The sequence below is a fragment of the Paenibacillus sp. FSL R10-2796 genome, assembly GCF_037965315.1.
Classification (GTDB): Bacteria; Bacillota; Bacilli; order Paenibacillales; family Paenibacillaceae; genus Paenibacillus_AQ; species Paenibacillus_AQ odorifer.
This window is the reverse complement of record NZ_CP150178.1, coordinates 1,668,805-1,726,475: the sequence shown is the minus strand read 5'-3', so window position 1 is coordinate 1,726,475 and position 57,671 is coordinate 1,668,805. Positions and strand designations below refer to the sequence as shown.

38 protein-coding genes, 1 pseudogene and 1 riboswitch (2 of these 40 only partly in view) are annotated in these 57,671 nt (G+C 43.1%); of the genes and pseudogenes, 8 read left to right on the top strand and 31 right to left on the bottom strand.

The genetic code is table 11. The features are described from left to right. Positions 1-367 carry the final stretch of a histidine kinase N-terminal 7TM domain-containing protein gene (locus NST58_RS07910; RefSeq protein WP_076276598.1) on the top strand. Its footprint begins 1,199 nt before the window's first position, so the window shows 367 of its 1,566 coding nt (coding positions 1,200-1,566); its start codon lies beyond the left edge, outside the window; its stop codon occupies positions 365-367. Positions 368-734: 367 nt separating this feature from the next. On the opposite strand, the pseudogene sigK (NST58_RS07905) reads toward NST58_RS07910, so the two are convergent. The 11 genes and pseudogenes from sigK (NST58_RS07905) to NST58_RS07855 form a co-directional block, all read right to left on the bottom strand. Beyond that, a pseudogene (gene sigK / locus NST58_RS07905) lies at positions 735-1,239 on the bottom strand (RNA polymerase sporulation sigma factor SigK); the annotation flags it as partial. A gap of 770 nt (positions 1,240-2,009) precedes the next feature. Then, on the bottom strand, positions 2,010-2,507 hold the full coding sequence (locus NST58_RS07900; RefSeq protein ID WP_076276599.1) for a hypothetical protein: 498 nt from the start codon (positions 2,505-2,507) through the stop codon (positions 2,010-2,012). Next, positions 2,504-2,695, bottom strand: a complete 192-nt coding sequence (locus tag NST58_RS07895) for an RHS repeat-associated core domain-containing protein (protein WP_256718978.1) — start codon at positions 2,693-2,695, stop codon at positions 2,504-2,506. The genes NST58_RS07900 and NST58_RS07895 overlap by 4 nt, the downstream gene beginning before the upstream one ends. Positions 2,696-3,120: 425 nt before the next feature. Next, positions 3,121-3,507 (bottom strand): DUF5071 domain-containing protein, encoded by a 387-nt coding sequence (locus NST58_RS07890; protein WP_076276600.1) that lies wholly within the window; start codon positions 3,505-3,507, stop codon positions 3,121-3,123. A gap of 28 nt (positions 3,508-3,535) precedes the next feature. Then, the gene (locus NST58_RS07885; RefSeq protein ID WP_339247176.1) at positions 3,536-9,286 is read right to left on the bottom strand and encodes an RHS repeat-associated core domain-containing protein; all 5,751 of its coding nucleotides are present in this window, start codon (positions 9,284-9,286) and stop codon (positions 3,536-3,538) included. A gap of 53 nt (positions 9,287-9,339) precedes the next feature. After that, positions 9,340-11,202 (bottom strand): Ig-like domain-containing protein, encoded by a 1,863-nt coding sequence (locus tag NST58_RS07880; protein WP_076220111.1) that lies wholly within the window; start codon positions 11,200-11,202, stop codon positions 9,340-9,342. 330 nt (positions 11,203-11,532) lie between these two features. Continuing rightward, a riboswitch (cobalamin riboswitch) is annotated at positions 11,533-11,726 on the bottom strand. 297 nt (positions 11,727-12,023) lie between these two features. Then, positions 12,024-12,725, bottom strand: a complete 702-nt coding sequence (gene sigK, locus NST58_RS07875) for an RNA polymerase sporulation sigma factor SigK (RefSeq protein ID WP_036675850.1) — start codon at positions 12,723-12,725, stop codon at positions 12,024-12,026. Between the two features lie 207 nt (positions 12,726-12,932). Further along, positions 12,933-14,792 carry a DUF2264 domain-containing protein gene (locus tag NST58_RS07870; RefSeq protein WP_339247172.1) on the bottom strand — a complete coding sequence of 620 codons (1,860 nt, stop codon included), beginning with the start codon at positions 14,790-14,792 and terminating at the stop codon, positions 12,933-12,935. A 10-nt stretch (positions 14,793-14,802) separates the two neighbouring features. Next, a complete protein-coding gene (locus NST58_RS07865) occupies positions 14,803-15,939 on the bottom strand; it encodes a glycoside hydrolase family 88 protein (RefSeq protein WP_339172204.1) in 1,137 nt (378 codons plus the stop codon). A 72-nt stretch (positions 15,940-16,011) separates the two neighbouring features. Next, complete coding sequence (locus NST58_RS07860) at positions 16,012-17,820, bottom strand: hypothetical protein (RefSeq protein ID WP_312151332.1); 1,809 nt, start codon at positions 17,818-17,820, stop codon at positions 16,012-16,014. A 73-nt stretch (positions 17,821-17,893) separates the two neighbouring features. Continuing rightward, on the bottom strand, positions 17,894-19,036 hold the full coding sequence (locus NST58_RS07855; RefSeq protein WP_076308034.1) for a DUF2264 domain-containing protein: 1,143 nt from the start codon (positions 19,034-19,036) through the stop codon (positions 17,894-17,896). 180 nt (positions 19,037-19,216) lie between these two features. Here NST58_RS07855 and NST58_RS07850 point away from each other — a divergent pair, with 180 nt between their 5' ends. Next, positions 19,217-20,053: an AraC family transcriptional regulator gene (locus NST58_RS07850; protein WP_051490882.1), complete on the top strand. Its 837-nt coding sequence runs from the start codon at positions 19,217-19,219 to the stop codon at positions 20,051-20,053. Positions 20,054-20,220: 167 nt separating this feature from the next. Here NST58_RS07850 and NST58_RS07845 read toward each other — a convergent pair whose 3' ends face one another. The 4 genes from NST58_RS07845 to NST58_RS07830 all read right to left on the bottom strand — a co-directional run bounded on the left by NST58_RS07845 (position 20,221) and on the right by NST58_RS07830 (position 30,292). Beyond that, positions 20,221-26,907, bottom strand: coding sequence for an S-layer homology domain-containing protein (locus NST58_RS07845; RefSeq protein ID WP_339247168.1), 6,687 nt, complete (start codon positions 26,905-26,907; stop codon positions 20,221-20,223). A gap of 148 nt (positions 26,908-27,055) precedes the next feature. Continuing rightward, positions 27,056-27,895: a carbohydrate ABC transporter permease gene (locus NST58_RS07840; protein ID WP_081383301.1), complete on the bottom strand. Its 840-nt coding sequence runs from the start codon at positions 27,893-27,895 to the stop codon at positions 27,056-27,058. Between the two features lie 15 nt (positions 27,896-27,910). Then, on the bottom strand, positions 27,911-28,849 hold the full coding sequence (locus tag NST58_RS07835; RefSeq protein WP_036675858.1) for a sugar ABC transporter permease: 939 nt from the start codon (positions 28,847-28,849) through the stop codon (positions 27,911-27,913). Positions 28,850-28,948: 99 nt separating this feature from the next. Further along, the gene (locus NST58_RS07830) at positions 28,949-30,292 is read right to left on the bottom strand and encodes a sugar ABC transporter substrate-binding protein (protein ID WP_036675860.1); all 1,344 of its coding nucleotides are present in this window, start codon (positions 30,290-30,292) and stop codon (positions 28,949-28,951) included. 227 nt (positions 30,293-30,519) lie between these two features. Here NST58_RS07830 and NST58_RS07825 point away from each other — a divergent pair, with 227 nt between their 5' ends. The 5 genes from NST58_RS07825 (at position 30,520) to nrdF (ending at position 37,856) form a co-directional block, all read left to right on the top strand. After that, entirely contained in the window at positions 30,520-32,343 is a 1,824-nt protein-coding gene (locus NST58_RS07825) for a sensor histidine kinase (RefSeq protein WP_081387872.1), read from the top strand. 30 nt (positions 32,344-32,373) lie between these two features. Then, positions 32,374-34,023 carry a helix-turn-helix domain-containing protein gene (locus tag NST58_RS07820; RefSeq protein ID WP_339247164.1) on the top strand — a complete coding sequence of 550 codons (1,650 nt, stop codon included), beginning with the start codon at positions 32,374-32,376 and terminating at the stop codon, positions 34,021-34,023. A gap of 403 nt (positions 34,024-34,426) precedes the next feature. Beyond that, positions 34,427-34,786: a class Ib ribonucleoside-diphosphate reductase assembly flavoprotein NrdI gene (nrdI, locus tag NST58_RS07815; protein WP_036675861.1), complete on the top strand. Its 360-nt coding sequence runs from the start codon at positions 34,427-34,429 to the stop codon at positions 34,784-34,786. Next, positions 34,773-36,857 carry a class 1b ribonucleoside-diphosphate reductase subunit alpha gene (gene nrdE, locus NST58_RS07810; protein ID WP_339172188.1) on the top strand — a complete coding sequence of 695 codons (2,085 nt, stop codon included), beginning with the start codon at positions 34,773-34,775 and terminating at the stop codon, positions 36,855-36,857. The genes nrdI and nrdE overlap by 14 nt, the downstream gene beginning before the upstream one ends. Before the next feature lie 39 nt (positions 36,858-36,896). Next, positions 36,897-37,856, top strand: a complete 960-nt coding sequence (gene nrdF / locus NST58_RS07805; RefSeq protein WP_076099522.1) for a class 1b ribonucleoside-diphosphate reductase subunit beta — start codon at positions 36,897-36,899, stop codon at positions 37,854-37,856. 64 nt (positions 37,857-37,920) lie between these two features. Here the strand turns inward: nrdF and NST58_RS07800 are convergent, their stop codons facing one another. The 16 genes from NST58_RS07800 to NST58_RS07725 all read right to left on the bottom strand — a co-directional run bounded on the left by NST58_RS07800 (position 37,921) and on the right by NST58_RS07725 (position 57,270). Next, on the bottom strand, positions 37,921-38,280 hold the full coding sequence (locus tag NST58_RS07800; RefSeq protein ID WP_036675871.1) for a hypothetical protein: 360 nt from the start codon (positions 38,278-38,280) through the stop codon (positions 37,921-37,923). Positions 38,281-38,778: 498 nt separating this feature from the next. Further along, complete coding sequence (locus NST58_RS07795; protein WP_036675873.1) at positions 38,779-39,552, bottom strand: SDR family NAD(P)-dependent oxidoreductase; 774 nt, start codon at positions 39,550-39,552, stop codon at positions 38,779-38,781. Positions 39,553-39,841: 289 nt separating this feature from the next. Further along, the gene (locus NST58_RS07790) at positions 39,842-41,104 is read right to left on the bottom strand and encodes a HAMP domain-containing sensor histidine kinase (protein ID WP_339247160.1); all 1,263 of its coding nucleotides are present in this window, start codon (positions 41,102-41,104) and stop codon (positions 39,842-39,844) included. Positions 41,105-41,205: 101 nt separating this feature from the next. Further along, a complete protein-coding gene (locus tag NST58_RS07785; protein WP_339248754.1) occupies positions 41,206-41,865 on the bottom strand; it encodes a response regulator transcription factor in 660 nt (219 codons plus the stop codon). Positions 41,866-41,880: 15 nt separating this feature from the next. Beyond that, entirely contained in the window at positions 41,881-42,642 is a 762-nt protein-coding gene (locus NST58_RS07780; RefSeq protein WP_076219009.1) for a lantibiotic immunity ABC transporter MutG family permease subunit, read from the bottom strand. A 2-nt stretch (positions 42,643-42,644) separates the two neighbouring features. Continuing rightward, positions 42,645-43,391, bottom strand: coding sequence for a lantibiotic immunity ABC transporter MutE/EpiE family permease subunit (locus NST58_RS07775; RefSeq protein WP_339247156.1), 747 nt, complete (start codon positions 43,389-43,391; stop codon positions 42,645-42,647). Next, entirely contained in the window at positions 43,388-44,098 is a 711-nt protein-coding gene (locus NST58_RS07770; RefSeq protein WP_248547803.1) for a lantibiotic protection ABC transporter ATP-binding protein, read from the bottom strand. The genes NST58_RS07775 and NST58_RS07770 overlap by 4 nt, the downstream gene beginning before the upstream one ends. Before the next feature lie 157 nt (positions 44,099-44,255). Next, positions 44,256-47,327 (bottom strand): glycoside hydrolase family 2 TIM barrel-domain containing protein, encoded by a 3,072-nt coding sequence (locus tag NST58_RS07765; protein ID WP_339247151.1) that lies wholly within the window; start codon positions 47,325-47,327, stop codon positions 44,256-44,258. Positions 47,328-47,364: 37 nt separating this feature from the next. Further along, entirely contained in the window at positions 47,365-48,186 is an 822-nt protein-coding gene (locus NST58_RS07760; protein WP_076185385.1) for a carbohydrate ABC transporter permease, read from the bottom strand. Beyond that, positions 48,186-48,998: a sugar ABC transporter permease gene (locus NST58_RS07755; protein WP_232061505.1), complete on the bottom strand. Its 813-nt coding sequence runs from the start codon at positions 48,996-48,998 to the stop codon at positions 48,186-48,188. Before NST58_RS07755 ends, NST58_RS07760 begins: the two co-directional genes overlap by 1 nt. Positions 48,999-49,226: 228 nt before the next feature. After that, entirely contained in the window at positions 49,227-50,528 is a 1,302-nt protein-coding gene (locus NST58_RS07750; protein WP_076125404.1) for an extracellular solute-binding protein, read from the bottom strand. Positions 50,529-50,712: 184 nt separating this feature from the next. Further along, entirely contained in the window at positions 50,713-52,503 is a 1,791-nt protein-coding gene (locus NST58_RS07745) for a sensor histidine kinase (protein ID WP_076192957.1), read from the bottom strand. Next, a complete protein-coding gene (locus NST58_RS07740; protein ID WP_076305474.1) occupies positions 52,500-54,059 on the bottom strand; it encodes a helix-turn-helix domain-containing protein in 1,560 nt (519 codons plus the stop codon). Before NST58_RS07740 ends, NST58_RS07745 begins: the two co-directional genes overlap by 4 nt. Positions 54,060-54,298: 239 nt before the next feature. After that, positions 54,299-54,529 (bottom strand): hypothetical protein, encoded by a 231-nt coding sequence (locus NST58_RS07735; RefSeq protein ID WP_076125408.1) that lies wholly within the window; start codon positions 54,527-54,529, stop codon positions 54,299-54,301. 6 nt (positions 54,530-54,535) lie between these two features. Next, on the bottom strand, positions 54,536-55,759 hold the full coding sequence (locus NST58_RS07730; RefSeq protein ID WP_076125410.1) for a Ger(x)C family spore germination protein: 1,224 nt from the start codon (positions 55,757-55,759) through the stop codon (positions 54,536-54,538). Continuing rightward, positions 55,756-57,270, bottom strand: coding sequence for a spore germination protein (locus NST58_RS07725; RefSeq protein WP_076282262.1), 1,515 nt, complete (start codon positions 57,268-57,270; stop codon positions 55,756-55,758). The genes NST58_RS07730 and NST58_RS07725 overlap by 4 nt, the downstream gene beginning before the upstream one ends. Positions 57,271-57,415: 145 nt before the next feature. On the opposite strand from NST58_RS07725, the gene NST58_RS07720 reads away from it, so the two are divergent. Continuing rightward, positions 57,416-57,671, top strand: partial view of an endospore germination permease gene (locus NST58_RS07720; protein ID WP_076125414.1) — the start only. 848 nt of this gene lie beyond the right edge of the window; only the first 256 of its 1,104 coding nucleotides appear in the window; it begins with the start codon at positions 57,416-57,418; its stop codon lies off the right edge, out of view.

Here is a 57,671-nt window from a genome sequence, read left to right as displayed (position 1 = left end):
TGGGCATCAAACCGGAGATCAAATGCTAGTACATGTGGCTCAAATATGTAAGGCTGAGATGGGAGAACATATACTATTTGCTAGATATGGTGGTGAAGAATTTGTACTCGCTTTACCTGGTTATACACTAGCGGAAGGGGAAAACTTCGCTAATTACCTTAGATTTTGCATTGAACAGAAGCCTCTAGTTGAAAATGAAAAATTGGTAACGATTACCTCTAGTTTTGGGGTATCCGTAACGACAGGAGCTGTGGAGGAAACAATCCATCAACTTCTTCATAAAGCTGATGAAGCACTTTATGCTGCCAAAAGAGCTGGTCGAAATCAAGTGCGGGTTTTTAATGAAAAGTACGAATATGTGGAATAGTACAGCAAATTAAAATAGAGGCGTACATCGGAGCCGTGCTTAGTTTAGTAACTTGGTGGATTGAGAGCAAAATGCCTCTCAATCAAGAAGAAATATACTTATGAGTGACTGTTTCAACAGGATATAACAGTCAGTTATTCTGATATTGAAGGATCATATGCTAGTGATGCTATTAGGCAATTTACAGAAAGAGGAATTGTAAACGGTATAGGTATGAGAATTACCTGTATTTCGCTCTATAGATGTTACGGTGAACCGTATCATAAGTAGGGCGAACCCTATCTACACAAAAAACGACTCATCCTTAGACAAGTCGCTTTTCAAGTTTTATTATTAATGGATTATTACTGTGTAATTGTCATCAGTCCTACCGCTTCGCCTTATAAAACTCATGATACAACTTCATGAGCGCCCTCTTCTCTATCCGCGAAACATAACTCCGCGAGATCCCCAACTCCTTGGCAATCTCCCGCTGTCCTCTCTTCCCCGCCTGTATCCAGCCCAAACCTACCCACCACAACTTCTTTTTCCCGGTCATCCAGAATATCGAGGTTACGATAAATCTTACTCTTTTCGATCTTCAGATCTACTTCTTTAATGACATCATCAGCTTCGGAGCCAAGGATATCGATAAGTGTAATTTCATTACCTTCTTTGTCTGTCCCAATTGGATCATGCAGGGATACGTCTTTACGAGTTTTCTTCAAGGATCTTAGGTGCATCAGGATTTCGTTCTCAATACAACGGGCAGCAAAAGTGGCTAGCTTTGTCCCTTTGTTCGGACGATAACTCTCAATAGCTTTAATCAGGCCGATGGTGCCGATGGAGATCAGATCCTCCATGTCTTCTCCGGTGTTATCGAATTTCTTGAGGTTATGGACACGATGCGATGTCATTAACAGAGTACCAATATGATGATTTGATACAAACACATTTCCGCCATCCGGGGAAAAGCGGTTACGCTACCTGGGGACTGCCTAACAGTCTACTTCAACCTGGATATTGTGCACCATGGAGTGAGGAATCTCCAGATAAGGGGATTTATTCTTAGATAGGAACAAGCCTGATGCGGTTTCGCTTCAGGCTTGTTTGGTTTTTGGCGCAGTAGCGGAGGCATTTGTCCGGCTTGGATCTTCTGAAAGGTTGTAAGATTAAATCCCATGTTTCCCCAATTCCGTATTGTTCACTACATCCACAGCATATGCCGGAAGGATCTTTAGTTACTGAACTCAGGATAAACCTCTGGTAGCCCCATTTTCATTTTTAGGAATATACAGGATTAATGAATCTCCACAGGAAAGACAAAGAGACGAAATATCAATTTTACAACACGTGTAGAAGAAACAGAACAATATATTTATAAGAGGGTAATAAAGAAACAAACAAAAAAATTCTTAATATCGTATGACATAAATTAAAAAGTTTCTTACATATTGCATGCTTTTAATTTATCTGTGGACTATTAATCTTCAAATCAGATAATCAAATACTTGATTATGTGGGTGAGCAGAGGTTATGGGCAAGAAATGATTGACTCAACAAAAAGCGAGTTCAACTGTACCGCCTTCTCCTTTTATTATGTTTTTTAATGAATCTAAGGCTTGAACAACATAGCCATGACTTAATTCCTTACGTTCTAATATCATTTAGGTGTATCTGGTGCAAGAAACGCGGATAATCCCTTTGTATCTTGAGGTCGAGCTGTATGATTTGTATTGGTCATTGATCCACTATGATATATTGTCTGCTGTTTCTTATTTGAGGAAGTAGCTTCAGTTACAGATTCTCCCACTGACACTGCAGCCGTTATTCCTATAGTTTTCACCAATGCTTCATTTACTTTACCTGCTTGTGCACTAGGATATGGGACAACTGCCGCACCGCCCTTGACCACGTAATTATGGGGGTCAATCTTTGGAGCATTAGCAACTGCTTCTGCTAGATTTTTTTTATAGATATCAAGTAGTTGTGTTATGCTTCTTCCAGGGTTATTATTCTTAATGGTATCTGGAACAAATAAAGAGCTAGAATTGGTACACCCCCCAGTATGCGCATATCGACCATTACCCGACTCACAGTAATTTCCAGTTGGATCAATATTAATTAATGGATTATTATGAACATAAGTATATAAGTTCAAACTAAGCGGTTTTGAATCTGACCTTCATACGTATCTTCCGTTATAAATCGCCCTATTGAAGGATCATAATATCTAACCTTAAGATAGATTAGTCCCGACTCAGCATCTTGTAACTCTCCTGTATATTTGTATGGGTTGTCAAATCGCCTGAATTGACTGCTATTTTCATTAGTTTGATTTCCCCAAATATCATAGTCATAACTCTTAAGAGTCGTCTTTCTATCATATGCGTCGATAATTATGGTATGCGTGCAAACACGTGTTAACTTAGATATTTAGCATGGACATCGAATTTATTTTATTACAAACGTTTTATTTTCTTATGCAATTAGTGGATAGCATATCATCATTATTGTTACTCCAAATTTTTATTCGAAAGATAGTACCGATTGATTTCATGAATCTCCATTATTATTTTCTACACAAATTACATATCAATTGACTAATTATTATTTAATCTGCTTTAACATAGAAAAACTGCACCTCAAATTGTGAGTTTAGTCAACAATCGAGGTACAGTTCAGAGTGTTACACATGAGGTAGAATGTCTTACATTCTATAATTACTCACTCGTGTAATATTATAATTTAAACTAATATATAATGATTTAATTTCAAATTAACCTCTCCAAAATTTCCATTGTGATTTCATCTATACCTGCGTCTTTATCATCAAGAGTTGGATAAGTGGATAACCGCTGAAGATCTGGTACTAACTCCAATTTATCCCTCAAAGATAATTTATCAAACAATAGACTTAAGATAGAACACTTCCACAGACCATCTTCAGAATTTAAAATATCTCTAATAAATGGAACTAATTCTGAATTGAATTGTAATAGGATATCACTAATCTCTATTGAAATTGGCCAATTTGAATCTTGAAGCCATTCAAATAAATCAGGTAAAATCGTTCTAATAGCATCCTTATCACATTCCTGCAATATTTTCACACTATCGAAATCATGTTTATCTTTTGGTAATAATTTTCTAATGCTCATAATATTCCTCCAAATCAAAATTCACTTACTAATACTTAATACATATTTTTTGTAATAGTTTTGTTAGATAATACGGATTATCCGGTGAATTTTCTCTTGATGCCATCCATAACTTATGCTCATACGGGTCAACTGCAATAATAGCAACGTGACCAGTTGCAGGTTTATCAACAAAGGCATATAATTTCCCAGTTGCATTCACTGCTTCCATTGTAGTAAGAACTCCTTTTGGTTGCCGCGGTGCAAGAAAAAAAGACAAACCCAATGCATCTATTCCTGGTCGTGGCGTAAGGTTTTTATTACCTAAGCCATTATTTCTAAAAATAAGGCGATCATCACCAGATGGGTTCATCTCATCTACTTTAACTTGATCCATTGCTATTACTGATGTAATCCCTGCCGCTTGAATTAATCCCTTTAAAATAGAACCTCCAACTGAATTTGGATATGGTGCCGCCACTTCATTTTTTTGAACTTGAAAAACCTGAATATTCTGAGCTTTCTTTATTGCTTCCTCTTTCTCATTATTATAAATTTTCATAAGTTGAGTTATTGATTTTCCTGGATTTGAATTCTTAATATTATCAGGGATATAGATACTACTTGTACTTGTACATCCGCCACTATGAGCATATCTGCCGTTACCAGATTCACAATAGTTTCCACTAGGATCTGTATATAATAAAGGATTATTTTGGACATACGTATATAAATTTTGACTCAGTGGATTTGTAATCTGCCCATCATAAGTATCCTCCGTTATAAACCTTCCTATTGAAGGATCATAATATCTAGCCTTAAGATAGATTAACCCCGATTCATCATCTAGTAACTCACCTGAATATTTATACGGGTTGTCAAAGAACCTTAATTGATTACTATCTTCATTAGTTAGATTTCCCCAAATATCATAGTAATAACTTTTAAGGGTTGCCTTGCTCCCATCTGCATCAATAATTTTTACAATATCACCATGAGCATTATAAAAGTAATATCCAGCTCTTGAATTAACATAATCTTTTCTAAATAACAATTTACTTCCTTGAATATTTCTCGCTTTTGATTTCCCACTAGCATCAAGCTCATCAATAACTTTCCCATTCACATAAACATATCTAGTGAAGACTCCATTAACTGTTTTAGTTGCCCTCAATCCATCTGGATAATATGTGTAAGTAGCACTATCGTTACTATCACTATAAGCCTTTAATAAATTCAGACTATTATACGTATATTGTTTTGATTCCATTAAGAGATCAATTTCTTCTGAATCCTTTGAAGTTGCCCTATCCCCATTTGCATTATATGTGTAATTTTTGTTTGCAGAAGGAACAGGATTTTCATCCATTATTCGATTAAGAGCATCGTATTTATATCCCGCAATAACACCATTTCCATCAATTTTATCAATGTTTCCAAACCCATCATATGAATAAGTTTCATTGAAATTTGTTGTTGAGCTATCGTTTATACGATTGCTGAAAACTTCACCAAAGGCGTCAGTTACAGTTAATTGCTCAAGTGATCCTGGAAATGTGGTTCTAATGGAATTAAAATCGGATGAAGTAACATTTACATTAGTTACTGTTCCCATATCAGGATATGAGACTGTATTTATTCTATTCAAATTATCAAATTCGTAAGATACTTTTTTCCCATCAGGATAAGCAATTGTATTCATCCTATCAAAGCTATCATAACCTAAAGTATAACTAACTCCCGATACAGACTGTACATCTAGTCTTTTCCACTGGTCATAATGATATGTTATTTTATTATTCTCACTATTCCATGATTTTGTAATACCTCTAGTAGTAGAATCGTATTCAAACTGTTCCCAATACACCTCAGTTCCATTTTTAGTTATTGATTCACGCTCTTTTTGATTATCATGAGTATATGAGTAATTGTGTATTTGTCCTACTCTATCAGTAGCCTTATTCAAATTCCCATTTACTCCATACTCATATGTTTCTTTTTGATTACTGTTGTTCTTTTCAGATAGTTTCCAACCTATTTCATTGTATGAATTGTATTTTTGAAGGATATTGTTTCTATAAATTTCAATGACTTGTCCTAAACTATTATGTGTATACCTCGTTTCTTCTCCTTTAGCATTCATTATATAGATTAAATTGCCTTCACCATCATATCGGTATTTGGTTATATGGGTATTTCCATCTTTATCCTCAATTTTTTCAGATGAAATTTTCCCAGTAGGTGTATAAGTATAACTTTTAATTCTTAGCTTCAATCCATTTGGTGTTTTTTCAACTAATTTTGTTAAGCGACTATTAAAATCATAATATGAGGTTTCTTTTTTTCCATCACTAAATGTCTTTTCAATTGTATCCTGAGATATAGCTACATTATCCGAGCGCTCAACAACATTTGAATATAAATAAGTTGTAGTTTCTCCAATTGCATTTGTTTCTTTAACCACACGTCCATTAGTATCATATACAAATTCTACTTTTTTATTAGAGTCTCCGTAAGGCATTGTTTTTGTAACCATTACACCATCAGGTACTTCATTTGTATTAATAGTCCGTGTTACACCATTAATAGTCCGTTGTTGTTTTGTAAGTGTCCCAAAAGGTGTATAGAATTCATCATCAATTTCTCCATCTGGCATAATGGTTGAAATCTGGCGTGTACTGTTATTATAAATGTATTTCTTTTCTGTTAAAATACCAGTTCCATTATTAACTTGTCTTAAAATCAATCTATTCAAAACATCAAATGTATCAATAAAACTACTACCATCAGGATATGTAGTTTTTTTCAATTTACCGTCAAGATAATATTCATACCCTAAAGTTAAATCTTGAGCACTTGCTCTTTCTTTCAGTTTTACCTTTGTTGTCTCATATTTCACATTTCCTTTGTCAGTATAAACAAAATTAATTTCTGTATCATTATTTCCCAAACCAAATTGTTCACCCCTCATATTGGTTTTGATTTTAGTTGGTGCTTTATGGATAGCATCATATTGAGTGTATTCAGTAGTCTTCAGATCGCTCTTCATCACATTAGAAGGATTCTTGTAACTATATGTCTCAACTGTAATCCAAAGTTGATTTCGATTGTTAATATTAAAATCTGTATCTGGATAATAACTATTTTCTTTGGTTGTCTGAATATCTCCACCTTGCTCAGTATAAACTGATTTACTGAGTTTATGATTTGGCCCATTGTATTGCATAACCGCCATGTTACCCAAGTTATCACTTTGTGTTAAAATATTCCCCCAATCGTCATAGGTATATAGAGATGGAATTTTTTCTGAAATCGAAGTTATAGAATCGGGATTCATTAAACTATTAATATCATCTATTGAATTATTCGCTACAAATGTAGACTTTTTCTTAGGTTGAATTTGACCCGTATCATATTCGTATTGAGTATAAACATTATTATAAACTTTATAATAGTTATTTGATTGATCTTTTATCTTATAACCATATTGATACAATTCATTTCCATTTGGTGCGTTGCTTATCATGCTATAATCCATCAAAAATCTTGAACTATTTAAGTAATAATGTAAAGACGATACTTCTTTTTTTCCATCTGCAGCTGTTACTTTCTTAAGTATAGTTTGTTTATCACCGAAACGTGATGAATTCCTTAAGCGAGCGATATCTTGTTTATTACTTTTCCAAAATTCATCCACTTGCCACCCATGATCATTGTGTACATTGGAATAGTAATTAGAAATAATAATCGGTTTTGAATCCTCAGTGTAAATATAATCCAATGACTGAACTGGATGATAAGATACGTATTCTAATGCATATTTATCTTGGTATAATCTTGCTACTTGACCTTGGTTCATTAATGATGTGGAATTTCTCCATGCCGAGTCATAATTCGCATATGAAAATCTAGCTGTCAGGCCATTATAATACTGAATGTCCTTTAGAAGTAAATATGGAACTTCTCCGGAAGTAAGAATATTATTTTTTTGAATACTATTTGCTTCAAAATAAGTATTATCAGACCAGCCATAGCAATTATAAAAGTTATTATAACTAATATTTAATAATTCACCTGCCGAATTCGAATAGAATCCATTTAAAGGTGTATAAACATTAAAATTAAAATCAGCCAACTTCGTGGAGTCTACCCCATAGTAAGTATATTCTTCCATTTTCACTACAGCATTAGTTGTATAGTCATATACAGAATTTAAATTCCAATAAACAACATCTTCAGTGACATTTTGATATCCACTTGTTGTCCATTTCCTAAATGTAATAGTAGCCTTCTCTTGAGTTGTACTATACATTATTTTTTTTACTCTTACAGATCCATCATCCAATAATAGGCCTGAAATTACATTATTCGAATCCCTAAGTATCGTAATAATTCTTTGATACGAATCAGTAATAACAATATTATAATTATTCGTAGTTGCATCTGTATTGAAAACGTAGGTAACCTGGTCGCCAGTTGCATTGCTTTTACTGACAATATTACCCTGATCATTAAACTTGTATTTTATTTCATTGTTTAATTTAAGAATAAAGTAGTATTTAGAAACTCCATTTTCAGTATATGGCTCCTTACTAAGAACTACATTTTTATAAGGATAATTAAAGATCGTTAAATCATGAAATTCATAGGAATCTCCGCTTTCTAATGTGAAAACAGTTTTTTCATATGGCGTGATCATTTCTTTATAGGAATACCCATCTTGATAGCAAGGTTGTGGAGTATTGATATAGCAGGATGAACTTTCATGAGTGTTTACAACTTCCGCCTTTATTTCCGATTTTTCCATAACAGGAATATTTAAATTCCATCCTGCTGCTATATATGCAACACGATCACCCTTTTCTAGAGGAACAGCCTCATTGCCGCCATTTTGCTCATAGAATTTACTTGAAGTGCTAACTCCTATTTCTAACTTAGGCTTCAATAATTTACTATTTAAAGAATTGTAAGTTCTTTTCAAAACAATATCTAGATCCGATTTCCCTTTAATTTCAAGATCCACAACACTTCTATTTGCTGTCCGATACACGGAATCAACAAGATCATCCGTATTAACTTTGTAATTATATACGTTTTTAGATTCAGTGATAGTATACTTCTGATTAGTTGGGCTGCTAGCAAAGGTATTAGTAGCAGCATTTTTCTTGCTTTTCAAGGTATTGGCTGCCTGGCTCTGTTTTGACAGTTGTTCATGAACCTCACTTTTGTATATTTTCTCATCCGCAAGTGTAAGCATCGGTTTATGTTCATTTAAATATTTGGTAGGATTCTTATAATAATCTAAAAAATCCTCAGCCATTGGTACATATTGATACAATTTTGTTCTAGAGGTTTCATTTAGAGAAAGTAGGAGATTCACAGCTTCTTTTTCATCCCAATTAGAAGCTTCAAGTTTCTCAGTGTTGGTTAGATATTGAGAGAATTCTGGATAAAAATAAGCTGTTATTTGTTTCATTTCACTTGAAAATTCATCGAGGAATGATTTAGTCCGATCACTCGGTTGTACAGAAGGCTTTAAGAACTCTTTATTTCTCCTCAAGACTTTATCAAATATTGATTCAGAACCAAATTCATCTCCTATTAACTCTTCCTCAATTGGAGTCTCAAGATCCTCACTTTTTATATTTATGTTTTCTGAAGATGCTAAAGGCGTTTCTTCCACCGCTGGAGACCCTTCATTATAATCAGACTCAGCAAATACATTCTGAACAGTTTGTAAATTATTAAAACTAGACATTGTGATTAGCATTATTAATATTAAGAATATTATTTTTTTCACTATTATCACCTCAGTTAAATATTCAATCAAAATTTATCAACTTTTATATCAAGCTACTGTATTAACTTAGTAATCGCAGAAAGTAAATTTCCATTACCATCGTATACATAGTCGCGCCGATAATTAATATTCCCTTTATGAATAATAATTGCCGATAAACGATTATCGGAATCATAAATATATTCATTATTATGACTAGTATCAAACTTGATAACGTTTACTGGAAGACTTGAATAAGAATTCATTGATCCATTACCTAATTGACCAACCTCATTATTTCCCCATGTTATAACCGCATTTTCTGTAAGCGCTATACTATGTGATTCCCCTGCATCTATTTTCAATACATTAGACGCTTTCACTTTGGTAGGAGCAAGTTTTCTTTCAGTCGTGCCATCTCCAAGTTGGCCCTTGTTATTTCCTCCCCAACTCCAAACAGTCCCATCTGACTTTAATGCTAAAGAATAATTTCCACCACCGCTAATAGCGATTATATCTTTTAGTAGACCTACCCCATTTTCCCCTCTTACTTGGACAGGAAAACGACGTTCTATTGTAGAACCATCACCGAGTTGCCCATTATCATTCTGCCCCCAGCTCCATACGGTCCCATCATCTTTTAATACCAAGTTAAAATTATCTCCTGAACTAATTGCTTTAATATTTGTCATTGGAGGAGCATTATTCGGTCTCATTAGTATTAAACGTGGAATATTACTACCTACGAGGGTTCCATTCCCTAGTTGACCGTGATTATTGCCCCCCCAAACATATACATTTCCATTTGAAGAAAGTGCAATAGAATGTGTCTCACCAACATCTGAAGCTATGATATTCGTAAGAGGAATCCCATTTACTCCTTCGATTTGTTCAGGAATTGTAATTAACTCTGAACTATCCCCTCCTACTTGCCCATATTGATTATCTCCCCATCCCCATAATGATCCGTTCGATTTAACAGCAAGAGTATGATAGAATCTACTGCTAATATTATTTACATTTGATAATCCATAAATGGAAGTTGGAAAGACAGTAAAATCAGTCTGATCTCTAGCAGGACCCAAACCCAAAAACCCCCAATAATTGAATCCAAAAGCCGTCACTGTACCGTCAGTTTTCAAAGCATATGTGCTATAAGTACCACCAGTGATGCCTTTATTCATCGCAACCACATCGGTGCCAGCTAACTGTATTGGTTTATTACTAGATGGAGTTATAAAGTCTCCCAACTGTCCCATATCATTACTTCCCCATAACCATAAATCTCCATTTGCACCTATAAAACCACTCTTATCTATACCAGCATATATTTCCCCACCAACTTGTGCACTTTGAGTTAAAAATGGAACTAATCCATTAGTACTTTCACTTAAAAAAATAGATTTCATTAAATGCTTACCATGAGTAGAATTAATCACACTAAAATCATCATATGTGGATTCAACTACCGTTAAATTTTGATATGTAGAGTTTATTACAGAGTCTTGTTGATGACTCTCGTCACTAACAACTTTAAATTTAAGTATGTAATTGTCTTTCAATTTTTCTCCATTTATATTTGAAAGGGAGTACGGAGGTATATACAAAATATATTCTTTGGCGTTTTCCAAAGCAATTTGCGGGGTTATTATTAATTGATGACCTTCGATCGATTTCGTTATATCTATCGACTTGTTACTATTAATATCCACTAAATTAATCAAATTAAAGAATTGACCTTCGCTAATACCCTGATCAAATTCCACATTCAACGGAGAATCTTCTGATAAATCAATTGTTTGTTCTTCTGGAATCAATTTTAATCCAACAAATGACTCTTCTGATTTATTTATACTATCAGCATTCACATAAGATATAAGGCTATAAGATGCAATTAAAAGAAATAAGGCAAGCAAAAGTGCATTATATTTCTTCATATTTTTTCTCTCCTATCAAATAAATTCGCTCTCACGAAAATGTACAACTGATAAAATCAATTGTACAGTATTATTTAACAACTGATTCTATTTTGCCGCGGTATAAATATAGGAGAATTATCGATGGTGATACAACATCAGTAACCACTAATAGTACATGTCAACAGCAGCACCTCTGAAGCTAACAACGAAACATTTTCCGTATTTATGAATCTTTGAAATCCATTAAGAATGAACATAATTGATTCAATATCACTCTAATAAAATAAACAGTAAAGCACCAAAAAAAAATTTGGACATGACAAAAAACACCTCCCCCATCCTCGTGGGATCTCTGAATTTATTTATGGCAGGTATTCTGACTTCGCAGTTTATTAGGAATTACACCATCAACTGTTTTTAAAGTTAACAATGTAATTCTTAAGTGCGTTCACAGTGGCGGGACCGCGTTGGAATTTCACCAACATTCCCCTTTTAAGTCACATGGAAAGTTCTATGTGATCACCATAAATATTTATTTGAATAATATACCATGAAAAGAAAAATGTTCATATCAATATTTCTAATGACTTTTTTAACATTATTTTCACATGAGATTTTGCATAATTCATATTTTGTTACAGCGTTATGATCAGTCCGCAGCGAAATATCAGTGTTGTGTGAGCTGAGCAATAAATGGGCAGACGGGCAGTTAAATTTCTGAATATGCTTTTTTTATGTTCATTTAGCCCAACTACTTGAATTAACAAAAAAAGCAACCCCCTTGTTGGCAAGTCGCTTTTAACAAAATCTATTGTGAATCTTTAGTTATTTCTAAGACCCTACCGCTTAGCCTTATAAAACTCATGATACAGCTTCATCAGTGCCCTTTTCTCTATCCGCGATACATAGCTGCGACTGATTCCAAGCTCCTTAGCAATCTCCCGCTGTGTCCGCTCTTCTCCACCTGTATCCAATCCAAACCGCCCAACGACAACTTCTTTTTCCCGGTCATCCAGAATATCAAGGTTACGATAAATCTTACTCTTTTCGATCTTCAGATCTACTTCTTTAATGACATCATCAGCTTCGGAGCCAAGGATATCGATAAGTGTAATTTCATTACCTTCTTTGTCTGTCCCAATTGGGTCGTGCAGAGATACATCTTTACGAGTTTTCTTCAAGGATCTTAGGTGCATCAGAATTTCGTTTTCGATACATCTGGCAGCAAAAGTGGCTAGCTTTGTGCCTTTGTTCGGACGATAACTCTCAATAGCTTTAATCAGGCCGATGGTGCCGATGGAGATCAGATCCTCCATGTCTTCTCCGGTGTTATCGAATTTTTTCACTATATGGGCAACGAGCCGCAAATTATGCTCAATCAACAAATTGCGGGCCTTGGCATCTCCCTCAGCCATCATCCCTAAGTATCGGCTTTCCTCCTGCTCCGAGAGCGGTTGTGGAAATGCATTATTCCTTACGTATGATACCAGCAGCGTCAGTTCTTTGATCAGCAACGCAATCGTGCTTAAGAATCCAGGCAACTTGGCGACACCTCCCGCACTTGTACAATGAAACCGATCTGTTTGCCTTACGGGTTCATGGTCATCCTTATTGTATGTGGGCGTGCGCCTAGAAGTGCCTGTACGGGGGAAATTGTACAACCACAGAAATTTATTTTTCATACGAGAAATCAGTCATACTCTACTCAATTACTTGTCTTTTTAACACAATGTTGTTAGCGGTAATTCTCACTCTCTTTTGATAATAAATTCCGCTTCACTAGACGTAAAAACCTTTATGATGTCCTTATCAAAAGTAACCTTCAAAATAGACTCAGGTGATTGTTCAAGAATACCACCGCAAGAATCTCCCGACGGATCACCGTATACAGCCGAAGCCAGCCAGTGGATTCCAGGCTCAAGGAAAGTCGTCAGTGTAGGCAAAACAGTCCGGGGATGAAGCAGGTTTGTGTTGGCATTAGGCCAAATTAGCTCAGCCTTTTCATAGCCGATCAAACCCTTGACTCCGCTTGTTCCCCATGCTGTAGATACTGCGGCGGTTGTAAGGCCGATCTGCTGTTCCACCCCCGCTTCCTGACCAAGTGCGAAGCCGCCCTCTGCAGCGTCCAACGGTCGTCCGGTCTCGATCCGGTGTATCCGAATATGCCAGGGCAGCCCAGCAACGATCCAGGTCCGAACCTCCACATTAGTCCATGGCTTCCAGACGGAGTGCAGCACATTGTCCACAATTTTTGACTCCATATTCCGCCGTCTGACCCGATACAAGTTGTCCCCGCTCTCACTTAGAGCGAGCATGGAATCAAATGCCCCTTGAGACAATCCCCATTCGGAGCGGGGTACGCTGAACCCGAAGCCTGTTGAGTATACGAATTTCTCATACTTGGCAGACGTGTGGGTATGCTCATTCGTATATAGATGACCACTGTTGAAGGCAGCGACATGGCCGGAAGCAGGTTCGCGGACAATGACAAGATGCGCAGGTTTCTGGACTATAACTGCAGGAATATCCGGCAGCGGCAGTTCCTCTTCTTTCCAGAATGGATGCTCCGCGCTGAGAGCCAATGGCAGGAATGTCTTTAACGCCCAGTAGGGCGAACCGGGAGCGTTATAATTCTCCGCCATGACCAAGTTGGGGTAGGTATAACCAATCGTCAGAACGCCTCCGGCATCAAAGATCGGTTGGCTGAACCACCAGCGCAAATTGCGCAGTACTAATCCTTTGACCACACCTACAGGGAATACTTCAACGCCTGCATAGACGAGTGCGCTCCAGAAAGCAGACTGGGCAAAGCGGTAGGTTAAGCTCCTTCCATAAGGAAGGGCAGATCCGTCCGGAGCGAACCAGCCCAAGAATTCGGTGGCAAAAAGCCGGGCCCGTTCTTTGAACACCTGTGAACGTTCCGGGTCCTCCTGTTCCATCAGCTTCGCGTACAGTAACGCATAGTAATGGATGGCAAAAGGAACATAATAATCGCTATGCCCGTTAATTCCATCACTGTACCAGCCATCACCCAGATAAAAATCATCCATTCGCTTCAGATTGTTCTCTAGCTGCTCCGCGTCGTAGGGTCGGCCGATTCTGCGGAATCCGACATTAACTAGCACGTTGAAGAACAGCCAGTTGCAGTCATAGCAAGGATGGGAATTAATCTGATTCAGCCAGCTGTACAATTGCTCCTGTTCCTTCTGGGTAAGTGGTGACCAGATCTGTTCAGGAATGGCGGCTAAGGCGAAACCGAAGACCGCCATCTCTACCAGACGCTGGTCATAATCTTGAACTTCACCCCAGTATTCTTCATGGGCAGGATCCGTGCCGTGGCGTATGCCATCCAGCACAGTATCCCAAAGCCCGTTTTCTCCGCCTCCCATGAGCAGGGGCACTAAGCCCCACAATACCCGGGAGAAACCTTCCATTTCTGCAGTTGCTGCTGAATAGCTGGCTCCTGTTCCGCCGATTGCCAGCCGTGCGCCGCCTCTGCTGTAGAGCGGCCGAAGCGGATCTGTAAGCTGTTCAAGAGCAGAGACCAGATCCTCCCGGGTCTTTAGCGGATTTTTAGCAATAGTCGTAAAAGTCTTTTCAGTCTGCATTATATGCCCCCTATTCCCAGTAGAACGGTCCGGCATCTTTTAGCCGGGCTAGCGCTTCGACATAGAAGAAATCACCATAGATAAGCGGAACATCTATATTCCGATCTTCAGGATAGTTACTCGTACCATGAAGCAGCAATCCTTCTTCTTCTGCATTGTCCCAAGTTCCATAATTCCGATAAAGGGATTCAGTAATTCTTATAGCCCCGTTCCGATACACATGAGCCTCCGAGTCGTCCACCTGGCTAGCTAACAACAGCAAGCCACTCGCTGCACAGGAACCAGCAGAGCTATCACGAATCTCGCCAACTTCACCGGGAGCACGGAAATCCCAATGTGGAACGTGATCTTCGGGCAGACGGGTCAAGAAGAAATGCGCGACCTGCTTGGATGCATTGAGGTAACTCTGTTTGCCCGTATGATGATAGGCCAATGACAGTCCGTAGAGCGCCCAGGCTGCCCCGCGCGACCAAGCCGACTCGGGCGCATAACCTTGCCCGCCAAGCTTTTCAACCACTTCGCCCGATTCCGGGTTGAATTTGACGATGTGATAAACCGAACCATCCGGCCGGATGAAGTGCTCCAGCACCGTATCCATATGCGCCTCAGCGATATGCCGATAACGTGGATCCCCTGTTACTTCGGAGGCCCAAAAAAGCAGGCTGGTATTCATGCAGCAATCGATAATGGCTACCCCGCTGTTATCCTCGCCTTCACTCCATGGATTCCAGGCCCGGATGTAGCGTCCTTTCAGATTGAAGCGGGCCGCCAGATAGTTGGCTGCCTTCAACGCCCGGACTCGTGATGCTTCTCTGCCCGTGAGCTTGTAGTTCGCAACACTGGTCAACAGCCACATAAAACCTAGGTCATGGTCCAGCTTCACATAACCATCCAGCACCTCGTCAAGCCGTTCCTCACACTGCTCAGCAATCGCTTTCAAATCCTCATCACCACTCTCAGCATAGAGCTGCCAGAGCATTCCCGGCCAAAAGCCAGCCGTCCACCAGTTTGGTGCTTCAAGCACGTATTTGCCGCCTTGACTGGCATGGGGGAATTCTGCACCGATTCTCCGGCTGTTCGTTCTAGTCTTCTCCAAGGCTTTGCCCCAAGCCTCGTCTACCCAAGCTTGCTTTACTAATCTACTCATCTAAATCCCGCCTTTATTCGAATTAGCCTCTACCCTCTGATAGAGGATTTTTTATAAGCTCAGGCCCATCTTTTATAGAAATTGAAAAGTGAATGCCAGTTTGCCCACCGCGCCAAGCTGAAGCACATGGAAGTCCAGACTATACCAGAGCTTCTCCATGCCAAAATGATCCCGGTACATATGCACAGTAATCTCCAGCTCAACTTTCAGCGAATCGTATGTCACTTCAACGCCGCGAGCCGTAGTCCCCGGCAGCAGCAAGGTACCCGGATGAAGGAGCTTCGGCTCACGCCAGGTGACAAACCGCTCCGTCCAGCTCGCCGGAATTCCCGCATACCGGTAAGTGTCTGTCAGCTCCAGCCGTGGACATTCCTCTTTATGCCAGACGAACGAACGGATTAAGGACTGTAGTCCTGTTACCTGATACGCCTGTGTCAGATCCAATGTCAGCTCATCATTCTCCTCCGCCGATGCATGCAGCACTGTGGAGCTGAACGCCCGACCGGCCAGCTGATACTGGCCATCAATGATCGGCAGCGAATGGCCCTGCGATCCATTGCAGTCATACTGGTAACGGCCAGCCCCAAAATAATCAGCGGTATACTCTCCGCTTCCAAGATCGGATGCGTAGATCTCTCCCCGGCCGCTCAGAATGAAATGTCCCAGATCATTATGGTTATGCGGTTCAGCATTGTGCCCGCCCTTGGCTGCGAATCCGAATGAACCCGCCTCCGACACATAACGCGAGACAAGCCAAGCGGCATCAGGGAGATAATAGCTGGCGGCTTGCCAAGCTTCGTCCTCCTTGCCAGCCGTCGTCCAGATCAGATTGCGGAAAGCCGGTGCAAAGCGGCTGCAATGATCTTCAGTGTAAGGAGCGCGCAAAGCGGATGGGGGGCGTTCGACATCCGTACAGACTTCCGCCAGATAATGAGACAATCCCATATGTACTAGCACCTGAGGCACTGAATCAGAGAAATTGGCTACATGACTTCCGTCAATGAAACATTTTTGTTGGAAGCGCGCGATTTGCGCTACCTTCTCTTGGTTGAACCAGTCCAGTCTGCCTGCGCTTCTGGAACAGAGGAGATCGCTATAATAAGTGAAATAACCAAACCCATAATTCCAGTATCCAAGGCCTTCCAGACAGGCACCGTCCTCACCGAACCCTTCCAGGTAATACAACATGGCGCGCTCTGTCCTCAGCAGAATATCCGCAAGCATGGCTGGGTCCTCCACAGACAGCAAGGCAGCAGCCCCGATTGATCCCGCACAGACCGCTGCCCAATTATGCCGCGCTGTCTCCCAATCATAAGGACCATTTTCAAGAAATGGACGAAACAGTCTTCGCTCTACTTCATGGTGGATTCGGGATCTCAGAAGCTGCGAAAGTCGTTCCCCGAGCAAAAGTAAAACTTCACTTAAAGTAAATCCGGTCTCGGAAGAAAACAGATCAATATACCGGTTGATATCAGCTGCATTATGATCCGCTGGGAGGTGGGCCGGAAGACACCAGGTGTACTCATCGCATATAGCCCAGAGGATGTCCTCCAGCTTCTCCAGTACTTCCGGATGTTCCGGCTCCAGCAAAGCCAGAAATACATAAGTATTCAGCCTTCTTCTCCGTTCAAAATAGACCCGTTCATATTCCAGCCTCGAACCCGTACGCGAATAAATGGAAAATAACGTATACGACAGTTCAGGTATAGACTGCCCGTCCAGCCTTACCGCCTCCGCGCGGATCTCGCTGATATCTGCCTGTAGTACTCCCGATGATAACGCCCGTTTCCAAAAAGCAGCCGCATCCCCCTTTGGATAATACAAGCTCAGATCGACTGGCTTCATTTCATGCACTATTTCCAAAAGCATCTGTTTATTCATGCCTTTTTTCCTCCTTAAAGGTCAGTCAGATCCGCGAAGCATCTTATTCTTCACTAATATGGCTGAATACTTTTTATTCCAAGGCATGATCTCTCATAACATCCTCACCGGCTGCAATTTTTAGTGAAGTCCATTTCATCTCTTCCCCTGACCAGAATGGATCAGAAGGGAGCAGCCCCAGCGGGAGGAATACGGAGGCGCATAAATAAAGACTGCCTGTATTGATATAGCTCTCCGCAAGCTCCGGCTGATAACCGTATACCCCCGGACGTAGCCATCCGGACTCATCAAGCGTACCCGGATATTCCATAATTCGCGTAATCACAGCTGTCAAAGCGCAGCGTACCTGTGCAGGAGGCAATGCTTCCTCCAAAAAATGCTGCAGCGCCGCCTGCGACAGCAGTTGAAATGCCCCAAAACGGTAAACGATCGAACGCCCGATAAAGGGATAGGTTCCATCCGGTGCAATGATCCGTTCGAGAACAGTAGCGTATCGCTGTGCCCGTTGCTGAATCAGCGGTTTCAATGCGGAATATTGCTCCGACTCCTGTTCAAAAAGTGCTACCACATCCACCAGCATCGGCTGAATAACAAAGCTGTTGTAATAATCCCAGTGAAAGTCCTTGCCATCCCCGTAAACTCCGTCGCCCTTATACCAATCCATGAACATATGGACCGCATAACCAACGCGCATCCGGTCATATTCAGGATCGCCGAGTATATACAAAGCGGCTTCCACCATCGCGCTGAACAGCAGCCAGTTGCTGCCGCTTGGCGCTGTCCGGCGTGTCTGCTTCAGCGCTGTTATTACATTGCCTTTGACCCGCGCACTCAGCTTGCCGGCAAGCTGCTTTGGTGCACGCACCAGCGCATGTGCCAGGAATGCCGCATCTACCAGCGGTTGGCCTTCAGCCTTGAATTCCATATAGTCAGGTGAATTCGGATCAACAGCGGCATCAATGGCTTCCAGCATTAGCCCGGCATAACGCGCTCTAAGCTGTTCTTCCTCACCCACAAGTCCCTCTAGCTCAAGCCAAGGGGCCATTCCGCATGCCAATCTCGCAAAAGCCTCCAAATGGGCAAACTGGCTCCGGTCACTATGAAACTTAGTAGGCAACTGTTCCTTTAATTTCCGCTCAGCCAAAGCATTCAGCACAGGCCCCCCGATCAGCAGCATTGTATCCAGCCAGTATTTACGCTGTTCCTTCCCATTCATGCACAATTCCACCCTTTCAATTGCATCTAATCAGCTACAGCTACTTCTCTTGCCTACCGCCTGAATCTTGTTATATTGCGTAATCTTCTACTATAGTTTAGTGTTGTATTATTGCAATGTCTTTGCGAATAATGATGTTTTATTGCGTATATTGTGATCAATCTGAAAGGGGCAGTTCCAATGAAGCATGCCCAGTATTATGAGCCGTTCGATGGAGATATTCTGGCAGGTATCGGAAATTCGCCGATCTCACCTACCAGGGATTTCCACATCCATGACCACTATGAAATTTTCCTGTTCTTGGGCGGCAAGGTGAACGGTTTTGTAGATCAGTTCAGCTATCCCCTGCAGCGGGGCAATGTCCTGTTGTTCAACAATCACGAGATTCATAAAATCATCAATTTATCTCCGGAGCCCTATGAACGGTTGACAATCCATTTCAAAGCTCCACTTGTCTATCCCTTCTGTACCGCAACTACAAATCTGCTCGCTTGTTTCCAGAACCGCCAGCCCGGAGAGCATAATCTCGCGCAAATGGATGAACCGCTGATTGAAGAGTATACAGTCCTTGCTTCCCGCCTGATTGAGACATTAGAGAATCAGCAGTACGGGAGTGAAGTTCTGGCTCTGACCTACCTGGTTCAGATCCTCGTCCTCATCAATGAGCTGTACAGCCGCACCCGATCTACCGTGCCCAGCATCATTTCCTCACATATTCAATCAGCCATGAGCTATATCGACAACCACTTGCATCTAAATCTGTCACTGGAGCAAATCGCTGGAGAACTGAACGTCGATAAATATTATCTCAGCCATCTGTTCAAACAGCAGACAGGCGGAACCATCTACCGTTACGTCTTGCTCAAAAAAATTGCGTTATCCAAGCAGCTCTTGTCCGCCGGGAACTCCGTATCCGATACCTGCTATCTGTCCGGCTTTAACGATTATGCCAATTTCATCCGTACCTTCAAGAACATCACGGGCATTCCACCCGGAAAATATAGTAAAAGAAGCTGAGCTTTAAAACTCAAATTCAAGGATTCTTCAAAAAAGATGCAATCGCTACTGCGGTGAATAGTTGGACTTCCGGCCGCTGTTTTCCTAAGCACTCCCCCGTCTCTCCAAATCTATAAAGAACCTGGCAGCCCGCTTAATGCAGCCTGCCAGGTTCTTTGAAATGCTACTTACAAATATCCCAGCAGATTGGAGATAACTTGCGCACCTTCGGCACGGGTCATCGTCTCTTGTGGCGCGAATTGCTTATTGCCGCGTCCCTTGATCAGTCCCGCCTGTTCGGCGATGTTTGCTGCGTTCTTCGCCCAGTCATGAATCTGGGAATAATCACTGAACGATCCTACAGCAGGTTCATTGGCCTCGCTTCCCTGCAAATATTCATAAGCACGAACGATCATCACAGCCATTTCCTCGCGGGTAATGCTCTGATCCGGGGCGAACGAATCCGCACTGCGTCCGAGCACGATACCCGTTCCGCTAACAGCTGCAACGGCTTCGGCATACCAGGCTTTGGAATCCACATCACCAAATGTTGCATGGCTTCCTGCCTTAAGCCCAAGCGCGCGTGCAATCATAGCAGCGAATTGTGCCCTAGTTACATCCCCTTGCGGATTAAACTCCGTACTGGAAATGCCTTCAATAATATGCTTCGCAGCCATGGTCTTAATCACATTGCTGGCCCAGCTGTCACTGCTTACATCTGTGAACAGCTTATCGTATTCCAGGACTGCATACTGGCTGAAATGCCGTATTTCAGCAGTCCATTTACCATTAGTCAACGTTCCGCCCATGAATTCAAGCGCACCATTTGCAGAAACATAGTAGCTACCGAGCAAGCTTATATTGGCATCCGGATCTACGTTGAACGTAAGTGTCAACGGTTTATCAAAAGCAGTTACCGTTACAGCAGTGCCGTTGGCAGCAACAACCTCCAAGCTGAAGTTAATCACATCACTTGCCGCAGATAAATGTACGGAACCATTAACAGCCCGATTATTGATTAACTGTTCCACAGCATCTCTGGATACCTTCACTGCTGAGAGCTTAATTCGCGCCCCCTCCGTTTGACCTCCAGTAGCTTTTTCTTGAATGCTCTTCAGCACTTCTGGGGTCAGATCGATAGCAACCTTACTCCAAGCCAGACGTAGAGTGTTCTCTCCGATGATTCCTGATAGTCCTGCTGGAAGGAGCACGGATTCTGTAGCTTCAGTGAGCTGAACCGTTATTACTCCTCCAACCGGTGCCGTGAAATCCTTTCGATCAAGAACCTTTTCGGTCTGCAGCAGCGGTGTTGGCGTTGGGGACGGGATGACTGCTGGTGTCGGTGCTACCGTCCACACTGGTGCTTCCGTTGGCGCCGGCGTAGATGTTGGTACTGTTGTTGGCTCCGGTTCCGGCGTCGGCGTCGATGTCGGTGTTGGTGTTGGTGTTGGCGTCACTACCGGAGGTTGCTCTGCTTCGCCCACTGTCACGAATCTAGTCACTTCGATAGCCGCGTTGCCCGCCGCATCACTCACATTATAATGATAGGTGTAGATGCCTGCCGCCTTAGTGTCCAGTGCCAGCACATTCTCCTCATTCTTCGTAATCGTTGCTATAATAAGCTCCGTAATGTCGCCGTCACGGTCATCTACCGCTGTGGCTCCAGCATCCATATAGCTTGCGCCATTTTCCAGTTGAATGGACGGTTCACCAAGCAGTGTAATCACCGGCTTCATTACATCCGGATCAAGTGCAACGACTACTTTTCTTGTCACTTCTTCAGCCTCATTGCCCGCAGTATCGCTGACATTATAATGGAAGGTATAAATATCAGCTTTCGCTGTATCGAGAGCAGTCAAACCGTATACTTCACTGCTAACTGTTGTAGTTATACGGTCTGTAATATCACCATCCTTGTCATCATAAGCAGTCGCTCCTGCATCTGTATATTCAGAACCGATGTGCAAATTCACTATTGCATCACCTAACAGAGTAATCAAAGGCTGAACAGTATCCGGTTCCGGCAGCTTGATTGTTCCGCTCACCGAACTGTCCGCTGTGGCCTCTCCCTTACTCAGTGATACCGTAAAGCTGAAACTGCCGTTAGTCTCATCGGTTGCTTCTTGGAAGGAAGACAAGGTAATCTCACCGATCGCAACTCCGGTATCATTGAGACCGGGCAGAGCGCCTATCGTCTGCAGCAGCCAAGTCTGGACAGCTTCTTCGCTGTTTGCCACTTCCTTCTGCACGCTGTATACCGCACCTTCTATGATACTCTTAGCCTCATTTACAGCCTGCTCATTAGCAACACTGGCTTTATCTCTAGCTACAGCCACATAGCTGATCAATGCAGCCTGATTGCCTGAATACGTATTGTTTATTGAGTATTTCACAGTACCGCTCACCGGAAGCGTGAAGTCATAGTTAATCATAGCGCCATTAGGACCTGCGACGAGTCCGGTTCGGACCGGTTTGGTCACTTCTTTCCCTTCAGCGTCGATATAGCTAAGCGTAATATCCATCGTGCGGTTGGTGTTGTTCCACCAGTCCCGATGGAATGACGTAATCGTATATTTGCCTGCGTTCAAAGGGAGCAGGTATACAAGTGGATTATTTTTTGTATCCGAACCATAAACACCTGTCTGACTTTTATCAGAGAGAACTACAGCGCCACCAAGCCCCTTGAGGAGGTACTTAGTACTGGTATGCCCCCATACGCCATTGCCTGTCGAAGGCTGATCCGCCTTGTTATTAAGCAAGCTGTCACCTACAAAATCCTTGATTAACGTATACGGCGGCGTGATACCGTCCACCGATACACCAGAATCGAGGAAGTATAAGAGCCCCTCCGGTACCACTTCCACATAACAAGTTGTTTTCAGATTTCCATAAGTGCCGGTTACAGCTACCCGTTCATACGGATTGTTGAAGCTGGCCGCATTTACATTCCACTTTACTGATACCAGCAATTTGGATCCGTCTGCCCGAGTGGCTTCCACCTTGTCTGGAAGATTCGGCAGTTTTCCAGCATAAGTAGCCAAATCCTGAGGAGCGACAAGCTCCCGTATATCTCCCGTAGTCAACTGGTTCTGGGCGGAGATCAGGCGTGCTTCAAGCTGAGTAACTCCTTCCTGATCCAATTTGTATAAAATAGGATTATCCAGTGCTTCCTGTGCAGCGCTCTGTGCATCTACGAAGAGCTGCCAGTCTCTGTCCGAATATTCATCCTGTTTGTTCATTTCTTTCGCGGCTGTTACCGCCGCCTGAAGAGCAGCAGTATCTACAGTACCGGTTACTTCCCCGGAAACAACCGCCACCGCGTCGACAACCAAGGTGCCGCTTACCACCTTTATCTGCACATGGTGCTGGCCATATTTAAGCCCGCGGAGTGCGTACGTCTGGTACAGCTCCTTGGAAGCTAATGTATCAGCCGATAGAACAATAACTTTTCCGTCCACCGTTACCTCAAGCTTCGCCGATCCGTTATTCGCTCCTAGAATATCCAGTCCGGTGCCTTCAAACGTATATTCCATTGCAGCGTCTACAGCCTGGCTGGTAGAAAGAGAACGCTGGTAAATGTACATGCCCGCTCCATTTATATGGCTCCACGACCCGGTATATATCAGTTTAGGGTTCGGAGCAGCTGCCAGGTCATACATCTCAAGATTGTCTAGAAGCTCTGAATAATACGGCGTGTAGCCCTCAACCTTCTCCACCTTCAAATTATCGAAGCGGACGTGATAGTAGCCGCTGGCCAGATCTACCCGGCCGGACAATTCAGGAGTAGGGTCGGTATAGGAAGCCAGCTTCACCCCATCCAGATAGGCAGTCACTTTATCGCCTGCAACCTGAACGGCAATATTATGCCATGCGTCATATGCGGTATCGAATCCGTCGATCTTCACGCCGCCGGAACCGTTCGCGGCATTTCCGCTCGCAACTGCGCTATTGTTGACCAGCAGCTGCCAGCCGCCGTCGAACCAGAATTTCAGCACATACGGTGTACCGGTTATGGAGTGGGAACTGCCACCTCCCTGATAACGGGCGCCTATCGCAGCATAATTTGCTCCGCCCTGAGTATTGTTTGTTTCGAACGAAACATCAACACTGGCCTTGTAGTTCATCCACCGGTTGTCGCCGATGGCCGTTACGGGATCTCCGCTGTTCCATGTGCCGCCAAGCCCCATGGTTCCCGTGTCCAGCTGCTGCCGCAGGACATAATTGTCTGAACCGTCCGGAAGATAGGCCTCAAATGCCCCGTTGCGGTCATGGGTATAACGCGGGATAACGCTTTGGGAACCGCCGCGGGATTTGATATAGCTCTGGGTACCCTCAGATTGACCGCCTGCACCAATCTTCACAACAGTCTGCTTGGAATAGTCAAAATCATCAGCGTACAGAATGTTGTCCCCAGTACTGTGTCCTGCTCCTGTAGTATCGGTATCCAGTACGGTACGCTCGCCTTCTACAGGCAGCGGTGTATTATATTCTTCTTTGTCCTTGTTCTTCAAAGTAGACACAGTCACGGTCGAATACGGTTTAACCTTAACGGTATACACCCCGCTGCCATCAGCAGTGGCATCACCGAGATACTGCATATAATTGCTGTTGAACGCTTCTCCTGCATCAGCGGCACGGGTTTCCCATACTTCCATGGATGGATTACCCGTATAAGCCATATTGACTGTCTGCAGCTTGTAGATTTTGGAATACTCGCTATCGTTCACGATAACCGTCGAGAAATCTTTTTTATCAGGTGCTGCAAGGGTTATATAGCTAGGGGAACCGTTGCGGCCGCTGACCGGATTGGTGCCTGTCGCACCTGTAGAGCTGGCTTGAGGAACCGCTCGCCAGATCCCAGCAGTATTATCCTCGTTCTCCCAGCCTACATTCGCAAACCAGCTGTAATGCTGCAGAGTGACAAGACCCGCATCATAATGAATCCATCCCGACCACGGATCGCGCATGCTGACCAATTCCTTGAAGGAATATTGTCCGCCTTCATAAAAGGAACCAATGGCTGGCTGGTAAATAAAGTGTGTCCGGCGGGAGTTAACGAATCCTTTAATAATCGTGTTACTCATCTCCAGCGGACTGCCGACACCACCAATGCCGGTTCCTGCCACTGTAGGATCTTTCATATTGTTGTTGGGACGGAAAGAGGAATTACTGAAGGTAGACTGCGCCTCGCTGTTCCAAACCTCAATATCATATTGTTCTGCAAGTTTTTTGAAATTGCCTGCGCTGTCGTCGTCCGTGTTGTAGTGGTATCCAGCGATCGGCACAGCTTCCCGCAGAGAAGGATCACTCACCATACTGGCACCGAAGCTGCCAATCCCGACTTCATCGGATATCACAGACTTGATCCGGTTGTACAGTTCCCGCTCTTCGGTGCTGTTGAAGCCTTCGCTGTCAGTCTTGACTCTCTCAGCGTACTGTTTGGTCCACGCCAAATCTGGAGCGTGCTCGTTGATATAAGGATTAACGTAATCGGCCATATAACCGTATTCACGATAAGCGGCCAGAATGGTTTTTTTGTACCAGGTATAGATTTTGTCGTTGTTATTCGCCCAGGCCGGAGCACTCCATCTCAGGATGCTCACTTTAAGATCAGGGTTCACTGCCTTGGCATCTGCGGCAAGCTGGAAGCCGGGATGCCGGGTAACATTTGCCTCTTCATCGGCCGTACGCATAGTCGCCGGGTCAGGTCCCGTGGAGTTATTGCGGTCATTGCCCATCTCGATTTTCACATGCGTCATGAGCGGATGTTCTCCACCAAACAAGATCTGTAGCATTTCTGCATAAGCCTCTGGATGCTCTGACTTATAGTCCATCAAAAGCGCATTGGTGCTGTTAGCGCTTAGTACGCCAAATCCCTTGAATGTGAGGCCGTTGACATTGTCAGCTTGGATATCGTTGCCGTCAAGCAGAACCTTGACCATAGAAGCTGCGCTCTGTGTAGCCTCTTCGATCTGTTTCTTGATTCCGCCCTTGGCAACGGCGAACCAGCTCAAAATAGGTTTTTCGTCAGCAACATAGGCGTAAGTCAACGTCATTGGACTACTAACGTCAATGTCTCCAGGAATGGTGAATTCGCCGGAAATTAGCTTAGTCACATTAGTGTTGAACTGGTCAAACAAGATCGTCTTGGTTGCCCCGATAGCATCCTTATACTCGATCTGAGGACGTATTACACGGGAGCGGCTGCCGTACCAATCATGGAAACCGCTGCTGAGCGTATAGGTTCCAGCTTCAAGCGCTTTTAATTTATACACGATATGATTGCTGGCAGGGTCGGCACGAAGTCCGACAGTCCATAGGGACGGATCGGTGGCTGGATCGGTAAGTCCCCCGTCTTTGGAATTCTTGACCTTGTTTACGGAATCATCAAATCCCCAGTCCGCCGTACCGCTGATATACTTCTGGTCGGGTGACTGGTTGAGCAAATCGCTGCCGCTCAGCGTGCGGACCGCTTCGTACAGCGGCGAGGAAGTAGGCCCGTTGCCTACGGAATCGCCCCCTCTGCCGCTATCCACAAAGTAAACCAACGGATTACTTGCGGGCGGAATAACTTCCACACTGGCTACGACCGGCCCCCCGTTTGCTGTACCGCTGACGGTCACGGCATCGTATGGCACGGCAAAGGTATCTGCTCCAATATTCCAGTTCACTGCTGTGCTCTGGCCTCCGATATCAATGCTGGCTGGCAGAGTAGTATCTGCAATTGTTGTAGCCCCCATATGGGCGGCAGCGTAGATAGAATTTACGGTAGCAGCAGAGGCTGCAGGCAGAGTGAATGCCGGAAACATCCCAACTACGAGCGCAGTAGTCATCGTTATTGAGAAAAGCCTTTTTCGAAAGTGCTCTCTGTTCATTCTCTTCTCCTCCTTTGATGGCCAATAATAAAAGAAAGCGTATTCATTTTATTGTTAAATGAATAATTACTAGAGTTATACAGACCCCTTTGACTTATAAAAAACCTGGCAGCCTATGAAGCATGCAACTGCCAGGTCAAATACGGTTCTAGCCCTTAATGCCCGATGCTGCAACACCTTGTACAAAGTACTTTTGCAGAGCCAGGAAAACAATTACAACCGGAATAATGGACACCACACTCGCGGCCATAATCAGGCCATATTCGGCGGAATATTGCGAGATGAACATTCTTAGTCCGATTTGGATAGTCTTGAGTTTCGTATCTGTCAGATAAATCATTGGCCCTAGGAAGTCATTCCAGGTAGCGACAAAGGTGAAGATCGTCAATGTAGACAAGGCTGGCTTGGACAACGGCAGCATGATTCGCGCCCAAATTCCATATTCGCTCAAGCCGTCAATACGGGCAGCCTCGCATAATTCATCCGGAACACCTTGATAGAACTGGCGCATCAGAAATACTCCAAATGCCGAGAATGCCTGCAGCAGTATGATTGCCAAATGCGTGTTGTTAAGTCCCATGTAACGCATCAGGATAAATTGCGGCACCATGTAAGCCTGCCAAGGGATCGCAATCGTTGCAATATATCCAAGGAATAGAATGTTTTTTCCCCGGAAATGCAGTTTGGAGAACGCGTACGCAGCAAAGCTGGAAGTCAGTAGTTGTAGAATCGTTACGATAATCGATAATTTCGCCGTATTGTAAATAAAACGGCCCAGCGGAATCCGTGTCCAGATATCCGCGAAATTCTCCCAGCGCGGATTCTGTGGAATCCACTGCATTGGGAAGGAAAACACATCTTTGTTCATCTTGAGTGAAGAAGACAACATCCATATATACGGAACCAGCATCGCCAGTACTGTCGCAAACAACAAAATATACACAAGAACCATAATGCTGATTCGAAGTCCTTTACTTTTACCAACCATATCTTTTGAATCCTCCTATTGTCCGTATTTCTTCTCGCCGCGGAACTGGACGATGGTGATGCCAAGTACCAGCAGAAACAATACAATGGCCATGGCGCTGGCATATCCGTAATCAAGCGAGCGGAACGCCGTATTATAGATTTGATACACCATAACCCTTGTAGAATCATTCAACTGGTTATCGGCGCCGGCAAATAGGTTGATAAAGATATCGTAGACTTTGAACGAATTGATGACTAGAATCATCAGAACAAAGAAAGAGGTAGGCGCCAGTTGAGGGACCGTCACATTGCGGAATCTTCTCCACGCGCCCGCACCATCAAGTTCAGCAGCCTCATACAATTCAGGGTTGATGCCCTGAAGACCTGCCAAGTAAATAACCATGTAATAACCCATGTTTTTCCACACTGTAAACAGTATTACTGTGAACATCGCCCAGTGTTTATCCGCTGCCCAGCGGGGAAGATCCTCCAGCGGGATACCGGTAAGGGTATGCAGGATATTGTTGATCGGACCCATCGTAGGACTGAAGATAAAGTTCCATACGGCAGCAACGGCTACCAGGGATGCTACATAAGGGAAAAAGAATACGGTTCTCATGAAATTGCGGGCCATTATCTTCTGATTAAGCAGAATCGCCAGCGCCAGCGCGACAATCATGGTGAACGGTACTACGCCAATAGTGTAAACAATGGTATTCCATAATGCTTTGTGAAATGTTGTATCTCTGATCAACCGGGTGAAATTGTCCAGCCCGATAAACTTCATTGGATTGGCCCCGTCCCATTTCACAAAAGCAAGGATAAAGGCAAAAAACATAGGTACCAGTGTAAACAGGGCAAATCCGATAAAGTTCGGCGCAATGAAGCTGTAAGCTACCAGGTTTTCCCGGACACCTTTTGACAAATGACGTTTAGGGATCTTTTTTGTACCCAATATGGTTTCGTTCTGCATTCTTTCTCCTCCAAACCTTCTAAAACTTTCCCCACAAATCTATACTCTTTAATATAAAAGGCGGGCTTTCACCCGCCCTTAGAACCGGCTCTCTTAAGGTTAATTATTCAAGAGCTGCTGTACGCGAGCATTCATATCATCCAAACCTTCGTCAATCGAAGCATTTTTAGTCATAATATTGTCATGCGCTTCATTCAAAATAACTTCGATGTCTGCGCTCTTTTCATGCATAGGCATTTCCAGATAAGTCTTAACAGTAGTCAGTGCCGCTTTGCTGTTCTCATCCGTAGGGAAGCCCTCGATGGAAGTAATGGAATTGATAACTTCATCATTCTTAATCGCTGGAATGGTTCCGGTGGAAGCAATGACTTTAGCGCCTTCTTCACCAGTCACGAATTTCATGAAATCAAGTGCGGCTTCTTTATGTTTGGATTTCTGATTTACAGCTAGGGATGTAATTGTACCCAAGGTTGTACCGGCTTCCACACCATCCGGATGAGGGTATTTCGCAATGCCCCAGTTAGCCGATTGGGACTCGCCGCTCTTCACTTTCTCAATTTGTGTAGCGATAAACCAGCTGCCCATGTTCATAGTAGCAACGGAATTATTGTAGAATACGCCAGAATAGTGCGTGCTTGAAGTCTTCAGTGTGGCGTAATCCATTACGATGCCGTCTTCCTGTTCTTTCAGGATCCGCTCATAGGTTGGTTTCAAGAAATCGTAGTTTCCGTCAACAACAGTGTTCTTGCCGTCCAGAATACCGAACAGTTGAACCGCACTACGCCAAGTATGGTAGTGAGCTCCGTACACTTTTTCAGAACCGCTGCCGGAAGTCATTTTTCTGGCCAACTCATCATATTGCTCGAATGTCATATCATTGCTTGGATATTCCACGCCTGCTTTGTCGAACAAATCTTTATTGTAGTAGAGAATCCAGAAATCGCTGCGGAAAGGAAGCGCATACACCTCATCGTTCACTTCGATTTGTTCTACAGTACCTCCATATACCGAAGGATCAATAGCGTTGCCACTCATAAAGCTTTTAAGCGGCTCCAGGTGATTCTGTTTCACAAGGTTCGAGTAGCCCGGAATATCTTTAATTGTAAGTACGTCCAGATCTGCGCCACCGGACAGTTGTGTGCTTAACATGGTCATATAGTCCGTCGACCCCAGATCGACATATTCGATTGTTACATTCGGATGCTCAGCTTTATAGGCATCGATTAGCGGCTTGTAGTAAGCGGTAGCTTCCCAATCCCACAAGGCCCATTTCAAAGTCACAGGCTCCTGGCTCGGTTCAGCGGAAGCGTTTGCAGAATTCCCCGTTGCTGGAGCTGTCGTTGCAGCAGCACCTTCGTTGTTGTTATTACCAGAACATCCAGCCAACAGACTCATGGAGAATACTGTGGCGAGGGTTATGCCATAGAATCTTTTCAGTTTCATTTAAATATCCCCTTTTCTTCTGATTGTGTAACTACGATCGGCTCTTCTGAGCTTAGTTCAAAGTTTATAGCTTTTTTCGCAAGAATGGCATGCATTATCAAACAAAGTTCATTCACTTTTCTGTGTTCTTCTTCCCTGCTCCGGTTCAAACCTGTAATTTTCTATCTAAAACATGTAAAATATTCAGCTTATGTACCTCCCCCTGTATCGGAACGCAGGAATATGCTATGGTATATGAAAACGCTTTATATGTTTTCACATTTTGTAGAGGAGTGTTAAATACGGTAAGAAAATCCACCATTAAAAGTCGCATTATTCTGCTCATGGCCGTATTCGCACTGCTGATAGCGTCGCTGTTGTCTTTTTTTAGCTATGAATTAATTACTTATTATCAGCGTAAAACAACCATCCAGGCGACCGAATTCAATCTGCAGCTGGTATCCCATATTATTGAACAGGATTTAATTGATCTGTCATCGCTGGCGATGACTTGCAGCACTAACTCTTCTACTAATACCCTGATTACAGACTACTTCAGCTCACCTAAGGCTAGCTCTAAGGAAGCAGTTAATGTATTCAACTCGATGCAGCAGGACTTCCTGAACAACCGCTCCAACAGCTATGCCCGCCGTCTGATTGTTACGGACAGCAACGGAAAGTTTCTGCAGGTGGATAAAACCGGCACCTCTGTTCCGCTTACCATACACAATATCGGTCAAATTACCGGCCTTAGCAATGATGCCGAGGAGAAATGGGACCGGGTGATCAAGGACCCGCTCTCCAACACGAACGGAATTCCTTTTGTTTTTCCTATTTACGGCAAAGGAGCTTCCCGCGTTGGAACAGTGTACCTGTTAGCGAATACCACTGTTATTACCGACAAGCTGAAAGGGTACTCCCTGCCGAAGAATTCCCGGCTGCTGCTGACGCTCGGCAATCATCATTATCAGCTCATCGGCGACCAGGTCATCGCCATTGCAGAGCCGTATGAACCGGTGGCCTATACCAATGATAAACCTGTCGGTCCGCAAACTGAGCTATCCATGGTCAAGCTCGAGGACGAGAAAGAGAGCCATATCGTGGTATCTTATCCCGTACGCAGCGGAGTCATTCTGTCACAGACTTTATCCAATGACCTGTTCGCTCCCAAGACAAATATATGGATTCTGGTTATGCTCGGCGTCTGTCTCCTGGTTATTGTCTTAAGCGCTATCATTACGCTGTATCTGACCCGTACCATCAGTCTTCCGGTGGAAAAACTGAAGAAGCGGATTGATAAGATCGCCCAGGGCAATTTCCTGCTGGACCGCAATATCGAATGGAACAGCGAGCTTGGCGATGTCGGCCGGGGCATTAACCGCCTGTCCCAAGATATCGTAGCGCTTATGGACAGCCGGCTCGCTGACGAGAAACAGAAGCAGGAGCTGGAATACCGGATGCTGCAGAGTCAGATCAATCCCCATTTCCTGTACAACACACTGAATTCGATCAAATGGATGGCTACAATTCAGAATGCTACCGGCATCGCGGAAATGACCACTTCACTATCCAGACTGCTGCGCAGCATCGCCAAAGACAACCGTAGACTAATGCCGTTGAAAGATGAGCTGAGCCTGCTGGATGATTATTTTCTAATTCAGAAATACCGCTATGGCAGTACGGTCTCTATGGTAAAGGAGATTGACAACGAGGAACTGCTAACCGGCCTAATTCCACGATTCACGCTCCAGCCCCTGGTCGAGAACGCCATCTTCCATGGCATCGAGCCCAAAGGCAGAGGAGAAATTCTCATTAAGGTGACCAAAAGTGGATTCGCCGATATTCTAGTTACGATTGAAGACAATGGTGTAGGGATGAAGGAAGAAGAAATCTCCACGATTCTGTCGAATCCAGGTGATGGAAGCAAAGAAATGCCCGAGAATATTGGACTCCGCAGCGTAAATGAACGTTTGCGCCTGGCATTTGGGGATAATTACGGTCTTTCGATTGAGAGTGAGTCGGGCCAATATACCCGGATGAAGATTCTTCTGCCGTTCCTGCAAAAGGAATAGAGTAGCATATCAAGCAAGGATGTGATGGAATTGATCAAGTTGTTAATTGCTGATGACGAGGCGCTGGTCTGCATCGGCTTGCAGTCCATGCTGAAGTGGGAGCAATATAATATAGAAATTGTCGGCATTGCACACAACGGGGCTCAAGAGGAAGAAATGATTGACACCCTACGTCCTGACATCGTAATCAGCGATATAAAAATGCCAATTAAAAGCGGCTTAGAAGTTGCCAATGCGGTACGCAAAAAACACGGCCGGCTTCCGCTGTTCATCATCTTAACAAGCTACGAGGAATTCGAATACGCGCGTGGAGCGATTGAAGTGCAGGCCACAGATTATCTAGTGAAGCTAGAACTGACACCAGAGGCACTTGATGCCTCCATTCGGAAAGCAATTTCCCAGTTGGAGGCTTTTCAAACCCTAGACAGCTATCCCATGCTTACTCATAGAGGCAATCTACAAGCTCAACGCGATAAATTTTTCATCCGCCTGTTCAATAACTTATTCGCAAATAAAAACCAGTACCTTTTGCAGAGAGATGATTTAAACCTTGAGCTCAAGGAACCTGCTTATCTAGTCTGCACTTGCCGTATTTTGGGGCCAGACAGTGTCCCGCCCCGCGGCGATAAAATGGTTGCTCTGTGCTCAAGTACCGTCCAAATGGCTAAAGATACGCTTACTTCCATAAGACCTTGTTATGTGAGCAGTCTGGACTTGCGCAATTTTGCTGTAACCCTGCCCGTCAACGGGACGGATTCACGGCAATGGATGCCTGAGATTGAAATGCTATTGACCCATATGGCCTCCATACTCCATAACTACTTCAATGTAAGGATCATCGGCGCGATCGGCTTTGCGGTCGAGGATCCTTATTTGCTGCGGGAAAGCTACCTCGCTGCGCGAAAAGCGCTTCCTGCTGCGGTTAAAGCACAGTCGTTTGTGTTTTTTGCCGAAGGAGAGTCGCTGGAGCAGGATCATCTGTTGTTTGATTTCTCCGAATTGCGTACAGAGATCCGCCGTGCTTTTGAAGAAATGGATACCCAAGCTTTATACGCCATTATCTCCAAAATGATCGAAATCTTCGACGGCCGGGCCGACCTGCTGGTTCCCGCCACTGATGCCGCCTGCAACATTCTGTACATGGCCACTTCACTGCTCGCAGACGGTGAGAACATTGTGGAACAAATTTTCGAAAATGAACCGGAGGGCTACCGGGCTATCTACCAGATGCATACGATTGAAGAGATCGCTGGCTGGCTGATCCAGTTCCGGGACGGTTGCTCAGACATCCTCTCTACCCGCAGACAAAGCTACAAGGAGCAGCTCGTCAAAAATGTCCAAGAGTATATTAAACGAAATCTCGGAACTAAGCTCTCGCTCAATCAAGTGGCTGATGTCTTCAATTTCAGTCCCAACTATCTGAGCCACCTTTTCTCCAAGGTTGCCAAGGTCAACTATGTGGAATATATCACGGAGATCAAAATCACGACAGCCAAAGAAATGATGGCACGTGGGGAAGGTCGCATCTACGAAATCTCACAGAAGCTGGGATATGAGAGTGCCTTCTATTTCAGTAAAGTTTTCAAAAAGGTAACCGGAATTTCCCCCAGGGAATACATGCAGCAACTTAAAGCAGATTCACCATCTGACCGAAGCCTCGGAGTGAACAACCGTTCTTGAGATCAAGAGATTATTAAGAATAATCCCACTTCGCAAAAATAAAGCCAATAAATCTGCAAGGAGCAGGCTCTGTTCCTTACAGATTTATTGGCTCGCCATCACCCTCAGCAGCATCCCTAAGTATCACCCTTATTCCTGCAATTTTTTTATTTTTATTTTTAAACTAGCAAAATGCTAATACTCCGGTCTTTCTGCCCTAAAAGTCTACCAAAAAACCGCTTACGAGACACTTTCCCAGCTATTAAGACTGCTGTTCCCATATTGACTTTTCAACATATAGTAATTAAAATAAACAACGCACACTAAATATAGTATAGATACGATTTTTCAGAATTTATAGCTTATCCATTCAGTTTTCATACTATTTTCAATAGTTTTTAATATTTACAGGGGGACAGACACCATGCTAGTCGCGTATGATTCAAAAACAGGAAATGTCAGACGCTTCATCAGCAAACTTAAGTTGCCGGCTGTGCAGATTGAGGAGCATATGACGATTGATGAGCCCTATGTGCTTATTACATATACCACCGGCTTTGGACAGATTCCAGAAAAGGTGTCTACTTTCTTAAAGAACAATAATGCCAATCTTAAGGGCATCGCCGCCAGCGGCAATAAGAACTGGGGCGAGCTGTTCGCGCACAGCGCGGACTTGATTGCAGATCGGTATAACGTGCCCGTTATCGGTAAATTTGAGTTATCGGGTACATTTGGCGATGTAGAACGGATTAAACAGGAGGTGAGCCGGGTTGCGGCATATTGAATTAAACAACATGTTGATGAAGAGAGACGAAAGTGGCTTCTTTCAGCTAGACAAAGATCTTGAGGCAGTAGCCGAATTTATGCGGGATGTAGAGCGGCGGAGTCTGGTTTTTGCGAATACAAAAGCCAAGGTTGATTATATGATTGAACAGGATTTCTACGAGAATTTTTATGAACAGTACAGCACGGCGGAAATTGAAGAAGTCTACCAGATTACCCATGCCTACAACTTCAGTTTTCCATCTTATATGGCAGCTTCGAAATTCTACACGGATTACGCTGTAAAAACCAATGACCGCAAACAATATCTGGAGCATTATCCGGACCGTGTGGCGGCAGTCGCCCTTCACCTGGGACGCGGCAACGCCGATACTGCGGGGGTACTTGCCCGTTCGATGATGGAACAGCGCCTGCAACCTGCGACACCAACCTTCTTAAATGCCGGTAAGAGCCGGCGTGGTGAGCTCGTCTCCTGCTTCCTAATCGAAATGGACGACTCGCTCAATTCCATCAACTATGTGCTGAATACCTGCATGCAGTTGTCGAAGATCGGTGGCGGTGTGGCCGTTAACCTATCCAAGCTACGCTCCCGTGGTGAAACTATCAAGGGTGTTGAGGATGCTGCGAAGGGAATTATACCTGTACTCAAGCTGATGGAAGACGGCTTCTCCTATGCAGATCAGATGGGTCAACGTAAAGGATCAGGAGCAGCCTATTACAATATTTTTGGCTGGGACGTTCTGGAATTCCTCGACAGCAAGAAAATCAACGCTGACGAAAAAACAAGACTCAAAACCCTGTCCATCGGCCTGATTATTCCAAACCGCTTCTATAAGCTGGCGAAGGACAATGAAGCGCTGCATGTATTTGCTCCTTACAGTGTGTACAAAGCCTACGGCACGCATCTCGACGATATGGATCTGGATGACATGTATGATAAGCTGCTGGCCGATCCACGTGTCAAAAAGAAGAAAGCTATGAGCGCACGGGATATGCTGACCAAAATTGCCATGATCCAGCTGGAATCTGGCTATCCATATATCATGAACAAGAGCAATGCCAATGCGGCCCATGCCCTGAAAAACGTCGGACAGATCAAAATGTCCAACCTTTGTACTGAAATCTTTCAACTGCAGGAGACCTCAGAGATTGCCGACTACGGACAGGAGAGTACAATCCGCCGCGATGTAAGCTGCAATCTGGCTTCCTTGAACATTGTTAACGTGATGGAACATGGCAAAATCCGTGAATCCGTACATGAGGGCATGATCGCCCTGACCGCTGTTAGCGATATGACCAGTATTTCCAATGCCCCAGGCGTAGCCAAAGCAAACAAGGAAATGCACTCTGTCGGTCTTGGCGTCATGAATCTGCACGGCTATCTGGCTAAGAACAACATTGCTTATGAAAGCGAGCAGGCCCGCGATTTTGCCCGGACCTTCTTTATGACTATGAATTTCCACTCGCTGGAGAAAAGCATGGAAATCGCTGCCGCAACGGGCCGATCTTTCCATGGATTTGAGGCTTCTGATTATGCTACGGGAGCTTATTTCGAGCGTTACCTGACTACTGATTACCGCCCGGCTACCCCAAGGGTACAAGAGTTATTCGGAGATATTTATATCCCATCCCCAGCAGACTGGGAACAATTGCGGGATGCGGTAAAAACAAATGGCCTATACCATGCTTACCGTTTGGCGATTGCGCCAACGGCCAGCATTTCCTATATCCAAAACGCCACTTCAAGCGTTATGCCGATTGTTGAGCAGATTGAGACTCGGACTTATGCTAATTCAACTACTTATTATCCGATGCCGTACCTGCGGCCGGACAATGTGTTTTTCTATAAATCGGCTTACCAGATGGACCAGTTCAAGGTAATCGATCTGATCGCGGAAATTCAGCCCCATATCGACCAGGGTATCTCGACAGTTCTGCATGTTAACAGTGATGTTTCCACCAGAGAACTGGCCCGCTCCTACCTGTATGCGGCGCATAAAGGCTTGAAGTCGCTGTATTACACACGGACCAAAAAGCTGTCCGTCGAGGAATGCCTCACCTGCTCGATCTAAAAGGAAGGCTATAGCCGCAGAAAAGGAGATTGCAATATTATGACCGCTATCCAAGCCGTTAACTGGAACCGTCCCGACGACGATTTCTCATTGATGTTCTGGAATCAGAACATTATGCAATTCTGGACGGACGATGAAATTCCATTATCCGATGATAAAATGTCCTGGCTCACGCTCAGTGAGCAAGAAAAGGACTCCTATATGAAGGTGCTGGGCGGTCTGACACTGCTGGATACGATTCAAGGCGGAGTCGGAATGCCACAGATTATGGAGCATGTCGAAGGCCTTCAACGTAAAGCCGTACTGGGCTTCATGGGTATGATGGAACAAATTCACGCCAAATCGTACAGCAGTATTTTCACCACTTTGTCCTCTACAGAGGAGATCGACAGTGTATTCCGCTGGGTAGAAGAGAACCCCTTCCTCCAGTTCAAAGCGGAGACCATCTCACAATATTACAAAAACATAGACTCACCAAAAGACCTGTACCTCGCCATGGCAGCCTCCGTGCTGCTCGAGAGCTACTTGTTCTACAGTGGTTTCTTCTATCCCCTATATCTGGCTGGGCAGGGCAAAATGACTTGCAGCGGTGAGATCATCGACCTTATTCTACGGGATGAGAGCATCCATGGGGTATATGTCGGCGTGCTGGCACAGGAGATCTTTGACGGGCTCCCAGAAGACGAGCAACGCGAACTTCACCATACGCTGGTAGAATTGCTTCGACTGCTGCATGAGAATGAAGAGCGTTATACCGAGCAGATCTATGCCCCTATCGGATTGGTGGACGAGGTTAAGACTTTTCTAAGATACAATGCCAATAAAGCGATGATGAATCTGGGCCATGATCCGCTATTTGACGAGGAAGAGATCAACCCGATTGTTCAGAACGGGATCAGCACCCACACCAAGCAGCATGACTTCTTCTCGAAGAAAGGCAACGGATATGTCCGGGCGCTTAATGTGGAGCCACTGAAGGATGAAGATTTTCAATTTTAAATATAGATAAAACAAAAAGTGCGGAGAAAGCTCTCCGCACTTTTTGCTAACTCTATTTATTAGATTATTGCAATTTTTTCAGTACTGTTCTAGCTTCTTCATAGGTATCGTAAGCATCAGCAAAATCTCTGCCAAAAATACGTTTCAATTGCATTTTCCAAATTGGGTTTTTAGTTACATAAGCCCATCCTGCTTGGCCAGCTGCTTTCGCCATCTCACCTGTTGGAGCCAACATTGCTGCAACTTCAGGGGAAAGTACACTTGCAGATTCAGTTACATCAGTTGTACCTGTAAATTTAGGACTAACAAGCTTCATGATATTCTCAAAATCTTTCAAGTATCCTGGAACATCCTCAGCAGAAAAATCGATAGATACTACATCGATGTGGTTTTCACTTTTGTTGTATTTAATTGTGTATGACATAATTGTATTCCTCCAAGTTTTAATAGTTATTTTTTAATAATAGAAAGTAATGTATGTAACTCCAACAGACAAAAAATTTCTGCCCAGGCTTTTCAGTAACTTCTACTTTTGGCAACTGGGTTTGGAACAAACTGCCTTGTTTAAATGATGCCATATCGTTACAATCAATAGTTAATGACATCTATTTCCTGTATCGTTTTATTGCAACATCCTTTCTAATATATTTTAACTCATACCTATTACCTATATTATTATCGACAAATTTCTTTTTTTATTTATATTAAAATACAAATTTCTACAAATTCCAACATATCCATGGTTATATTTGCCTTAATTTCATTCACACTTGTGTAATTCCGTTATCGTTTAGAAACAACTAAAAAAGGCTCTGCGTGCGCCTTCCAACTCCAGTCCATTCATCCTACAGGATATTCGAACAGGAATACGCCGCAAAGCCTTCAATACTAAATGCTTATATAAGTAAATTAATCCGTCTAATTACTTAGTTGCGGAGTAGCCCCCGTCAATCACATGTGCTGTACCTGTAATAAATGAAGCCTCATCACTTAGAAGGAAACATGCAAAAGCAGCTACTTCCTCAGGCGTACCATATCTGCCCAAAGCCGTTCCAGAAGCGATAAGAGATTGAAGCATCTCTACATCATCAGACAACAGCTTTTCGTATCTGTTCATGGTTGGTGTAGGAATAGGACCAGGGCAAATAGCATTTACTCTGATATTACGGTGACCCACTTCTTTAGCAACCGATTTAGTCATGCCCACAATGGCGTGTTTACTTGCTGAATAAGCTGCATCATTTGCCATCCCAATAAAAATACCATGCAAGGAGGAACAGTTTAGAACGGAAGCACCGGATTTCATATGTGGTAATGCATAATGCAACATGTAGAATTGGCCATTAAGATTTGTCTGAATCACCTTTTGAAACAATATCGGATCATATTCTGTAACATCCGCATTATCTCCTGTAATTGCTGAGTTATTATAAAGGCAATCAATCTTTCCATAAGCTGCTAAGGTTTGATCTACGATATTTTTGCAGTCTGCTTCAACTGAAACGTCTGACCGCACAAACAGCGCTTCTCCACCTAAAGCTTTGATTTCTTCGACTGTGTTAGCGCCAGCATCTGATCGATTGGCAACTACTACAGTACCACCCTCTCTTGCTACTCTCAATGCTGTAGCTTTTCCGATTCCGGTACCAGCACCCGTAATAATAACTACTTTGTTTTCAAATCTGTTGCTACTCATTATGCGCACCACTTTCTTATGTCTTTTTCAGGAAGAGGATTTGAACCTCATAGACCCTAATGTCACCTGATACAATGTGGATTGGAACATTTTTGCAGAAAAATCGACAAAATTATCCTCTATATGACAACTTTATTGTATTTAATTGTATATAGCAATCAATATTTTAATCTACTTTTCCAACAATTGAGAATTTGGTTTTGATCGTCATAAAAAATACACCCCTTAGAATTTCATCAGATAAACCAGAAGTTTTATCCAATGTTATTCTAAGAGGTGTAATAAACCTCTACCTAACTCCACGAACTGGGACGTCGATTCGAACTTGACCTCCACCCGTCAGGGGAGAATTGCTAATATGCAGACTACCCTGATGCTGCCTGACAATGGTGTCGGCAATGTAAAGTCCCAATCCATAGTGACTTTTGGAGGTACGGCTACTGTCCCCTTGATAAAACTGCTTAACTGCTGATTGGAGTCCCTCACTTGTAAATCCTGATCCACTGTCTGTTACCGTTATACTCCACCGATCTTGTTTTGCCTCAACCTGCAAATAAATCACACTCTCATAGGGGGAATACTCTACCGCATTAGCGAGTACATTCATCATAGCCCGATGAAGTAGCTCATCGTCAATCAACACCTCAGGGGGCAGATTATTGTCCTGGTGAAATTCTATCTGAAGACGCTTAGGGACAACCAACGCATCTAACTGCATACGAATTTGCTGGATAAAGGCATCCGTTGCAACCCATTTAGAGCGGGGAGAAATTTGTTTTCTTGTATTAGAAATCTCAATGAGTGTTGCCATGTATTGTTCGATTTGATCTGCATTTTTGGAAATATACCCTATATATTCTTGCTGATTCTCTGCTAAATCTGAGTCTATCAGCAAATCTGCATTTCCTTGAATAATCGTAAGAGGAGTCTTAATGTCGTGGGCAAGCGCAGAAATCTGCTCTTTTTTCATTTGTTCCAGATTCCATTGCTGTTCTAGCGACTTTTTCAATTCCTCTCTCAGCTGTTCCAGGGATGATAGCACCTCATCAATTTCACTGACCCCAGAATACACGACAGTAAAATCCAAATTCTTAGCTTCAATGTGATGTGCAGCTTCCTGCAAGGAAGCCATTTTTTGACTCAGTCTTCGAGCGAAAAATCCAGAAATCAGAATAACTTCCAGTAACATCAGAACTACAAAAAACAGCAATAGCGTTAATTGCGGATTAGGCAGCGTGTTATGCAGAAAATTCGAGGTGAACTGCGGTACGATCGCATATTGCAGTACGATAACCTCATGCTCCCGCTCAATCACATCGCTGCAGTTTGTACCCATGAGATTGCAACTGCTTTGATTCTTCTGCAATATATCTAGAGCGCGTTCTTTAGGAATATTTCCTGAAATATAATTCTTTTGCTGATCCAATACCGCATATTCCGCTCCCCAAGGGATCATTTCTTCCGTAATTTGTGGCGCACGCTGCAAAACATCCCAAGACTTTGCAATGGATTGCTCGGTATGGTTTGCTGGAACAATCATTCCATACTGCATTAAGAGAGTAAATACCCCTAAACACAGAAATGCCAATAATAGAGTACACGCACCTAATGATAATAAATATTGAATGAAGACTGTACGGAGCCGTATTCGTTTCACACCCATTTGTAACCTATCCCCCAAACGGTTTCAATCGGTGAAACCTCCCTCGCACTCAGCTTACTGCGGATATTTTTCACATGTTCTGTAATAGTTGAGCTATCGCTTTCTCTGTCATAGCCATAAACCGATTCATAAATTTGTTCTTTGGAAAAAACCTGACCTTTATTTCTAGCAAGAAATTCACATATCTGATATTCACTTTTAGTGAGATTTATTTTCTCTTTATCAACAAAAATCTCCTTTGCCGAGAGATTGAATTTCACTCCAGATGCGCTTAACATATGATTTTTCCCTCGATTTTCACGCCGCAAATGAGCGTTCACCCGAGCCTTCAACTCGCCTGCGCGAAAAGGCTTCACGATATAGTCATCTGCACCTACACTAAGTCCAAACATAATATCCGTTTCCATTGATTTAGCTGTAAGAAACAGAATCGGACAGTCTACGATATCCCTGATTTGAGTACAGAGCTCAAAACCATCGATATCTGGCATCATCACGTCCAACAGGATTAAATCAAATGTCGAGTACTCATTCAAAGGCATATGTCGTGCACTTGTTTTTATCGTAACCCTATGGTGATCTTTGCTAAGAATATTATTTACTAGCGCCAAAATATCAGGTTCATCATCTATTATTAAAATATTAGCCAGTGACCTCACTCCTATTTATTCATATGATTTCCTACCCTGAAAGTAATGAAACCATATCAAGCCTAACACTGCCATTACCATTGTACTAATAAGTATAGCAGGTACGGAATGAAGAAGTTGCAGCTTCAATACTTCCGTTTCAATGAGCCCGTTGGGTTGTGCATAAAATAAGGGAAGTTGAATCATCCGCATCGACCAGGCCCACGGTATGTATAACCACACTTTATCTCCTACAATTGTTCCACCTACGATGGCTGCAATTAGCGTACCTGCACTACCCACCGTTAGAGAAAGTCCCATGCCTCCAGCATAACTTAAGATGAGATGAAAGATCATTAAGATTAGAGCAGTGCCTACTACCCAACAAGCTCCTTGCCAGAATATTAGATATTGTATCCGCTCTATATGCAAAATTTTTTTCATGCCCAGTATTAGAATTGATGTTGAACCGAATACGATCCATATCATCGCCAAGATTATGAACCCTAGTTTTCTTATATAACACTTCGGACGTGAAAGAGCACTTAATAGATTATAGAATCCCCCTGCCCCCTCCTCTAAACCACTCATTAAAGCAGAGAATAATCCTATCCCAACAGGCAACCCAAAGGCTAGTAATGAAAAATAACCATCATAGATGTGAAGCTGATCCGCACGCTGTGAAAAATACCAAAGTACCATCATCGGATATAGAACAGGAACAAGGAATATCAACCAACGAATTGCAGTGTGCTTAGTCATCAACCATTCAGCTTGTAATAGTCGGAGTATCACCATCTCTATCGCACCTCTCTTCTACTAAACCAGCAGCTAGTTAAGGTGAGGGTTACCAAAAAGAATACAAGCGACACCACAATTCCAGGTAAAATAACCGAAGAGTCTCTTAGAGCATCCTGTGCTGAAAGAGCCACACCATTGGGACGCACACCAACAATCGGACACATTAACCTTAAAGCCCAACTCCACGGAACATAAATCCATGAAGGTTGATCCGCTGCTAGTACACTCACAATCATCCCAAACAGACCTGTAAGAATAGATACTACCGCCCCAAATTGTTCGGCTAAGAATAGATAGATTGGAATCATCCCCAAAGAGGTCAACCAAACAACAATAGCGGCTGTTGTAATTTCAGATAAGGGTGCTGCACCCAAAGGAAACAAAAGACCAGATAGGTACATTACTGCAATAAGGAGCAGCGAAGACAGCAGCAAATAATATGACACCACAATTATTTTACTGAGCCAAAGTTTAGCGATACTAATTCCGTGACTGCTTAAGCTACGGTACCCTCCAGCCTTACGATCCTTGTTATTCGATAGTGTAGACAACAAAGCAGATCCTATGGTCATGAATAACAGCGGCCACCAATTAAATACCATTTCCATAAAATAGTGGTCTTCCGTTTGCAGGTTCTGTTGTGTGAAAAATGAAAATAGAAGAAAAAACAGTGGCACCACGACAATCAATTTTCTCGAAAATGTTCGTTTGAATTTAAGATTTTCGGATAACAGATAGTGGATCATCTTGTTACCTCCTGTCTGTTCCGAGTCACGACTTCCATGAACAATTCCTCCAAATCATCACCAGGATATATTGCATTCTGATACCCTAGAACACCATTACTAATGATCCCAATATGATCGGCAATTTGCTCCACCTCATGAAGAATATGACTCGATAAGATGACGGTAATCCCTTGTGCAGGAAATGAGCGTATAAGCTCACGTAATTCCTGAATCCCAATCGGATCAAGCCCATTTGTCGGTTCATCCAGAATCAAGAGTCTAGGTTGATTTAACAAGGCGATCGCAATCCCGAGACGTTGCTTCATGCCCATAGAGAATTGTCCCGCTCTTTTTTTGCCTGTTGTTGTTAAATCAACAATTTCAAGAACTTCCCGAATCCGAGAATCCGGTAAGTTTAATATTGTCGTATGTACCTTCAAATTTTGGGCAGCAGTCAAATTCCCGTAAAGTGGCGGGGACTCAATCAGCGCTCCAATGTGTAGTAAATCCTTACGTGTCCATGGATGACCGTCAAATAAAATTTGTCCTGACGTCGCTCGAAGAATCCCTGTTATCATTTTTAGAGTCGTCGATTTACCTGCGCCGTTTGGGCCTAGCAGTCCATAAATCGAATTAGTTTTTACGGTTATGCTGATATCGCTAACCGCACGCTGCCCCCTGAAACTCTTGGATAAATTATTAGTTTGTAAAATATACTCTCCCATCCTACATCATCCTCTCATTTGCTATACGTTGATCATATATAGCAAATCTAAGGACTTTATAAGGTTTTACTGAGCTCAAATTATAAGGAATTATAACGAGCATAAAAAAAGCTCGGTTCAAATTTAACATTGAACCGAGCCTGTTGAATTTTTATCATCATGCTCTGCGAATTGTAAATTCAAAATCCATATCTAAGGATGGATTGATTTGATATTCATCAAGAACTGGAGCTCCCCAGCTGTCATCCCCGCCTACACCCATTTGACGTCCAGCAATGGTAACAACGGTATAGTGGACGTTCGGCAGCTCATAATGATGTGTCGCATTCTCCAGCTCCATTGCCGAGTAAGGCGAGATATTGGCTTCAACAGGGGCTGTAGCGGGTGCCGATATTATAATGCCTTGGCCATAATCGTTCTTAATCGATACTTCGCGCACACCTGTGCGGTTGCCCGATTCCTGCGGCACCAAATAGGACGACACATTGTCCACCGCATGATTCTGGAAGCGACACAATCTCGCCCCACACGCACGGTCGATATAATTTTCTTCCGGCCCATTTGCATACCAATTCAGCTGGTGATAATCCGCTGGCACCTTAAAGCTTAAAGCGAAGATCGGAAGCTTTGGTAAACCCGCTGCTCCATGGTAGCTTGATTTCACCTGTATGCTTCCATCGGAGAACACTGTGTAAGTTACACTTACACGTACCTCCTCTGATACACTAAGCTTATACACGTAAGTCACCGTCACACGGTCTTTCTCCTCCACGAGTTCGAAGCTTAACGTTCTACGGGTCAAGCTTGCTGCATACCAAGGGGAAGAGTCGAAATGCATTCCTGCCCCCTTGTCATTGTCTGTCATTGCTCTCCAGAAGAGCGGTGCGGGCGGTGAAGAGATCATTTCCTGCCCTGAATATTTAACAGAAATTAATGTACCCGCCTGCTTTGAGAACATTACGGAGAAGTCGCGACCATGTACGCCAATATTCACATCTCCTTCAACCACGCGAAAATCATTCACGACAGATGTTATCTTAGCATCTGTTAAAGACTCCTCGGCTGACGTATTTGCCACTTGAAAAACATGCTGGCCAAAAGCGATTTCATAACCGCTATTCGCCCATAATGAATTTTCCTTCAGGACAAGTGAAACATCCAAGCTATACTCGCCAGGCTGATTCTTAATATCAGGTTGATCCACTTGTACATATTTTTCCTCGCCCGGATTAACCTGAGCGAATACAGTTCCACGCTGGATGACCCTACCCTCATAGTTCAGAGCGTATTGTAATTCATAAGCATCCAAGCCCACAAATAAGTTTTCATTTCTGATTGTAAAACCCTGACTGTCCGGGAGCAGCTTGACGTTCTGATACAGAAATTTCACTTCCTGCATTTTTGGCGACCATCTCCGATCCGCATACACAATTCCGTTACCGGAGAAGTTGTAATCGGTTGAACGGTCATCAAAGTCTCCTCCATAAGCCATGAAGGGCTTACCGTATCGATCATTTTTTATAATCACCTGATCCATATAATCCCAGATAAATCCACCCTGATACATTGGATACTTCTGTTCTAGCTCTGTGTATTTATGCAGTCCCCCGACGGAATTACCCATCGCATGCATGTATTCACAGCTAATATATGGCTTTAACGGATCTTCTGTTAAATATCTTTCAATATCTGCCGCTTTCGCATACATGCGGCTTTCCATATCGCTCGAATCATCATATTCACGGTTATGGAACACCCCTTCATAATGAACCAAACGAGTAGGATCCTTCTCTCGAAAATAATTGGCTACGTTCAAAATTACTTCTCCTGCAAAAGATTCGTTCCCACAGGACCAAATTAGAATGGAGGGATGGTTTTTGTCTCTCTCTACCATGGAAACCGCACGATCCATCACGATATCCTGCCATTCAGGCTTATTGCCGGGGATGTTCCAAGACGGCTCAATGGCCCCCATTTTCTGCCATGATCCATGCGACTCTAAATTCATCTCGTCAATGACATAGACTCCGTATTCATCACACAACTCATACCAGAGTGTCATATTCGGATAGTGCGAGGTCCGCACAGCGTTGATGTTCGCCTGCTTTAAGGTTTTTATGTCCCACAGCATATCTTCTTTTGTAATGCTGCGTCCAAAGCGCGGATTAAACTCATGTCGGTTGACACCTTTAAATACAATACGTTTGCCGTTTAAGTGCATAATCTTATCTATCATTTCGAATTTCCGAAAACCAATTTTTTGCGGCACAACTTCTACAAGATCCCCGGATGCGTTGTAAACAGAGACGTAAAGGGTATACAGATTAGGAGCTTCAGCGCTCCACAGCTGCACCTTTGTTGCCGCAAGCGTAAGCGAAAGGGAATCTCCTGAAACTTCACTTTCAGTACTAGCCACAAGATTACCTGCTCTATCCTTAAGCTCAAGGAGCACTTTTGAGGCAGACTTACCTATCAATTGCATGACAGCCGTCAGCGTTCCTTGCTCAAACTTTTCATCCAAATCGGTTTGAACATGGAGATCCCGCACATGAACATCCGGCACGGTGTATAGATACACCTCACGAAAGATTCCCGAAAAGCGCCAGAAGTCCTGATCCTCCAACCAACTCCCCGTGCTGCGCTGATAGACTTCGACCGCCAGCTTATTTTCACCTTCCGTCAAGTACGATGTTAAATCAAATTCACTCGGTGTAAAGCTATCTTCGCTATAGCCAACAAATTCCCCGTTTAGCCATATATAAAAAGCCGATTCAACTCCTTGAAAAGATATATACACCGGACGTTGCTCCCAGCCCGCAGGAACTTCAAGATATTTGACATAGCTGCCTACAGGATTGTGGTCCTCAGAGATCATTGGAGGTCTAAGATGCTCATGACCGTCCCATGGATACATCGTATTCACGTACTGTGGCTGTCCATAACCCTGAAGTTGGATATGACCGGGAACTTTAATATCCTTCCAGCCTCTGCAAGACACGTTCTCCTTATAAAAATGAACCTGTCGTTCCATGGCATTTTGGGCATAGCTAAATTTCCAGCTGCCGTTCAGGCTGTGGCGCCAGGGCATTTCTCCAAGCGCTTCGGCTTCATTTTTCGTTTGGTAATATCGATGGTCAGAATGCGCGTGCACTCTGCCTATTGCATAAATGGAAGGGTCTGATAACCATTCCAGACTTGGAGTGAGGTTTCGTTCAACCTGCTGCTTCATCTATATTTCCTCCTCTATTCATAACATGATCGCTAACTTATTTAACCGAACCTGTCATCCCAGCTACAAATTGCTTTTGCATCATGAAAAACACTAGTGCTGTCGGCAAGGTTGTAATGACAATCGCAGACATGATCAGACCATAGTCAGGGGCATAACCTGAGCCTAGATTCGAGATAAGAAGAGGCACAGTCATATTTTCTGGTGATTGCAATACGATCAAAGGCCACAGATAATTGTTCCAGCTGTTTAAAAATGTGATAATCGCTGCGGCGGCGTAAGTTGATTTCATCGTTGGCATATAAATGCGGAAGAACAAACCAAATTCCGAAAGACCATCGATGCGCCCAGCCTCCATCATATCCTTAGGAAACATTTTTGTACTTTGACGAAAGAAGAAAATTAGAAATGCTGTTGTAAATGTCGGAAGAATGACCGCCGATGCTGTATCGATGCCCAGAAAAGGCACTACACTAGATACTTTTGCGAACATTTGAAATAGAGGTACCATGATCGCCGCAAATGGAATCATCATTGAAGCAAGTAAAATATTGAATACGATATCTTTACTCCGGCTGCGGTACATTTCAAAACCATATCCAGCCGCCGATGCGACTAGCAGTGAAAGCACAGTAGTCACCACAGAGATTTTTGCAGAGTTCCAGAGAGCCTGCCACATATCCACTGAACTAAATAGATTGTTTATATTTTTCACTAAATGTGCACCCGGCAACAATGTTCCTTTGGTTACATCAACCGACTGGTTCGTGGCGCTTATAACCATCCAGATAAATGGAAAGATAGAGATCAGCGCAGCGATGATTAGAAAAACGTAAGTAAACATGCGTTTGGTTTTCATTATCTCTTATCCCCTCCTACTTTGTTCTGAATAAGCGTCAGAATGAGCACCATTACAACAATCGAATAGGAGACGGTTGCAGCGTATCCAAAGTTAGGTGTGTATTCAAAGGAAAGGTTATAAATATATTGGGAAATCGACATGGTTGCATTGCCGGGTCCACCTTTCGTGATGTTAACCACCTCGTCAAACAACTGAAGGGTACCAATGGTCGATGTGATCGTCGTGAACAAGATAATCGGCTTCAATAGGGGAATTGTAATTTTGAAAAATTGTGTAAATGCACTCGCACCATCTATATGAGCAGCCTCATATATTGATTTGTCGACATTTTGCAGTGAGGACAAATAGAAAATCATATTATAGCCAGTAAAGCGCCAAGTGATAGCGATAATGATAGTGACTTTGGCCCAGAAGGGGTCAGTAATCCATTGAATCGGTTCGCTGATTAGATGCAGATTCACCAGAAATTTATTGACGATACCTTCGGCTCCAAACATGTACTTGAAAACAACGGAGTAGGCTACAAGTGAAGTTACCGTTGGCAGAAATATGGCCGTTCTGAAAAACCCTTTAAATTTCAGTCTTTCGTCATTTAGCAGCACAGCGATAAAGAGCGCCAGCACCAGCATAACTGGGACCTGAATAATCAAGTAAATAAAAGTGTTTTTGACGGCTGTAAGGAAAGTGGTGTCGCTAAACAGCCGAATATAGTTATCAAGGCCGGTAAAATGAAGATTGTTGCCTCTACCTGTCTTGAAGGATAGAATTAAGGCTTGAATCATTGGATAGAAATAGAAAATACTGATCATAATTACCGGCACAATAACGAATAACCAACCTGTCAGATGGATCTGCCGTTGACCCTTAGAGCTTTTATGTCTTTGAGAGCTTAGCCCTGGCTTTACATTTTCCACTCCACTTCACACCCTTCTGTCTGATTTATTAGAGATGAAAGCCCCTGCTACCCATCCTTCTGTAGAAATCCAATTTACAGGAGAAGTAGAAGCAAGGGCTTAGATTGTACAGCCTAAGTGTGATTAGCGAACTTGGGTATCTGCTTGCTTCTGGGCATCTTTCAGAACAGTATCTACATCTTTTCCACCAAGATAAGATTGCACTGCTACAACCATAATGTCCTCTATTGCGTAAGTGTTCATGCCGTAGTTGACGTTAGGAATTTGCTCGGTCCATGCCGCAAAATCTGATACAACCTTTTGACCTTTGAAAAATTCATCCGCTGCTGAATAAGCTTCTCCGCTTGCCGCAGCTTTTAAAGTGCCGATAACACCAACTTTTGTATTCAACGTCTGATACAAATCAGCATCAGAAGCAAATGTTTTTGCAAGGAACTCCGCAGCGGCTTCTTTACCATCTACATTCATTACATACCAGGAGCTGCCCCCAAGGTTAGATGCATGGACGGAGCCTGCTGTTGCTGCCAGCTTAGGAAGTGGAGCTACTGCCCACTTACCGGATTGGGAAGCTTCGGCTTTAATTGAAGGGGTAATCCAGTTACCCGTCGGCACGGTTGCCACTTCACCGCTATTAAATGCGCCTACAAATTGGCTCCAGTCTGAGTTAACTTTCACGATGCCGGAATCCATCATTTCTTTGTACAATACAAGTGCCTCTTTCAAAGCAGCGTTGTCTGCAATGGTCGGAGTCTGACCGTCTTCACCCGTATACCATGCACCCGCCGATTGAATCATGACCCGGATAAGTCCAAGATCATTGGGATCCAGTGTGATCATGCTTTTGCCGGTTTTTTCTTTTACAGCTTTACCGATCTCGATATATTGCTTCCAGTCGATATCCTGTAGTGCATCCAGGCTGTAGCCTGCTTGCTCAAGATAGTCTGTCCGTACATACATTCCAGTCACACCAGAATCAAACGGAACACCGTATTGCTTGCCGTCAACACTGGTCGGGCCAATCTTATAATCCGCAAAATCAGCGGCTTTTACAACATCAGTCAATTCATAAAAGGAATCCGGATACGCTTGTAAAAAGCTTTGCGCACGGTAATCCTCGATCAATACAATGTTAGGAAGACCCTTCGTAGATCCAGAGTTCAGCCCTGTGTTCAGCTTTTGCACGATATCAGCCTGCGCGTTCTCTACGACGTTTACCGTTATGTCTGGATTGACTTTCGCATAAGCTTCTTTGGCAACATTCATGGCTGCAATGTTAAACGCTGGGTCCCAAGCCCAAACTGTGATTTCTTGTGGCTTACTGCTACCTTCGCTTCCGGAGTTGCCCGTTTCGTTTTTCGTTCCACCTGAGGAACATGCCGAAAGTAGAACCACACTAGCCAGCATCACGGATAATAATTTTTTCACTTCGTAACCCCCTTGTTAATCTGTAAAATAATAAAGATGGAAGCGTTTTCTCTGCTACAATTCCATATTATCATTTTGTATTCGCTTTCTTTGGCAGTATCTTTGTTAGCTTTGGTGTTATTATTGGATTCTATTTTCCCTCTGAGATCGACGCTGGTACTAATTTTAGATTTTTGTAAATTTTTTAGCCTTTTAACAATGGAAGCGTAATTATGATCTTCGTACCTTCATTTCGTTTGCTTGTAATGTTAATACCGTAACTCTCTCCGTACAGCAATTTGATTCTGTCATCAACATTCCGTATACCGATCCCGGAGAACAATTGGCGTTTGTGCTTCGAGGCTGGCAACTGTTCTTCTTTCAGAAAATTAGGATCAAGGTCCATCCCGTCACCATTATCTACAACTTCGCATACAAGCTGATCTTCCTGAACGGCGATCATGATTAGAATTCTTCCCTCATCTTTAAGATTGAATGCATGAAAGAACGCATTTTCGATAAAAGGCTGCAGAATTAGCTTTGGCATATGATAATCCAAGCTTTCAGGCTCCACAAAATAATTCACGCGGATCTTCTCGCCGTACCTTACATGATTGATATATACATAATGCTTCAGCGATTCTAATTCCTGACTAACAGGTATAGTGGATTGAACATCACTGACAGTATTTTGCAGGAGTGAGATTAGCGAATTTATCGTGCCAGCTGCTTTTTCTTTGTTGCCCTGTTGCACCAGAAATTTGATAGAAGCCAGTGTATTGTATAAAAAATGGGGATTGATCTGCATTTGAAGAGCGGCCAGCTCCGCATTACGCTGCTGCTTCTGGGTCTCCATCAACCGATCAACATAATCATGTAGGGAATCAAGCATAAAATTAAAGGCATTGCCTAGCTCCTTAACTTCATAACTACTAGTAGCGACATCCACGTGGTTATCGAATCCCCCCTTAGGAATACTCGACATCTGTTCAACGAGTACACGCAGGGACTTCGTCATTTTCCTTGTAATTAAAAATACAATAATAAGCGAAATGGCTACGATAGCCATGATCGTCAACGACACTGCTTTGGCATTAACCATCTGCCCGGTCACAGCTTTTTTATCGATCAGATTCACCAAATAAACATCAAATTCAGGCAAGTATTCCGAGAATACTACCCGTTCATTCCCCATCACATAGACAGATTCTCCATTGTCTCCTGTGCTCTGTTCGTCAACTACTTCTTGAAGCAGCTGTTGATCGTTCAGTCCAATCAGCTCTGTCCTGTTGCTGGATACGATTTGCCCTTTTGCATTCAGCAACACAACATCATTACCTTCACTCGTAAAATTGGCATAGAAGGCCTTGAAATCGCTATCACGAATTGCAATGTACATAGTGCCATAGATACTGCCGGTCGAATGATCAAATAGAGCTTTAGAAGCCACTAACATGATCTCTTTCTTATGGGTTTGACCATCCTCTTTTTGATAAAGCTGGTACAGAATTTGCTGCGGATGAGCCACTGTCGCTTTCGTAATCGGGTGGTTCTTCAATTCTTCAGCAGTAGCAGACCAATACCAAGGGTCAGTTGAGTAACTTCTGCCATTCGCACCTACAATCATAATCCCCACATCAAAAGCACTTAGGTTGGAGCGGACTGCCCGCATGCTTTCTGTCATCTGGTAGGTTTTGATAGCGAGTGTCAATGAATCCGTCTCTCCCCCAGACAAATAGCTGCGGATGGCACCTTTCTGAGCTGTCATTGTAGCACCCGTAGCTACAACGTTGTTGTAGGACTCCAAGTTTGTCTTCATCTGATTTAGTAGTTTGCCATTCGTTATGCTGAAGGTCTTTAAGAATAAATTTTCTGACATACGGATGGTAATAGACAAAGTCAGCAGGGATACAGCAACAATGCTTATGAGGGTCACAAGAAAAAGCTTAAGAAATAGGCCCTGCTTTCTAATCTTGTTAATGATAGTTCCAATCATGGTCGCTCTACGTCCCGTCTTCGGTACTGGCTCGGAGAAATACCAGCCTGTTTCTTAAACACTTTAGTAAAATAACTCTGATCCGAATACCCCACACTAGCGCTGATATCAGAAATTGTTTTTTCCGTCGTCACGAGTAACTCCATGGCTTTCTCCAACCGGACCTTATTCAAATATTCATTAAATCCTTCACCATTCTGAGCAGTGAAATGGCTCGATAAATAAGAAGCGTTGAAATGAAACTGCCGTGCAACCCCAGTCAACGTGATGGGATCAGCGTAATGAGTCTGAATGTATTCAAGCAATCGGGTCATATTGGGATTGGTCGTTAGGTTCGTCTCACCAATCGCACGTTCAGCTTCGCGAATAAAGGCTTCAGCAACAGCGATTGCGTCTCCGGCATACATCGCTTCATCTATTTTTCGAAAGAAATCGTATTTGGATGCCTCCAAGCCTCCAGTCTCGTACTTCATTTTTCCAAGTGTGGTCGCTACGTTAAATATGAAATTCCCCAATAACGATTTGAATTCGAAAATATCGGTCCGATAATCCATCGAACGGAGATGAACATATTCCAGAAATCCAGTAAATGCCTTCTGGTATTGCTTACGTTTCAGTTGTTCCATTAATTCGCCCATATCATATTCCTGATAGGCTCTCGGAAGGCTGGGCAAATGATCGTTTTCAATTAAGCTTCGATCCGGCAAGTAGAAACTGTATCGTGTAAGCTTTAAATAATTGTCTCGATAAATCTCTCCCAGCTTATTAAAATCCGTAAAGCTTTGGCTGATAACGAAATGTGTTTCTCTCGCCCAATGATCCATTTCCGAGACCAGATATCGAAGCTCTATAACAAGCTCGTCCCACTGTTCCGGGTTTGCATTAAGCAAATAAATAACTGAATCATTGACAAACTTCAACCGAATAGACACTGTATCACCCAAAGGGAGCGTACTAAGCCCTTTTTCTATTTTCTGTGTGAAAGTTAACCTATCCCCAGAATCTTTAATATGTCTCATATCCGCTCCGAAGAAAGCGAATAGTGGGTGTGGAAACTTCGCATGAAGCAAAGCATGTTCAATCCCAGACTCATATCCGGTCATAAGCTTCTCGATAACTAGCAAAATTTGCTTTTCGCCAGGTTCCGTTCCTTGATCGGACATCTCCATCCCTACCAATTTAGCAGTGGTTTTATTTAGGATGGATAACAAATAATCAGCTTCCAGCTTTGGCTTCAGAATGTAGTCCGCTACCCCACTTTGAAATGTGGATCGGACATAATCGTATTCACTGAAACTACTTAAGACGATTACTTCAATATGAGGGTATTTCTCCTTAACAATCTTAACCAGTTTCTCTCCGCCCATTATTGGCATAACAATATCTGTAATGATGATATGTGGGCTGACCTCATCCATCATATTTAGTGCTTCAAGACCGTTAGCAGCCTCACCAACAATTCGATACCCTTCATTCTCCCAATCCAAAAGATGTTTGATTCCTTGTCTTACTAGCATCTCGTCATCAACAATCATAATTTTGAATATTGGTTTCATTTCTTCCCCCTTGTAACCGTTTTCTTTCCATTTGTTAGTATACAATACATCCAACAAGGAGCAAGCTTCTAGACAAGTAAAGCCGTAAGCTTACTTAAAAATTGTTCATTCCAAATCATATGCCCCACTGACAAATATGGTCAACCTCTCATTTTTCATCCCATGAAATATTCTTAAATTTAAGGAAAAAACTTCTAGATGATGCAACAAAAAAAGCTGCGATATTTGCAGCTTCTTTGTTAATGAAACAATAATCCAAATAAATTATTTATTGGCTTATAGATAAAAATAATAAGAAACAGCGGACTGGGGATGTTCAATTTTAACAACGAGCAGAAGGTCGCACCAAGACCCAAAATCCAAAAAATAAAATATACGCTAAGATCACGCACTCGGCGCTTTCGCATTAATTTAGGCAAATCAAGTGCCATACAACCTACAGCAATCACCGAGAATAACAGTACTAGCATCTGACTTCACTCCTTGATTTTTTCAAGAAAAGAATTATCTGTGAGACCCACGCGGTTAATAACTGCTGAGGCTTTGTAATGGATGGGCAATGATTTAAGGTAATCGTCCCCCTTTTGTTGCTGCAGCTTTGCCCAAGCTTTAGGGCTGGCATGGTAGATCGATTGTCCGAATCCCATAATATCAACATTGAAACGATCATTTACATGCTCCACAGTTTTTTGCATCCGCTCTATAATCCGCTCCTCTGTTTCCTTTTCCAAACGTTTTATAGTGCTTTCCGATTCCAAATTTTCTACACTTTGCACTTCTTCAATATTGCAAAGCGTCTTAACACTAAGGTAAATATGCGGCTCCCCATTAATGATTTTCACTTTGCGTTTAGTTGTAGCCTGGATCGCTTCGATTACAATGGGCTTTCCGTCTTCCCCTGCGATCGGGCCAGAATGTGCGGTTACCTTATCGTTGATATAATTGTAACCAATCGTTTCTCCCTCGGTTAGCCAACCGATCAACTTGTCTTTTTTGAATACAGCTACAGTATGGTATTCCAATCTTGCCTTAGGCATTGTTCGCTCTACATTGCTTTTGTCCTCTCCATCTTTGGGATCGCCTATAATTTTCACTCCGGTTAGCACAGGATTCTCGCCTTCAGACAATAAATTCTCAATAAAATCATCCAGTGTAACAGCGACTGTTTTTGCTGAATCTTTATAAGAATTATCCAAGGAACTAAATAATTTGTTCGCTGGTAATTTATCCATAGGTGTAAGGACATTCAAGACATTGCTGGCGGTTGTATCTCTGGCAACCATAACGTAGAAATCCATCCGGGGTTCCCGACTTCTTTTAAATACATCGAGTATCTCACCCACTCCGGTGCGGGCAAGCTCCTCCCCAATCACCAACACCCGGATATGACCGAGATAACTTGACCTAGAGCTATCCAGATTCAGCTTACGCAGCGCATCATAAAACGTAGGTACAGTAAATTTATATACAACCACTGGGACTCCACTGCCTCCCCCTCCTCCATTCGTTTGAGAGGAAATCGCAGATGGAATAACGACCTGCATCGAAACGGTATAACCTTTTTCTGCCTTGTCAATCCCTATCCCCAAGACAAAAGCTATCTCATTCAGCTCATTTCTTTCCCAACAGCCGCTTAGCACTAACGTAAATTGGAGAGCTATCATTAATCGAAGAACGCCTCTAACTAATTTTTTATTCATTTTGTTGGTTCCTTATCACTGGATGTGCTTTGACGAAACAGGTTCTGCGTCTTATTCTCAGCAGGCCTTGTCTTTAAAAACGGCCACGGAAAGCGAAAAATAGAGTCTTTTAAATCTTTGGAATTATACGGTCCGAGCGGACTCATATAAGGCATTCCGAAAGAACGCAGGCTCGACAAATGCAATACGATGATGAAAATACCGAAGAGAATTCCATATAATCCGATAAATCCGGCCAAAGCTATAAGCACAAAACGGATCATCCGCGCAGCAATAGACATTCCTGTCTCCGGAATAACAAAACTAGAAATGGCTGTTAGCGATACAATAATGACCATTGCGGATGAAATAAAACCCGCTGCTACCGCGGCTTGTCCTATCACCAGCGTTCCGACAATGGAAATCGCCTGACCAATATTTTTGGGTATCCGCACCCCGGCCTCCCGCAAAATTTCATAAGTCATTTCCATGATCAGCGCCTCAATAAAAGCAGGAAAAGGAACACTCTCCCGCTGGGCAGCTAAACTGATTACAAGATTGGTCGGTATCATCTCCTGGTGATAGGTAGTAATCGCAACATACAATGAAGGGGCAAGCAAAGTAATAAAAAATGAAATAAAACGAACTAATCTCAGCAATGTTCCAATATCGGCCCTTTGGTAATAATCCTCAGCTGACTGGAAAAATGCCACAAAAAATGTGGGCACCAACAGTACAAAAGGAGTTCCATCAACAAGAATGGCCACTTTTCCTTCCAAAATACCCGCTGCAATCGTATCTGGACGATCACTGTTGTATACGGTAGGAAAAGGTGTAACTGCCGTCTCTTGAATAAACTCTTCAATATATCCACTCTCGAGAATACTGTCCGTATCTATTTTATTCAGACGGCGCTTTACCTCTTGCACCAGTTCCTTATTCGCAATGTTACTTAGATACATAATGGATACGCTGGTTTGAGTCACCCTTCCGATCTGAACGGTTTCCAGCCATAAATGGCTATCTTTGATTTTTCGCCGAACCAGTGCCGTATTCGTCCGTAAATTCTCAGTGAATCCTTCCATTGGACCCCGAACAACCGACTGTGAGCTAGGCTCCCCTACATTACGATCTTCCCAGCCTGGTAAGCCGATCCGCAGAGCGCTGGATAACCCGTCAAGCAGCAGCATTATATTACCGGACAATAAATGATGAATAAATTGGCTGTAATCGTCAATGACGGCTATATCGCCGGCTATTAATATCTGTTTCTTAATCATCTCAAACTTCTGCTCGGGAGAAAGCCCCCTCAGCTGTTCGTAAGGAATGTGTTCCTGCAAGGAATACAAAATTGAATTATGCAGCACCTGAGTATCCACAAGACCATCTATGTAAACCAAAGAAATATGAGTGTTTTCTTCTATCTGCAACTCTTTTATGACTACATCAGAGCTTTCCCCCATCAATTGGTACAAATTAGCAATATTAACTTCCAACCGGCTTGATAATGTACCAATCTCCGTATCTTTCATGATGCAACCTCCACTTCTCCATAGATAGATGAGTATAGTTTGATGTTAATTATGATAATTATTCCTTCGGATTAAAAAATCGGGATGGCATAATTCTGGTAACTACAACCATACTAAAACTAGTCCAATAAATTTGAGGGGGTATATGAGTTTGGAGAAAGATCGAATTAGTACCAATCAAATGATTATACTCGGGCTATTCACATTTATTGGGGATATGGCGCTTGTGTATCCGGCGTTAATGATATCAGGAGCGAAACAAGATGCATGGATTGCTGCTTTGATTAGTATTCCCTTGGGTCTAGTGACCATAAAACTGCTACTCTGCTTAGCAGACCTTGAGCCGAACAAGAATATTATCGAGCTTAGCCTACAAATTTTAGGGAAATGGATCGGATCTG

Excerpts from the sequence above, each read along its gene's own strand:
- NST58_RS07890 (WP_076276600.1), bottom strand. The coding sequence starts at position 3,507 with ATGAGCATTAGAAAATTATTACCAAAAGATAAACATGATTTCGATAGT.
- NST58_RS07880 (WP_076220111.1), bottom strand. The coding sequence starts at position 11,202 with ATGAAGAAATATAATGCACTTTTGCTTGCCTTATTTCTTTTAATTGCA.
- NST58_RS07870 (WP_339247172.1), bottom strand. The coding sequence starts at position 14,792 with ATGCAGACTGAAAAGACTTTTACGACTATTGCTAAAAATCCGCTAAAG.
- NST58_RS07865 (WP_339172204.1), bottom strand. The coding sequence starts at position 15,939 with ATGAGTAGATTAGTAAAGCAAGCTTGGGTAGACGAGGCTTGGGGCAAA.
- NST58_RS07860 (WP_312151332.1), bottom strand. The coding sequence starts at position 17,820 with ATGAATAAACAGATGCTTTTGGAAATAGTGCATGAAATGAAGCCAGTC.
- NST58_RS07855 (WP_076308034.1), bottom strand. The coding sequence starts at position 19,036 with ATGAATGGGAAGGAACAGCGTAAATACTGGCTGGATACAATGCTGCTG.
- NST58_RS07850 (WP_051490882.1), top strand. The coding sequence starts at position 19,217 with ATGAAGCATGCCCAGTATTATGAGCCGTTCGATGGAGATATTCTGGCA.
- NST58_RS07845 (WP_339247168.1), bottom strand. The coding sequence starts at position 26,907 with ATGAACAGAGAGCACTTTCGAAAAAGGCTTTTCTCAATAACGATGACT.
- NST58_RS07840 (WP_081383301.1), bottom strand. The coding sequence starts at position 27,895 with ATGGTTGGTAAAAGTAAAGGACTTCGAATCAGCATTATGGTTCTTGTG.
- NST58_RS07835 (WP_036675858.1), bottom strand. The coding sequence starts at position 28,849 with ATGCAGAACGAAACCATATTGGGTACAAAAAAGATCCCTAAACGTCAT.
- NST58_RS07830 (WP_036675860.1), bottom strand. The coding sequence starts at position 30,292 with ATGAAACTGAAAAGATTCTATGGCATAACCCTCGCCACAGTATTCTCC.
- NST58_RS07825 (WP_081387872.1), top strand. The coding sequence starts at position 30,520 with ATGGTATATGAAAACGCTTTATATGTTTTCACATTTTGTAGAGGAGTG.
- nrdI (WP_036675861.1), top strand. The coding sequence starts at position 34,427 with ATGCTAGTCGCGTATGATTCAAAAACAGGAAATGTCAGACGCTTCATC.
- nrdF (WP_076099522.1), top strand. The coding sequence starts at position 36,897 with ATGACCGCTATCCAAGCCGTTAACTGGAACCGTCCCGACGACGATTTC.
- NST58_RS07800 (WP_036675871.1), bottom strand. The coding sequence starts at position 38,280 with ATGTCATACACAATTAAATACAACAAAAGTGAAAACCACATCGATGTA.
- NST58_RS07795 (WP_036675873.1), bottom strand. The coding sequence starts at position 39,552 with ATGAGTAGCAACAGATTTGAAAACAAAGTAGTTATTATTACGGGTGCT.
- NST58_RS07790 (WP_339247160.1), bottom strand. The coding sequence starts at position 41,104 with ATGCAGTATGGAATGATTGTTCCAGCAAACCATACCGAGCAATCCATT.
- NST58_RS07780 (WP_076219009.1), bottom strand. The coding sequence starts at position 42,642 with ATGGTGATACTCCGACTATTACAAGCTGAATGGTTGATGACTAAGCAC.
- NST58_RS07775 (WP_339247156.1), bottom strand. The coding sequence starts at position 43,391 with ATGATCCACTATCTGTTATCCGAAAATCTTAAATTCAAACGAACATTT.
- NST58_RS07770 (WP_248547803.1), bottom strand. The coding sequence starts at position 44,098 with ATGGGAGAGTATATTTTACAAACTAATAATTTATCCAAGAGTTTCAGG.
- NST58_RS07765 (WP_339247151.1), bottom strand. The coding sequence starts at position 47,327 with ATGAAGCAGCAGGTTGAACGAAACCTCACTCCAAGTCTGGAATGGTTA.
- NST58_RS07760 (WP_076185385.1), bottom strand. The coding sequence starts at position 48,186 with ATGAAAACCAAACGCATGTTTACTTACGTTTTTCTAATCATCGCTGCG.
- NST58_RS07755 (WP_232061505.1), bottom strand. The coding sequence starts at position 48,998 with ATGATCAGTATTTTCTATTTCTATCCAATGATTCAAGCCTTAATTCTA.
- NST58_RS07745 (WP_076192957.1), bottom strand. The coding sequence starts at position 52,503 with ATGATTGGAACTATCATTAACAAGATTAGAAAGCAGGGCCTATTTCTT.
- NST58_RS07740 (WP_076305474.1), bottom strand. The coding sequence starts at position 54,059 with ATGAAACCAATATTCAAAATTATGATTGTTGATGACGAGATGCTAGTA.
- NST58_RS07735 (WP_076125408.1), bottom strand. The coding sequence starts at position 54,529 with ATGCTAGTACTGTTATTCTCGGTGATTGCTGTAGGTTGTATGGCACTT.
- NST58_RS07730 (WP_076125410.1), bottom strand. The coding sequence starts at position 55,759 with ATGAATAAAAAATTAGTTAGAGGCGTTCTTCGATTAATGATAGCTCTC.
- NST58_RS07725 (WP_076282262.1), bottom strand. The coding sequence starts at position 57,270 with ATGAAAGATACGGAGATTGGTACATTATCAAGCCGGTTGGAAGTTAAT.